The organism is Prevotella sp. P5-108, from assembly GCF_002251385.1.
Lineage (GTDB): Bacteria > Bacteroidota > Bacteroidia > Bacteroidales > Bacteroidaceae > Prevotella.
Map to the genome: position 1 here is coordinate 1 of NZ_NPJJ01000032.1, position 57,671 is coordinate 57,671.

The 57,671-nt window shown below is 48.7% G+C and carries 50 protein-coding genes and 3 tRNA genes (1 of these 53 running past the window's edge); 25 read left to right on the forward strand and 28 right to left on the reverse strand.

The window, feature by feature from the left end:
* Positions 1 to 86 precede the first annotated feature (86 nt).
* From CIK95_RS05645 to CIK95_RS05705, 13 genes are all read right to left on the reverse strand, one after another.
* Positions 87 to 683: a hypothetical protein gene (locus tag CIK95_RS05645; protein WP_094466492.1), complete on the reverse strand. Its 597-nt coding sequence runs from the start codon at positions 681 to 683 to the stop codon at positions 87 to 89.
* 1 nt (position 684) lies between these two features.
* Positions 685 to 2,001, reverse strand: coding sequence for an oligosaccharide flippase family protein (locus tag CIK95_RS05650; protein ID WP_094466493.1), 1,317 nt, complete (start codon positions 1,999 to 2,001; stop codon positions 685 to 687).
* Between the two features lie 102 nt (positions 2,002 to 2,103).
* Complete coding sequence (locus CIK95_RS05655; RefSeq protein ID WP_094466494.1) at positions 2,104 to 3,084, reverse strand: acyltransferase family protein; 981 nt, start codon at positions 3,082 to 3,084, stop codon at positions 2,104 to 2,106.
* Positions 3,085 to 3,489: 405 nt separating this feature from the next.
* Positions 3,490 to 4,713, reverse strand: a complete 1,224-nt coding sequence (locus tag CIK95_RS05660) for a nucleotide sugar dehydrogenase (RefSeq protein ID WP_094466495.1) — start codon at positions 4,711 to 4,713, stop codon at positions 3,490 to 3,492.
* Between the two features lie 55 nt (positions 4,714 to 4,768).
* Positions 4,769 to 5,944, reverse strand: a complete 1,176-nt coding sequence (gene wecB / locus CIK95_RS05665; protein WP_094466496.1) for a non-hydrolyzing UDP-N-acetylglucosamine 2-epimerase — start codon at positions 5,942 to 5,944, stop codon at positions 4,769 to 4,771.
* Positions 5,945 to 6,027: 83 nt separating this feature from the next.
* Positions 6,028 to 7,083 carry an NAD-dependent epimerase/dehydratase family protein gene (locus CIK95_RS05670; protein ID WP_094466497.1) on the reverse strand — a complete coding sequence of 352 codons (1,056 nt, stop codon included), beginning with the start codon at positions 7,081 to 7,083 and terminating at the stop codon, positions 6,028 to 6,030.
* Between the two features lie 6 nt (positions 7,084 to 7,089).
* Positions 7,090 to 7,827, reverse strand: coding sequence for a nucleotidyltransferase family protein (locus CIK95_RS05675; protein ID WP_094466498.1), 738 nt, complete (start codon positions 7,825 to 7,827; stop codon positions 7,090 to 7,092).
* A gap of 11 nt (positions 7,828 to 7,838) precedes the next feature.
* The gene (locus CIK95_RS05680) at positions 7,839 to 9,014 is read right to left on the reverse strand and encodes a galactokinase family protein (RefSeq protein WP_094466499.1); all 1,176 of its coding nucleotides are present in this window, start codon (positions 9,012 to 9,014) and stop codon (positions 7,839 to 7,841) included.
* Positions 9,015 to 9,036: 22 nt separating this feature from the next.
* Positions 9,037 to 10,356, reverse strand: a complete 1,320-nt coding sequence (locus tag CIK95_RS05685; RefSeq protein ID WP_094466500.1) for a UDP binding domain-containing protein — start codon at positions 10,354 to 10,356, stop codon at positions 9,037 to 9,039.
* Between the two features lie 154 nt (positions 10,357 to 10,510).
* Complete coding sequence (locus CIK95_RS05690) at positions 10,511 to 11,224, reverse strand: hypothetical protein (protein WP_144007750.1); 714 nt, start codon at positions 11,222 to 11,224, stop codon at positions 10,511 to 10,513.
* Between the two features lie 9 nt (positions 11,225 to 11,233).
* On the reverse strand, positions 11,234 to 11,506 hold the full coding sequence (locus CIK95_RS05695; RefSeq protein WP_094466502.1) for a hypothetical protein: 273 nt from the start codon (positions 11,504 to 11,506) through the stop codon (positions 11,234 to 11,236).
* A 684-nt stretch (positions 11,507 to 12,190) separates the two neighbouring features.
* Positions 12,191 to 12,262, reverse strand: a tRNA-Glu gene (locus tag CIK95_RS05700).
* Positions 12,263 to 12,292: 30 nt separating this feature from the next.
* Positions 12,293 to 12,380: transfer RNA gene (locus CIK95_RS05705), tRNA-Ser, on the reverse strand.
* 252 nt (positions 12,381 to 12,632) lie between these two features.
* Here CIK95_RS05705 and CIK95_RS12805 point away from each other — a divergent pair.
* Together CIK95_RS12805 and CIK95_RS05715 are read left to right on the forward strand one after the other, a co-directional pair.
* Positions 12,633 to 12,941 (forward strand): hypothetical protein, encoded by a 309-nt coding sequence (locus CIK95_RS12805; RefSeq protein WP_144007751.1) that lies wholly within the window; start codon positions 12,633 to 12,635, stop codon positions 12,939 to 12,941.
* 45 nt (positions 12,942 to 12,986) lie between these two features.
* On the forward strand, positions 12,987 to 14,207 hold the full coding sequence (locus CIK95_RS05715) for a site-specific integrase (RefSeq protein WP_094466504.1): 1,221 nt from the start codon (positions 12,987 to 12,989) through the stop codon (positions 14,205 to 14,207).
* Between the two features lie 109 nt (positions 14,208 to 14,316).
* Here the strand turns inward: CIK95_RS05715 and CIK95_RS12810 are convergent, their stop codons facing one another.
* The 3 genes from CIK95_RS12810 to CIK95_RS05725 are packed head-to-tail and all read right to left on the reverse strand — an operon-like array spanning position 14,317 to position 16,578.
* Positions 14,317 to 14,595, reverse strand: coding sequence for a hypothetical protein (locus tag CIK95_RS12810; protein WP_144007752.1), 279 nt, complete (start codon positions 14,593 to 14,595; stop codon positions 14,317 to 14,319).
* A gap of 42 nt (positions 14,596 to 14,637) precedes the next feature.
* On the reverse strand, positions 14,638 to 16,257 hold the full coding sequence (gene groL, locus CIK95_RS05720; RefSeq protein ID WP_094386959.1) for a chaperonin GroEL: 1,620 nt from the start codon (positions 16,255 to 16,257) through the stop codon (positions 14,638 to 14,640).
* Between the two features lie 48 nt (positions 16,258 to 16,305).
* Positions 16,306 to 16,578, reverse strand: a complete 273-nt coding sequence (locus CIK95_RS05725) for a co-chaperone GroES (RefSeq protein ID WP_022310156.1) — start codon at positions 16,576 to 16,578, stop codon at positions 16,306 to 16,308.
* A 304-nt stretch (positions 16,579 to 16,882) separates the two neighbouring features.
* Between CIK95_RS05725 and CIK95_RS05730 the strand changes: the two genes are divergently transcribed.
* Positions 16,883 to 20,881 carry a DUF4062 domain-containing protein gene (locus CIK95_RS05730; protein WP_158215099.1) on the forward strand — a complete coding sequence of 1,333 codons (3,999 nt, stop codon included), beginning with the start codon at positions 16,883 to 16,885 and terminating at the stop codon, positions 20,879 to 20,881.
* A 96-nt stretch (positions 20,882 to 20,977) separates the two neighbouring features.
* Positions 20,978 to 21,883: a LysR family transcriptional regulator gene (locus tag CIK95_RS05735; RefSeq protein WP_022310159.1), complete on the forward strand. Its 906-nt coding sequence runs from the start codon at positions 20,978 to 20,980 to the stop codon at positions 21,881 to 21,883.
* A gap of 58 nt (positions 21,884 to 21,941) precedes the next feature.
* Here CIK95_RS05735 and nspC read toward each other — a convergent pair whose 3' ends face one another.
* Positions 21,942 to 23,108 (reverse strand): carboxynorspermidine decarboxylase, encoded by a 1,167-nt coding sequence (nspC, locus tag CIK95_RS05740; RefSeq protein WP_094466506.1) that lies wholly within the window; start codon positions 23,106 to 23,108, stop codon positions 21,942 to 21,944.
* 109 nt (positions 23,109 to 23,217) lie between these two features.
* Between nspC and CIK95_RS05745 the strand changes: the two genes are divergently transcribed.
* Genes CIK95_RS05745 through CIK95_RS05755 form a run of 3 tightly spaced genes read left to right on the forward strand, consistent with a single transcriptional unit; the run spans position 23,218 to position 25,319 of the window.
* A complete protein-coding gene (locus CIK95_RS05745; protein WP_094466533.1) occupies positions 23,218 to 23,826 on the forward strand; it encodes a thiamine phosphate pyrophosphorylase in 609 nt (202 codons plus the stop codon).
* Positions 23,827 to 23,862: 36 nt separating this feature from the next.
* Positions 23,863 to 24,801: a ribose-phosphate pyrophosphokinase gene (locus CIK95_RS05750; protein WP_022310162.1), complete on the forward strand. Its 939-nt coding sequence runs from the start codon at positions 23,863 to 23,865 to the stop codon at positions 24,799 to 24,801.
* Positions 24,801 to 25,319 (forward strand): TlpA disulfide reductase family protein, encoded by a 519-nt coding sequence (locus tag CIK95_RS05755; protein WP_254046179.1) that lies wholly within the window; start codon positions 24,801 to 24,803, stop codon positions 25,317 to 25,319. The genes CIK95_RS05750 and CIK95_RS05755 overlap by 1 nt, the downstream gene beginning before the upstream one ends.
* 117 nt (positions 25,320 to 25,436) lie before the next feature.
* Here the strand turns inward: CIK95_RS05755 and axeA1 are convergent, their stop codons facing one another.
* Positions 25,437 to 26,798: an acetylxylan esterase AxeA1 gene (gene axeA1 / locus CIK95_RS05760; protein ID WP_254046430.1), complete on the reverse strand. Its 1,362-nt coding sequence runs from the start codon at positions 26,796 to 26,798 to the stop codon at positions 25,437 to 25,439.
* 107 nt (positions 26,799 to 26,905) lie between these two features.
* Entirely contained in the window at positions 26,906 to 27,637 is a 732-nt protein-coding gene (locus CIK95_RS05765; RefSeq protein WP_094466508.1) for an SDR family oxidoreductase, read from the reverse strand.
* Positions 27,638 to 27,761: 124 nt separating this feature from the next.
* On the opposite strand from CIK95_RS05765, the gene sppA reads away from it, so the two are divergent.
* From sppA to CIK95_RS05785, 4 genes are all read left to right on the forward strand, one after another.
* Positions 27,762 to 29,540 carry a signal peptide peptidase SppA gene (gene sppA / locus CIK95_RS05770; protein ID WP_022310166.1) on the forward strand — a complete coding sequence of 593 codons (1,779 nt, stop codon included), beginning with the start codon at positions 27,762 to 27,764 and terminating at the stop codon, positions 29,538 to 29,540.
* Positions 29,541 to 29,542: 2 nt separating this feature from the next.
* Positions 29,543 to 30,718, forward strand: a complete 1,176-nt coding sequence (gene lpxK / locus CIK95_RS05775) for a tetraacyldisaccharide 4'-kinase (protein ID WP_094466509.1) — start codon at positions 29,543 to 29,545, stop codon at positions 30,716 to 30,718.
* Positions 30,719 to 30,787: 69 nt separating this feature from the next.
* Positions 30,788 to 31,900 (forward strand): thiamine-phosphate kinase, encoded by a 1,113-nt coding sequence (gene thiL / locus CIK95_RS05780; protein WP_094466510.1) that lies wholly within the window; start codon positions 30,788 to 30,790, stop codon positions 31,898 to 31,900.
* A 138-nt stretch (positions 31,901 to 32,038) separates the two neighbouring features.
* Positions 32,039 to 32,111 (forward strand) — tRNA-Phe (locus tag CIK95_RS05785).
* A 548-nt stretch (positions 32,112 to 32,659) separates the two neighbouring features.
* On the opposite strand, the gene CIK95_RS05790 is transcribed toward CIK95_RS05785, so the two are convergent.
* The gene (locus CIK95_RS05790; RefSeq protein WP_094466511.1) at positions 32,660 to 33,802 is read right to left on the reverse strand and encodes a protein kinase; all 1,143 of its coding nucleotides are present in this window, start codon (positions 33,800 to 33,802) and stop codon (positions 32,660 to 32,662) included.
* Positions 33,803 to 33,909: 107 nt separating this feature from the next.
* On the opposite strand from CIK95_RS05790, the gene CIK95_RS05795 reads away from it, so the two are divergent.
* Positions 33,910 to 34,692 (forward strand): EFR1 family ferrodoxin, encoded by a 783-nt coding sequence (locus tag CIK95_RS05795; protein WP_094386944.1) that lies wholly within the window; start codon positions 33,910 to 33,912, stop codon positions 34,690 to 34,692.
* Between the two features lies 1 nt (position 34,693).
* Here the strand turns inward: CIK95_RS05795 and CIK95_RS05800 are convergent, their stop codons facing one another.
* From CIK95_RS05800 to CIK95_RS05825, 6 genes are read right to left on the reverse strand one after another with little or no spacing between them, the layout of a single operon-like run.
* Positions 34,694 to 35,782: a nucleotidyltransferase family protein gene (locus CIK95_RS05800; RefSeq protein WP_094466512.1), complete on the reverse strand. Its 1,089-nt coding sequence runs from the start codon at positions 35,780 to 35,782 to the stop codon at positions 34,694 to 34,696.
* 8 nt (positions 35,783 to 35,790) lie between these two features.
* On the reverse strand, positions 35,791 to 36,534 hold the full coding sequence (locus tag CIK95_RS05805) for a glycosyltransferase family 2 protein (protein WP_094466513.1): 744 nt from the start codon (positions 36,532 to 36,534) through the stop codon (positions 35,791 to 35,793).
* 20 nt (positions 36,535 to 36,554) lie between these two features.
* Positions 36,555 to 37,451 (reverse strand): glycosyltransferase family 2 protein, encoded by an 897-nt coding sequence (locus tag CIK95_RS05810; RefSeq protein ID WP_094466514.1) that lies wholly within the window; start codon positions 37,449 to 37,451, stop codon positions 36,555 to 36,557.
* Between the two features lie 4 nt (positions 37,452 to 37,455).
* Positions 37,456 to 38,010, reverse strand: a complete 555-nt coding sequence (locus tag CIK95_RS05815) for a putative colanic acid biosynthesis acetyltransferase (RefSeq protein WP_094466534.1) — start codon at positions 38,008 to 38,010, stop codon at positions 37,456 to 37,458.
* 5 nt (positions 38,011 to 38,015) lie between these two features.
* A complete protein-coding gene (locus CIK95_RS05820) occupies positions 38,016 to 39,302 on the reverse strand; it encodes a hypothetical protein (RefSeq protein ID WP_094466515.1) in 1,287 nt (428 codons plus the stop codon).
* Positions 39,299 to 40,780, reverse strand: a complete 1,482-nt coding sequence (locus CIK95_RS05825; protein ID WP_158215100.1) for an MATE family efflux transporter — start codon at positions 40,778 to 40,780, stop codon at positions 39,299 to 39,301. The genes CIK95_RS05820 and CIK95_RS05825 overlap by 4 nt, the downstream gene beginning before the upstream one ends.
* Before the next feature lie 273 nt (positions 40,781 to 41,053).
* Between CIK95_RS05825 and fmt the strand changes: the two genes are divergently transcribed.
* The 4 genes from fmt to CIK95_RS05845 all read left to right on the forward strand — a co-directional run bounded on the left by fmt (position 41,054) and on the right by CIK95_RS05845 (position 46,229).
* Positions 41,054 to 42,034, forward strand: a complete 981-nt coding sequence (gene fmt, locus CIK95_RS05830) for a methionyl-tRNA formyltransferase (protein WP_094466517.1) — start codon at positions 41,054 to 41,056, stop codon at positions 42,032 to 42,034.
* Between the two features lie 7 nt (positions 42,035 to 42,041).
* A complete protein-coding gene (locus tag CIK95_RS05835; RefSeq protein ID WP_022310178.1) occupies positions 42,042 to 42,611 on the forward strand; it encodes an L-threonylcarbamoyladenylate synthase in 570 nt (189 codons plus the stop codon).
* A gap of 13 nt (positions 42,612 to 42,624) precedes the next feature.
* Entirely contained in the window at positions 42,625 to 44,430 is a 1,806-nt protein-coding gene (locus tag CIK95_RS05840) for a chloride channel protein (protein WP_094466518.1), read from the forward strand.
* Between the two features lie 188 nt (positions 44,431 to 44,618).
* Positions 44,619 to 46,229: an endonuclease gene (locus CIK95_RS05845; RefSeq protein WP_094466519.1), complete on the forward strand. Its 1,611-nt coding sequence runs from the start codon at positions 44,619 to 44,621 to the stop codon at positions 46,227 to 46,229.
* Positions 46,230 to 46,323: 94 nt separating this feature from the next.
* On the opposite strand, the gene CIK95_RS05850 is transcribed toward CIK95_RS05845, so the two are convergent.
* The gene (locus CIK95_RS05850; RefSeq protein WP_022310181.1) at positions 46,324 to 47,301 is read right to left on the reverse strand and encodes an ROK family protein; all 978 of its coding nucleotides are present in this window, start codon (positions 47,299 to 47,301) and stop codon (positions 46,324 to 46,326) included.
* Between the two features lie 158 nt (positions 47,302 to 47,459).
* Here CIK95_RS05850 and CIK95_RS05855 point away from each other — a divergent pair, with 158 nt between their 5' ends.
* The 5 genes from CIK95_RS05855 to CIK95_RS05875 are packed head-to-tail and all read left to right on the forward strand — an operon-like array spanning position 47,460 to position 51,372.
* Positions 47,460 to 48,128: a LysE family translocator gene (locus CIK95_RS05855; RefSeq protein ID WP_094466520.1), complete on the forward strand. Its 669-nt coding sequence runs from the start codon at positions 47,460 to 47,462 to the stop codon at positions 48,126 to 48,128.
* A 4-nt stretch (positions 48,129 to 48,132) separates the two neighbouring features.
* On the forward strand, positions 48,133 to 48,681 hold the full coding sequence (locus CIK95_RS05860; protein ID WP_022310183.1) for a DUF4924 family protein: 549 nt from the start codon (positions 48,133 to 48,135) through the stop codon (positions 48,679 to 48,681).
* A 2-nt stretch (positions 48,682 to 48,683) separates the two neighbouring features.
* Complete coding sequence (gene rfbD, locus CIK95_RS05865; protein ID WP_094386935.1) at positions 48,684 to 49,541, forward strand: dTDP-4-dehydrorhamnose reductase; 858 nt, start codon at positions 48,684 to 48,686, stop codon at positions 49,539 to 49,541.
* Between the two features lie 4 nt (positions 49,542 to 49,545).
* Positions 49,546 to 51,111, forward strand: coding sequence for a peptide chain release factor 3 (locus CIK95_RS05870; protein ID WP_094466521.1), 1,566 nt, complete (start codon positions 49,546 to 49,548; stop codon positions 51,109 to 51,111).
* Between the two features lie 27 nt (positions 51,112 to 51,138).
* Positions 51,139 to 51,372 carry a hypothetical protein gene (locus tag CIK95_RS05875; protein WP_094386933.1) on the forward strand — a complete coding sequence of 78 codons (234 nt, stop codon included), beginning with the start codon at positions 51,139 to 51,141 and terminating at the stop codon, positions 51,370 to 51,372.
* An 8-nt stretch (positions 51,373 to 51,380) separates the two neighbouring features.
* Here the strand turns inward: CIK95_RS05875 and CIK95_RS05880 are convergent, their stop codons facing one another.
* Complete coding sequence (locus CIK95_RS05880) at positions 51,381 to 52,244, reverse strand: hypothetical protein (RefSeq protein WP_094466522.1); 864 nt, start codon at positions 52,242 to 52,244, stop codon at positions 51,381 to 51,383.
* A gap of 98 nt (positions 52,245 to 52,342) precedes the next feature.
* On the opposite strand from CIK95_RS05880, the gene CIK95_RS05885 reads away from it, so the two are divergent.
* The 4 genes in view from CIK95_RS05885 to cls are tightly spaced (at most 57 nt apart) and all read left to right on the forward strand, a layout consistent with a single transcriptional unit that may run on beyond the window.
* A complete protein-coding gene (locus tag CIK95_RS05885) occupies positions 52,343 to 54,745 on the forward strand; it encodes a mechanosensitive ion channel family protein (protein ID WP_094466523.1) in 2,403 nt (800 codons plus the stop codon).
* A gap of 57 nt (positions 54,746 to 54,802) precedes the next feature.
* Positions 54,803 to 55,555 (forward strand): 3-deoxy-8-phosphooctulonate synthase, encoded by a 753-nt coding sequence (gene kdsA / locus CIK95_RS05890; protein WP_022310189.1) that lies wholly within the window; start codon positions 54,803 to 54,805, stop codon positions 55,553 to 55,555.
* The gene (locus CIK95_RS05895) at positions 55,552 to 56,514 is read left to right on the forward strand and encodes an SIS domain-containing protein (RefSeq protein ID WP_094422722.1); all 963 of its coding nucleotides are present in this window, start codon (positions 55,552 to 55,554) and stop codon (positions 56,512 to 56,514) included. The genes kdsA and CIK95_RS05895 overlap by 4 nt, the downstream gene beginning before the upstream one ends.
* An 18-nt stretch (positions 56,515 to 56,532) precedes the next feature.
* Positions 56,533 to 57,671, forward strand: partial view of a cardiolipin synthase gene (gene cls / locus CIK95_RS05900; RefSeq protein WP_094466524.1) — the 5' portion only. The gene runs 127 nt beyond the window's last position; 1,139 of the gene's 1,266 nt are visible here — the first part of the coding sequence; its start codon is at positions 56,533 to 56,535; its stop codon lies beyond the right edge, outside the window.

Sequence of the window (57,671 nt, forward strand, 5' to 3'; positions counted from 1 at the left end):
GGATTAAGGAATTCTCACGGTAAGACCATCTATCTTCCCAAAGATTCTCGATGGAAAACAACGAACCTGAGAAAATCTTAAATAATTTAAACTCCGGATAGATGAGTGGTATACAATAAAACCACAACTCTATTTTTTGTTCCTTTTTCCTGCATCAGCGTGAGATATATGAAAAAAAACGGCTGAAGGAATATTTTAAACGCATCTATCATAAGGATTAAGGAATTCTCACGGTAAGACCATCTATCTTCCCAAAGATTCTCGATGGAAAACAACGAACCTGAGAAAATCTTAAATAATTTAAACTCCGGATAGATGAGTGGTATAAAATAAAACACCAAAAACAGATACGCTAATTTTTTTACAATATTTTGATGCGAAATCATAAACATATCTAATTCTGAATACCCACAACGTTCTTTTATTGTTTTATTGGCCAATAGAAATGGAACGCATAAACAAATTATAAAAATTATGTATTTACTTATATAAACATTATCTACTTGTGTGTAGGAAATTCCATATCCAGAATAGAAAAATACGCTGAAAAGCATAATTGCTATCAACAACCTAAATCGATAGTTTTCTATTCTATATATTGCAAATGCTCCTACAAGCACAGTAACAAGTACTATAGTAAATAGCGCTACAGGATCAATATCGTATGACAACAAATATTCCATATTATTCTTTTGTGACTAAAATATATTTTAGAAATAAAATTTGTCCTAATGCAAGAACTATATATGATAAGAAGAAAGCTATTGAAATTGAACTTGCTCCATATCCTTGGATTAAGCAGACATAGCTAATGAATATAATAAGTACAGCCCACATAGCATTAAATGAAAAACCGACCCAAGTCTTAGCTTTACTTTGCAATGCAGCTCCTACAACATTACAAATTGCCGAAAAAATCGTAGACAAAGATAGAATAATTAATGTTGATTGGTTTTGGGTATAATCCTCGCCATATAGACTCATAATTTTTTTACTGAATATAGAAACAAATAGAGTTACAATGGCAGCAACAGTTACATTAATCAATACATTTATTTTGAACACTTTCCAATATGTGTCATTATTACTTGATGAAATACTTGATAATATAGGTAGCACGATTTGTGAAATAGAAGCAGGAATAAACATTATTATTATTCTCCACTGATCAGCGACTTCATATATTGCGAGTTCCTCGAAACTGGCAAACCGTGTTAACATAGCTCTAACTATAAAAAATGTGGGTGCGGTAATGCAAGAAGCTAAGGCTGCCGGTAAACTGAATTTATAAAGTAAGCTAATATGCTCTCTAGATATACGGAATCTTACAATTATAATATTGACACTTCTAAATGACTTTTTTATAGATACCGCGTTTGTTAAAAATATCACAATATAGCCTAAACCAAATCCGAGAACTGCACCAAATACTCCCCAATAGTAAGCACCAATCAACATGAATACTGATTCTGCAATGCTTCCATACAAGGTATTTATAGCGATTGCCTTAAAATTTTCAAGTCCAGACAGAGTGCCATTCTGTGCTCCATTTATTATTGTAACAAATAATAATAACGCTCCAATGCGTAATGAAGGCGCAAGTTCCGGGCTTTTTAATATAAATGCAGCAATGTCGGATGAGAATATTAAAATTAAAAGAGTTATTATCAATCCTGTAAAAAATGCGAATCCATTTGTTAAGCAGTATATACTCGGAATTTTTTTTCTATCGCTTGCCATAAATTCCGAAATATACTTAGCAGCAGTGACACCCATGCCTGCAGATCCTACAGTTACAAACAAATTTATAGTTGATCTTACAATGCCAAACTGTCCATATTCTTCCTTACTTAGAATATGTGCACATATTATACCTGATACGAGCACCAAGAATTTTGCAAATACAGAACCAGTTAAAGACCAGAATGCCCCGGACGCAATTCTTTTTCCTATTTTGTTATTTGCTATTTTTTTTATTAGTAATTTAAACCTTTTATTCATGACAAAAATTAAAGACCATGTATTTATATAGCAGCCGGCTTACCTTAAGTTTTTAAGAATATCCTTTTGCAAAAAAACAACCGTCATGTCTTTGGCCTCAACTTATTTTTTAGCTACAATACTCGTAACTTGAAACAATATAACGGCACTAATTAAAGATGCAAAGACAGCCAAAACACAATTTATCGGTGCGAACCCAGTTACATTCATTAACGTAAATGGACTTAGTATAAAAAGTAAATGTACAATGTAAAAATGGTACGAATATTTATCGCTCCAATTATATAAATAGTTGTATTTAATATTTGCAAGTATTATTTTTAATATTAGAAAAATAGAAAGTCCCAAAAATAGGTGAGCATATCTTACATATGCATTTACTAATGTTTGTGAAATCTCAATTCCATTATATTCCATATATCCTCTTATTACATTTAACACAATGCCGATTAGAATAAGGATTCCATCCATAATTACTGACTCTAACCTTGTCAAAGTTCTATAAAGGTCTGCAAGTACAAAGCCTATTATATAACATGCTATTCTATCAGGCAGAAAATATGATGACAACAAGAATCCTATTACCTGTACGAAAAGTATCAACCCTATATAATATACAATCTTCGTAAGCATTTTCTTTTCTTTTATGCTATCACGAAAACTACATAAATAAGGAGTTAAGAAGTAGCAAAACAAAATATAACCAACAAACCACAAATGACCTAGCCCCTTTATTGTCCCTACGCAAAATAAAGACTTTATAACAGTTGAAACAGTTAGGATATCTCTGCAGAAAACAACGTACATAATAATCGCAAAAACCAAAAACACATAATAAGAAGGTAATATTTTTCTTATCTGTTTCTTGAAAAAATCGATTGGATCATAGATTGTTTTCGACGCATAGAGGAAGCCACTTATTATAAAGAAAATCTGCACGCCGACATTTAACCATCTACACAAAGGATTGTCATAATATTGAAATATGTGACAAGTGACGATTAATAACATTGATATAAATCGAATTGCAGATATGGTAGAGGATTTTCCCCCCCCCATTTGATTTCTATAATTAATTCCCATGTTATTTTATATAAAAACTATTGAAGTGCGTGATGGTATCGCACCATAAGCATAATGCTCCACTTGTGCACGCACTAACCACTAATTATTCAATTGTATTTCTTCCTTTTTTGTATACATAGACATATACAGAATTTTCTGATCCATTACCTAACTTATCTCCCATATCAAAACCTTCTGCATGCATCTACACTTCCAAATCTTTTGCACCTTGAACAGTCTTTACTTTAACATAGTCAAAATATTCTGCGTTATGCTCTCTTTCTCGCCTTTCAATATGATTTGTTATTCCGCAATAATAACAACTGAAAGATTGAGGAATTAATCCGTCAGAGTTTTTACAGCACTTTTAGATATTTGACAGCATCCAATATGTCCATAAGAAAGAATTCCATTGTCTCATTTTTAGATATGATATACACCCTCAAGAGGACAGATGTTGAAGCAATCGAGCACAACCTTGCCTTTCAATTTATCCCAGTTCTGCTTAATATGATCGTGCTTAACCATGATTACTACCATATCTACATCTGCAAGGAACTCATCGAATGAGTCGTATTGGTTTTCAGCAATCTTGTTACCTTCAAGGAATGGATCATAACACTTGAGAGGACGTGCCAAGTGGCGCTCCTGAAGTTCAAGCATCTGGAGGGTTGGTGACTCGCGATAGTCGTCAACATTCTCCTTGTAGGTGAGTCCATAGAGGCCTACCTTACGGTTGTTATCAATGTTGTTCTCCTTCATAATCTCATGGATGCGATTAAGAACGAACTCTGGTTGGCTATCGTTGGTTTTCATAGACTCATCGATAACCTTAGCAAGACGTGGGTAGTCGCCAACGAGGAACCAAGGGTCAACAGAAATGCAATGACCACCTACGCCAGGACCAGGCTGGAGGATGTTTACGCGAGGATGCATGTTGCAGATCTTAATAATTTCGTAAACATCCATATTGTCATGACGGCAGATACGAGCGAGTTCGTTAGCGAAGGCAATATTGACAGCACGGAAAGTATTCTCTACAACCTTAGTCATCTCTGCAGAACGGATGTCGGTTACGACGATTTCTCCCTGACAGAATGAGGAATAGTACTGCTTTACTTTCTCACCAATCTCCTTAGAGTCTGCACCGATAGTACGATTGTTGTGAAGAAGTTCATATACCATGTTTCCTGGAATGATACGCTCCGGAGCATGAACAAGGTGTAAATCCTCACCAATCTTGAAGCCATTAGCTTCGACTACAGGACGGACGAAATTGTCCATAGTACCAGGACTAACAGTTGATTCGATAACAACGGTTGCACCCTTAGGGCAAATCTTCATTACCTCCTTAACTGCTGCCACTACATAGCAAGCATCAACTTTTTTTGAGAACTTGTCATAAGGAGTAGGAACAGATACTATATACATGTCTGTCTTCTGATACTCTGTAGTAAATTTGATACCGGCCTTAACTGCATCTTGGAAGAGTTCGTCAAGACCATCCTCCTTAAAAGTGGTGCGACCAGCGTTGAGAGTGTCGACAAGTTTCTTGTTATAGTCAGTACCAACTACCTCTACACCATGAGAGGCCATCATAAGGGCTGTAGGGAGTCCTATATAGCCCAAACCAATTACGTTAATCATAATTCTTACGCTAAAATAATATAATAATAATTGCTTCTACTTAAATTCATTGGGATTAGCAAACATCATAGCGGTCTGTTCCCTTGCCTGCAAGAATCTCTACAATCCGGCGGCAAGCCTGTCCGTCGCCATAAGGATTGACTGCCTGCGACATCTTAGCGTATGCCTCGACATCATCAAGAAGGGTGCTAACCTCGTTCATAATCTTTTCATAATCGGTACCTACAAGATGTACGGTACCTGACTTGAGAGCCTCGGGACGCTCGGTGGTATCACGCATTACGAGTACGGGCTTGCCAAGACCTGGGGCTTCTTCCTGAATGCCACCTGAATCAGTGAGAACGATGGCCGCCTTAGACATAAGATGCACAAACTCCAGATACTGCAATGGCTCTATGAAGAAGAAATTAGGGCGAGTCAAGTCCTCACCAAATACTTCATGAATAGGCTTACGCACATTGGGATTAAGGTGCATAGGATAGACGAAATCAACATCAGGATACTTCTCCGAGAGGTCCTTCATGGCAGTTACCATACGGATAAATCCATCACCAAAATTCTCACGGCGATGTCCGGTAATCAGCACTAACTTCTTGCCATGGTCAAGACGAGCAACATCATAACCAGCCTGAAAAAGAATCTCGTCCTGCTCCTTGGCAAGTGCTGCATCATTGTTGAGCTTGTCAACAACCATATGCAATGCATCTATTACGGTATTACCCGTAACATAAACCTTACCATGAGCCTTCTCTTCGAGCAAATTCTTTTCTGACAATGGTGTCGGAGCAAAGTTATACTCGGCAACACGCCCTGTTATCTGACGATTCATCTCTTCGGGCCAGGGGCTATAAATATTATGGGTGCGCAATCCAGCCTCTACGTGACCGACTGGAATCTGCTGATAGAAAGCAGCAAGGGCAGATGCTGTTGACGTAGTAGTATCGCCATGCACCAGCACGACATCAGGCTTGCATTCCTTAAATACATCACGCATACCAGTAAGAACACGAGCTGTCACGTCATACAAGTCCTGTCCTTGTTTCATGATATTCAAATCATAGTCAGGTTTCACATCAAAAATAGTTAGCACTTGGTCAAGCATTTCACGATGCTGCCCTGTCACACACACTACGGTTTTAAAATCTTCCGTATGTTTCTGGAACTCCTTGACAAGAGGACACATCTTAATAGCCTCTGGACGGGTTCCGAATACAAGCATTACTGTTTTCATATTATATTGACAATGTGTTTACATGTTGTATAATTATGGTTTATCTTCCTAAAGACACCATTTCCATCATCCTCTCCCTAAACCTATTTGTAATATCCAGCATACCACTCAGCAAATCTCCTCAAGCCTTCTCTCAAGCTGGTATTGGGCTTGAAGCCGAAGTCCTTCTCTAATGGGGTTGTATCAGCATAAGTTACTGGTACATCACCGGGCTGCATAGGTACAAGTTCCTTATGAGATTCAAAGTCATAGTCTTTAGGGAGAACTCCTGCACGGACCAGCTCTTCCTGCAGGATGGTCACAAAGTCGAGGAGGTTTTCGGGCGAGTTGTTGCCGATGTTGTACACCTTGTATGGTGGGATGGGCAGTCCGTCCTCGCCGTTCTGCTTCTCAGGGGCGTGCTGCATGATGCGCACCACTCCCTCCACGATATCGTCAACATAGGTGAAGTCGCGCTTGCAGTTGCCATAGTTGAAAATCTTGATGGTCTCGCCTTTCACCAGTTTGTTGGTAAAGCCGAAGTAAGCCATGTCGGGACGACCGGCGGGGCCATAGACGGTAAAGAAGCGGAGGCCGGTCGAGGGGATGTTGTAGAGCTTCGAGTAGGCATGGGCCATCAGCTCGTTGCTCTTCTTCGTGGCGGCGTAGAGGCTTACGGGGTTGTCCACCTTGTCGTCTGTCGAATAGGGCACCTTCTTGTTGCTGCCATAGACGGAAGAGGATGAGGCATAGACCAGATGTTCCACTTCGTGGTGGCGGCACGCCTCGAGGATGTTGTAGAAACCGATGAGGTTACTCTGGATATAGGCGTCTGGATTGGTGATGCTGTAGCGCACGCCTGCCTGGGCGGCGAGGTTGACGACTACGGATATATGGTTGTGCGTGAAGATGTCCTCCACGGCTGCCTTGTCGGCGATGGAGGCATGGACGAAGGTCCAGTCGCGCTGCAGCGACTCTATATCCTTCAGGCGTTCATACTTGATGTTGACATCATAGTAGTCGGTGATGCTGTCGATGCCGATCACCTTGATGTCCTTGACATCATGGAACAGGCGCTTGACAAGGTTGCTGCCGATAAAGCCGGCGGCGCCTGTGACGAGGACGGTCTTGCCCTCGAGGATTACATTGTATTCTACCATTGCTGTTTACTTGACGATTCCAGGATATTGTTGTTGTACTTCCTCATAGCTCTGCAGATTGCCGATGTCATAGCGGCGGCCGGGCATCTCCATGGCATGGACGGCGGTATGGCGGCAGAGCCAGGCGATGAAGCTGCCGGGGGCGTCGGTGCCGCAGCCGTCGGCGATGGCTGCAGGGATGCGGGCGGCATCTTCAGCGGTGTAGTAGTAGAAGGGCGGGCACACCCAGTGGCTCTTGGGCTGGGCGGGCTTCTCCTCCATGGACATGATGCGGTCATTGTCGTCGATTTCGAGCACGCCGCACTTGTGGAGGCGTTCATCATTAGGTTCTTCGAAGCGCATCACGCAGCTGGTACGCTTGGCGTCGGCATAGCGCACGAAGTGCTGCAGACTGAAGTCGAGCACATTGTCGCCGGCGATGACGAGCATGTCGCCTGTAAGGCCGAGGCTGTCCACGGCAAAGCGGATGTCGCACACGGCGCCGAGGCGGGTCTCATTGGTCGACGTGCCGTCATCGACCACGGTGACCTTCTGGCGTTTGCCTGCCGCCCACTCCTGGAAGTGGTGGGCAAACTTGTGGTTGCTGATTACGATGTATTCGTCGACAAGGCCGGCGCCGTCGATGTCGTCGACGAGCCAGTCCAGGATGGTCTTGTCCTGCACCTTGAGGAGGGGCTTGGGGAAGTTTTCGGTCAGGGGATAGAGCCGGGTGGCATAGCCTGCCGCAAGAATAAGACACTTCATTGTTGTTTTCTTTAGAGGATTAGGCCGTCGGCGCTGTGGCAGACGACGTACTGGTATTTGCCCTTGAGCTGGGGGAAGGCGCGCAGGTACTGTTCTTCCACCTGGCGCCCGATGCTCTCGCTGTAGGCGGGGTCGATGAGGGCCATGCAGCATCCCTTGAAACCGGCGCCGGAGAAGCGGCCGCCGTAGATGCCGTCGGTATGGGTCATGATGTCGTAGAGGGTCTTCAGTTCGGGTGAGCCGGTCTCGTAGTTGTAGATGCTCGAGTGGCCGCTCTCGAAGCTCAGACGGCCGAAGGAGTCGAGGTCGCCGCGGCGCCAGGCTTCGGCGCCCTGTTCCACGCGGGCGAACTCGGTGTACCAGTGTTCGGCTCGCTTGGCCCAGTTCTCGGGCAGGCGGTGGCGGTACTCGAGGAACACCTCGACGGGGACCTCACGCAGGTGGGTATCGCCGAACTTGCCGTACTCCATGCCGGCGAAGGCCTTGAGGGCGTAGGCGGCGCTGCGGCACTCGTCCACGCGCATGTTGAACTTGCTGCCGGCGAGGGTGCGCTCCACACCGCTGAAGAAGATGGCTATGGCGTAGGGCTTCATCGCGGGATGGGTGGGGATGAGCTCATAGTGGTCGTCGAGGGTGTCGAGGTAGAGCAGATGGTCCTTACGCGAGAAGAGCTCGCAGCTCTGGTCGAGCTTGCCGGAGCTTACGCCCACATAGCGGTTCTCCACAGCCACGGCCATCTCTATCATCTCGAGGTCGGTGAGGCTGATGCCGTTCACACGGCAGAGGGCGCTGAGGTAGACGAGCGTCACGGCTGCCGATGACGACAGGCCGCCGATGGGCAGGGTGCCCTGGATGACACCGCAGAGGCCGACGCTGAGCGGATGGCGCATGCCGAGCTCGAGGGTGGCGCCGCGCAGGTAGTCGGCCCAGTCGTTCTGGCGCACCTCGGGCACGCTGTGGATGTGCCACTGGGCGCGCTTGTCAAACTGGAGCGAACAGAGCTCGATGACGCCGTTGTGCTTGGGTTTGTAGGCAAGATGGATGCCGCGGTCGATGGCCAGGCCGGTAATCTTGCCCAACTGGTGGTCGCTGTGGGCGCCGATGGGGCACACGCGGTAAGGACAGAAGGCCATGCCTTCGGGATCCTTATGGTAGAGTTCAAAGAACTTCTCTTCACATTGTAGCATAGTCGTTGCGGGGGTTATGGGGTCAGTCGCGGCCGAAGATGTCGCGGGTGTATACCTTGCCGGCCACGTCGTCGAGGTTCTCGTCGTAGCGGTTGGCGATGATGGCTTTGGAGCGGCGCTTGAACTCGTCGAGGCTGTTCACGACCTGGCTGCCGAAGAAGCTGGTGCCGTCTTCGAGCGTGGGTTCGTAGATGATGACCTCGGCGCCCTTGGCCTTGATGCGCTTCATGATGCCCTGGATGGCTGACTGCCGGAAGTTGTCGGAGTTGGACTTCATCGTGAGGCGGTAGACGCCGATGACGCACTCGTGTTCCTTGGTGGCGTCCCACACGGCGTTCTCGTTGTAGTAGCCGGCCTTGCGCAGCACGGCGTCGGCGATGTAGTCCTTGCGGGTGCGGTTGGACTCCACGATGGCGGTCATCATGTTCTGCGGCACGTCCTGGTAGTTGGCCAGCAGCTGCTTGGTGTCCTTGGGCAGGCAGTAGCCGCCGTAGCCGAACGAGGGGTTGTTGTAGTGGCTGCCGATGCGGGGGTCCAGACCAACGCCCTCGATGATGGCTTTTGAGTCGAGACCTTTCACTTCTGCGTAAGTGTCAAGTTCATTGAAGTAGCTCACGCGGAGGGCGAGGTAGGTGTTGGCGAAGAGCTTCACGGCCTCGGCCTCCTTCATGCCCATGAAGAGGGTGTCCACATCGGGCTTGAGCGCGCCTTCCTGGAGGAGGGCGGCGAAGGTGCGGGCGGCATCCTTGAGCATCTCCACATCGGTGACCGACTCGATGGCGCGGTTCTCATCGGCAAAGTCGGGATGCGACATGATCTTGGGGTAGCCCACGATGATGCGACTGGGATAGAGGTTGTCGTAGAGGGCCTTGCTCTCACGCAGGAACTCGGGCGAGAAGAGCAGGTTCAGTTTCTTCACGCCGCGCTGGGCGTACTTCAGGTAGAGGCTGCGGGTGTAGCCCACGGGGATGGTGGACTTGATGACCATGACGGCATCGGGATTGACCTCCAACACCAGGTCGATGACTTCTTCGACATGGCTGGTGTCAAAATAGTTCTTTACGGGGTCGTAGTTGGTCGGGGCGGCAATGACCACGAAGTCGGCGTCGGCATAGGCCCGGCGGCCGTCGAGGGTGGCGGTGAGCAGCAGCGGCTTCTCGGCCAGGTAGCGCTCTATATAGTCGTCCTGGATGGGTGAGATACGGTTGTTGATCTTCTCCACCTTCTCGGGTATCACGTCAACAGCCGTGACACGGTGGTGCTGCGAAAGCAGCGTGGCAATACTCAGGCCGACGTAACCGGTTCCGGCAACGGCGACACGTATGTCTGCAAAATTACGCATATAATAAATTGAGATAAAAGTTGTGCTGAAAGGGGATGGTCTGGCCAAGGCTGTAGCGAGGGTGGTAGTAGCTGTTCTAATGGTTTTCGTCGGTCACCGTGATGACCGTCTTTGTTTACACCTTATTATATATATAAACAGGGGTTGGGTGAGTTCAGCCTTCCACAACCTCAAAATCTTCGTTGTGGACACCACGGATGGCTACGGCGTAGCCGGCAAACTCCATGACGAGCTGGCGGTCGCGGTCGATGCGTACGATGTAGCCTTCCAATCCCTTGAAGAGACCGGTGAGGACACGCAGCTTGACGTGGTCCTTGGCAAACTTGACAAAGGGGTCGCGCAGGAAGGAGACATTGTCGGGATGACCGGTAATGGCCTGCATGAAGGGTTGCATCATGCGATGGGAGATAACCGCAGGATGTCCTGTACTACAGTTCTTAATGAGATGAGTTTGAGGATGATAGGTACTGAGGAACTGCTGCAGTTCAGCCGTATGGCCCTGCAGGAATACCAGACCGTTGATAGTAGGCAAGAGTTTCTTGACAACACCCTTGCCGTTGGCTTTCGGTTTGTATTTGTATGAATAGTGGACAAAACACTCGTGCCGCGCCTCGGGGTGGGCGGCATTGTAGGCGTCGACCTGACGCTTGAAGAGTTCGACCTGTTTGTTATGGATATGGACATATCCCCAGGGAGCTTCTGACAATGGCGCAGAAGCCATGCTGGGGGAGGCGCAAGATGATACATTTTCTATTCCCGACCCCGATGACAACTCGGCTTCGGTAACGTGGATGCCCTTTGGAAAACAGGAGGTTACACCACTGTTTTCGTCGGCTATAGAAAGAGTGATAGAGCAATCCTGCGTCATTTCCTCGTTCTATTTTATGTCATTGATGATGAAAAGCGTGTCGTTCACTACTCTATTGTGGAGCGGCAGACGAGCGCTATCATTGTCGGCAATCCCCGTATCAGAGAATAACGCCGATAGTGCAACGACCTTGTTCACAATAACATAAATATTAAAAAAATCAGTCCAGTTGAGATATAGCCCGACAATCACAATTGTCATAACCTTACGTTCCAATAAAATATTGCCGTCTTCTCTAACTGTATCGACAAACGCCGCAAGCGGCGCAGTCTCATTTGGCAAAGTTAACACTTTTATTCCACTTAAAGAAAAAATGCTAAAGAAATATTTTCGTTTCCTGCATTTTTATACAGCAGGCAGACAGGGGGGATGGCAGCCACGACTGCCTATACATTATTATATATATAGACAGACAGACGAGCATCGGAAAAAAGTGGGGCTTGATGTACAGACTGGCGACACTTCATCAATGGCCTCGAGCAGCATCAACCGTGAAAAGCAGCTGAGCCGAAAAACGAGGGACCGTTCCCTACCCTTCTGCCAGCAACCGCTGCCACGCCAGGATTGGTCGTCGTCACATCTGCCATCGCCATCAGGATTCTATAAGGTGTCTTGGGCGTCGGCGAAACACAAGATGATGTTACATTTGTATTACGGCAATATTACGAATGATAACTTTTACGGCGCAATAAGTACGTTTTTGACACCACAACGATAAAAAATGTAAATGTTTTATATTTTTTCCACCATTTTTCATTGTTATTATAATAATTATCCTTATCTTTGCAAAAAATATGGGATCCATGTGATATGGTGAAAGTATTTACTTTAATTTGTTTTAGTAGATTAGTTTTTAAGTAGTTTGTTTTAAAACCGGTTATCGTGATGATAGTCGGTTTTCTTTGTAATAGCAAAAGTATATGACATGAAAAAAGGCTCTGCCTGAGTGGCAAAGCCTGATTTTTGTACTCGGTAAGGGAATCGAACCCTTATGCCAAGATTGAGAATCTTGTATCCTAACCGTTAGATGAACCGAGCGTTAGGTCGCATCATGGAGAACGTTTGCTGCGGAAGGAGGGGGATTCGAACCCCCGGTACGGTAAACCCGTACGTCAGTTTAGCAAACTGGTGGTTTCAGCCACTCACCCATCCTTCCTGGGGGTTCAAGTTTCCTTTAACCGAGCATTGTTCTCAAATGCGATGCAAAGGTACTAACTATTTCTGAAACTTCCAAACATTTTCCATTCTTTTTTTGAATATTTTTAATGCTTCAGCGGCTTGCTGCCTACAATTAGCTAAGTTTCATAGAGTTGTATTAAACTTATTTTTAACATTGCCATTGGGCGATTTACATTGCCAAAGCTCCGCATCGGATACATACGCCCCAAAAGCGTATTTGTAAGCAGAAATGACCATCGACGGAATCGTGGAGGGTATCTCTGCAAAATTTATGATTAACTCTGCAAGAATTATGATTAACTTTGCAAAAATTATGACCGACTCTGCAAGAATTATGATTACCTCTGCGAGAATTATGATTACCTCTGCAAGTATTATGATTAACTCTGCGAGATTTATGACCATCTCTGCGTCCAGCGCATTTACCCTGCGCTTCCTGGAGCATACTCCCCCACCCGCCACGCAGCGCGCGCGGGTGACGGAAGAGACATTCACCGAGGCAGACAAATACTTTGTGCAGACCTCTGCCGTTTTATAGAGTGAGGCGTTACACTTACGACGCCTGTAATAAACTCTAACAACTATGGCAACTATTAAATTGAAATTCAGGACTTCATCGAAAGATGAAAAGGAGGGTACTCTGTGTTACCAGGTCATTCACAAGCGCAACGTGAGATGGATTACGACAAAACACCTCATCCGTGCCAACGAATGGAACCGTCACACAGCCTCCATCACGCTCACCGGCAATCGAGAAAGAGACTGTCAGCTGCGGCTGATACAATCGTCGGTAATCTGGGAGATGGAACAACGGAAGCGAATCATCAGACAGATGGAAACGGAGACCATGGACTATACCATCGAGATGCTCTTCCAGGCGTTTGAGCATCTGCCGGAGTGTGTCACCGTGTTCGACTTCATACAGAAGCAGATAGACAGGAAGCGGGAAATGAAGCGCTTCGGCACCGCGAGGACCTATACCAACACTCTGCGCAGCTTCCGAGAATTCCGAAGCGACAATGACCTCACGTTCACCGAGCTCACGCAAAAAATGATGGAGCAATACGAAGCCTGGATGACCCATCGCGGGCTGAAGCAGAACTCCATCAGATTTTATTTGCGCACGCTCAACACGCTGACACGCAAGGCTATCGACGAGCATCTGATGGAAGACCGTCAGCTATTTGCCAAAGTGCGTCTGTCGTATGTGAAGACGACAAAGCGTGCCATCACCGAGAGCCAGATAAGGCGCATCGAACGGCTCGACCTATCAGGAAAGCCCGCGCAAGCACTGGCGCGCGATATGTTTATGTTCAGCTTCTATATGCGTGGCATGTCGTTTGTGGATATGGCTTTCCTGCGCAAGGCAGACCTGAAGTATGGCATGCTGAGCTACTGCCGACGAAAAACCAACCAGCACCTGACCATCGCGTGGCATCGGGCGCTGCAGGACATCATAGACAGATATGCCCACCTCACCCGCAACACGCCTTATCTGCTGCCCATCATCACCCGAACCGACGGCACTGAATACAAGCAATACCGCAACCGGGAAGAGTGTATCAACAGGGCACTGAAGAGCATCGGGGTGGCTGCCGGACTCAAGATTCCGCTCACCACCTATGTGGCGCGACACTCGTGGGCAAGCATTGCGCGCAATATGAATTTCTCCATCGCCATCATCAGCGAGGGCATGGGCCACCAGTCCTACCGCACCACCCAAATCTACCTCGACTCCATCGACACCGCACGCATAGACGAAGCCAACAACCGCATCATTCGCAGGATAAGCATGGGGAAATAAACGGGCAGGAGACAGACCGACGACATACACTCACACCCGTGTCGGCAGTTATGAGCAATGCGAAGCACGCAGCCTCATCCTATTGGTACACAATGGTTTGCAACGCTCTCTAAACCACATATAAAATAAATGCGAACCATGAATTGCCTAATTCAAGGTTTGATTTCACCGTTTCAGAGTTTGCATTACGCGGTTCAAACCATGAAGTCATGATTAATGTCATCGGCGAAGAATTGCCGCTGCGTATTGCCACCAAGCAAGAGATGGGCAGCGCCCGCACATTGACCACCTCCGTCCGCACGTTGACCACCTCCGTCCGCACGTTGACCACCTCCGCCAGCCCCGTGACTGCACCCACCACAAACCAAGAAAAAAGCGGCCAAGACACAATGGTCTTGACCGCTTTCTATATATACGTTTATCTATTGGTTTACATCATGCCAGGCTGGGCGGGCATAACTGGAGCCTTCTCATCGGGCTTGTCGACGATAAGGCACTCGGTGGTAAGGAACATACCAGCGATAGAAGCCGCGTTCTCAAGAGCTACACGAGCAACCTTGGCAGGGTCGATGACACCAGCAGCACGCAGGTCTTCATAGATGTCCTTGCGAGCGTTGTAACCGAAGTCGCCCTCGCCCTCACGTACCTTGTTGACTACGACAGCACCCTCGCCACCGGCGTTGGCTACAATCTGGCGCAGAGGCTCCTCGATGGCGCGGCATACGATATTGATACCAGTCTGCTCATCGGCGTTGTCGCCCTTGAGGTCCTTGAGGTCCTGCTGGGCACGGATATAAGTGGTACCACCACCGACAACGACACCTTCCTCGATGGCTGCACGAGTAGCGCAGAGTGCGTCGTCAACGCGGTCCTTCTTCTCCTTCATCTCAACCTCAGAGTTGGCACCCACATAGAGCACTGCTACACCGCCAGCCAACTTGGCCAGACGCTCCTGCAGCTTCTCCTTGTCGTAAGAACTCTTGGTGGCAGCAATCTCGTTCTTAATCTGAGCCACGCGGTCCTTGATGTTCTCCTTGGCACCGTGACCGTTGACAATAGTAGTGTTGTCCTTGGTTACATTAACCTTGTCGGCAGAGCCCAGCATTTCGAGAGTAGCCTGCTCCAGCTTGAGTCCCTTCTCTTCGCTGATGACTACACCACCAGTAAGCACAGCGATATCCTCGAGCATGGCCTTGCGACGGTCGCCAAAGCCAGGAGCCTTGACAGCGCATATCTTCAAGCCACCACGCAGACGGTTGACAACCAGAGTGGTGAGAGCCTCAGAGTCTACATCCTCGGCGATAACCAGCAATGGACGGCCGCTCTCAGCAGCAGGCTGCAGGATAGGCAGGAAGTCCTTGAGGTTGGATATCTTCTTGTCGTAGATGAGGATATATGGATTCTCCATAACGCACTCCATCTTGTCGGCATCTGTCATGAAATAAGGTGAGAGATAACCGCGGTCAAACTGCATACCCTCTACGACACCGATATTGGTGTCACGGCTCTTGCTCTCTTCGATGGTGATTACACCGTCCTTGCTGACCTGACGCATAGCATCGGCGAGCAGCTTGCCAATCTCAGGGTCGTTGTTGGCAGAAACGGTAGCCACCTGCTCAATCTTGTCGTAGTTGTCGCCAACCACCTCGGCATTGGCCTTGATGTGCTCTACCACCTTGGCAACAGCCTTGTCGATACCGCGCTTCAAATCCATAGGATTGGCACCGGCAGTAACATTCTTCAGACCCTCGTTGACGATAGCCTGAGTAAGGATGGTGGCAGTAGTAGTACCATCACCAGCATCGTCGCCAGTCTTGGAAGCCACGCTCTTAACGAGCTGGGCACCGGTGTTCTGGAACTTGTCCTCGAGCTCCACCTCCTTGGCTACGGTAACACCGTCCTTGGTAATCTGAGGAGCACCAAACTTCTTCTCGATAACTACATTGCGACCCTTAGGACCGAGAGTTACCTTTACTGCATTGGCCAACTGGTCAACACCCTGCTTGAGCAGGTCACGGGCATCTGTATTGAACTTGATATCTTTAGCCATGATTCTATTTCCTTTCTTATTGTTATAAATGAAAACGGTAAATACTAATTATTCCTCAACAACAGCGAGCACGTCGCTCTGGCGCATCATCAGATACTTTTCGCCGTCATACTCGATTTCGGTACCTGCATACTTGCCATAAAGTACCACATCACCTGCCTTGAGTATCATGGCATCATCCTTGGTGCCCTGACCTACGGCTACGACCTTGCCACGCTGTGGCTTCTCTTTAGCTGTATCGGGAATAATGATTCCACCTACTTTTTCCTCGGCTGGTGCGGGAAGAACCAGCACTCTGTCTGCTAATGGTTTAAGTTTCATAATCTAATATTTTTAAGAGATTTATATTTTTTATTTTATCAATCTGCCATCTTGTCTGCCAAAACTGTGCCAATCCTGTCAGTCATGACAAAAAAAATAACAATTCACTGCATTTTTATGGGTAGCTTGTCAGCATTGCTCCTAATTGTGTCACATTTTGGCGTCCGCAATGGCAGTATTCCCAGGCATCACTGCCTGCTCCGCACCGCCTGCCCGCAAAGAAAAAGAGGGAAAAAGTTGGCAAGTCGCGATATTATCCGTAAATTTGCGAATATATATCTTAAGCACCTATACTCTCACGACTATGGCCCAAAACTATAAGAACATCAAAATTTTTATCAGCAGCACGTTCTGCGATATGGATGCCGAGCGCGACGCCATCATGAACCGCGTATACCCAGCAGTGGCACAAGCGTTGGCTCCCAAGCACATCCACGTTGACTTCATCGACCTGCGCTGGGGCGTAAGTACCCAGCAAATAGCCGAAAACGAGCGCGAGAACCATGTGCTGCGCGAGTGCATAGACAGCATCAACGAGTCGAGACCGTTCTTCATAGGACTCTTAGGCGACAGATACGGTTGGGTTCCGTCGCAAGAGAGTTGGGACTGCATCATCGACGGCATGAGTGACCATGAAAAGCAGTTCATCAACCAAGACACTGCCGAAGCCCGCAGTGTGACAGAGCTGGAAATGCTCTTCGGTTCGCTCATAGACAGTGACAATCTGCATCGCAGTCTGTTCTGCTTCCGCAACCCTGCGGTATATGAGCACATGGACAAGGAACACCTATTTATATATATACAGGACAACGAAAACGCGCAAAGCCATCTGGCCAGACTCAAGAAGCACATCATCGAAACCATGTCGAGCCACCAGCTCAAGCGCAATGTGTGCCAGTATGATTGTCAATGGGACGGCAACCGCCTGTGCGGCATGGACGGACTGGTGGACTTCCTCACCCAAGCGATTGTCCAGGAGATAGAACTCTATGAGTGTGAGAGCGAAGAGGGAAACCCCGAGAATGAATACGACTCGACTGCCGCGCGCTTTGATGCCATCATGGACCACCATGACGCCAACTTCTGCGGGCGCGAAGACTTTGTCGCCAACCTTACCGATGTAGCAGCCACCACCCAAGCTAAAGCCATCATGCTGACAAGCCATTATGGTCTGGGCAAGACTGCCCTACTCTCCCACTGGTATCGGCAGCTGTGCAAGGACGACCGATTTCTGCCCTACATCTACTTTGCCGACCGTCAAGGCAATCATGGCAAAGTGGAAATGCCACTGAAATACTGGTTGGCTGATAAGCGTACCGGTGCCACGCAACGTTTCGGCGCTGAATCCCAATACGAATTGGGGTTGCTGGCCAATAAACTGGAAGAAGCCACTGCGGCTGACAGCCGGCGCAAACTGCTCATCATCGACGATATACATCTGCTGGACAACTACCACAAATGGTTTGACCCTCGGCTCTTCGCCGACGACACACTGATAATATGTACAGCCGACAGCGAACAAGCCCCTCGTTTCGAGCATCTGTGCGACAACATTTATCTCTTGCCTCCGTTGAGCACGGACACTGCGCGACAGCTCGTCGAGACACGACTGCAGCGGGTAGGCAAACAACTGCAAACCGCCGTGATGGAAACTCTGCTGAACAAACAAGAGGGGAAAGTAAAGCCTGCCGGCATACCGCTATGGAGCGTGATGATAACCAGGCAGCTGGTCTTGCTCGACGGCAACTACTTTGCCCAGCAGCGCAAACGCCAAGAAGAGGATGCCGAACTCAAGATACAAAACTCTCTGATAGACATCATCGCACAGGCGCCTGTATATCCCGAGCAGCTATTCATGACTTGCGTAGAGTCGGCTGCCACATTCGTAGACAGGCAGTTCGTCTTGGACGTGTTGCGCTTCATCGCCATCACTGAATTCGGAATCCGCCCGCAAGACCTGAAGGCACTGATGGGCGAGAAATGGGACAACCTGAAATTTGCCGAACTCAAACGCCACATGGGAAGCCTGCTGGCAATCGATGAAGAGAGCGGCACGATAGACTTTGCTTACAGTAATTTCAGAAGCGAGATATACATCCAAGCCGGAGAGCAGCTCGCTCCCTACTTCGCTGCACTTATCACTCATCTGGGCGACATCTCTAAAAACGAGATTGACAACAACATCATTGGCAACGAGATACCCTATCTTGCGGTAAAATATGCCACTGCCGCCGTAATGGACTACATTCTTGACAACGACCGCGGTCATCTGCGCGACAAGAGCGTCTATGCGCTGGCAGACCTGACATTCAGAAAGTCACAAGTGGTAAAAGCATGGATGGAACTGGCAGCAGAGCGAAAGCCCAAGGAGACGATAGCGCTTGCCACCCAGATTATAAGAACCCACATGGGCTGCCGGCACTACACCGCTGCGGCCACGGTCGCCTCATGGGTTATACCCAAGATAGACAGTGGCAAACTGGACCAGGAGGCACGCCGCGACTACTATACCTTGGTAGTTCTCTATATGGAGTCGCTCTACCAGACGGGACAATATGAGAATGCCGCACATCTGTCAAACCATCTGCTGTCAGAGTGCTACAACGAGCTGGACAATCCAGACTACTACGAGATATGCGGCATGGCTATTCTGGTAAAGACACGCATCGAAAGCAAGAACCCCAACGAGCATACCCTGGGGTGGGCTGCGAAGGGCAACGACCTGATGGACCGCCTGGTGCTGGAAATGCAACAGGTGCAGATGATTACTTACCTGCGCGAGTTGAGCGAGATATATCTCACCATCCCAGGAGTAAACGAGCCAGAAGCGGAAAACAGGGCACAGTTTGTTGATGATTACCTGTCGGCTCCACAATGGATGTACCATCTATACTTTATGATTGCGCCGCTGAGGAAACATGCTGAAATGCTGGAGCAGCATGACGATTTCGCCGCTGCCATCCTACGCCAACAGGCTGATGACTACGAGCAGACCCTGCTCAACGCCTATCCCGACAATCCCCTCTTCAATGGAAACTGCACTATCCCCTGTGAACAAGACGGGCACGAGCCCGACAGCCTCTCCCGTAATTTCCCTGAGAGTCTGAACCACTACTACAGCCAGAAGAACCCGTCGATAGAAGACACGCTCAAGCTACAGATTGCCTTTTATCGTATGTGCAGCCATACCGAATGGAAACTGAAAGAAAACAGAAATCGTGGAAACAAAGAGCAAGAACTGCATGAGTTGCAGAGACTCAGCCTCGACATAAACCATATGCAAGCTACAGGTGTAACATCACCGTTGGTCATGATGGGCTATTCGTTGGCAAACAGCTGCATGGCCTACTACTACGAACAAATGGGCGACAAACAAAACATGATGTATCACAACAAGCAGCATGAATACGCACTGTGCGAAGCCTACAGCCTCTATCCCAACATCGCAGAACTGAAGCGTCGCTATGCTGCCGCAATTGACGAGACAGGTCGCCTCTTCCTGATGCTGTATGACAACTTCAAGGCAGCCGAAAAGTGCTATGCCAAGGCCAACGAGATGTTTGTCCAGCTCTTTGAGCAATCGCAGGAGGGAACACTCGTGGACGATATGGCGCTGAGTACCTACAATCTTACGACCATCTATCTGATGCAGAAGGACTATAACAAGGTGTGCGATACGTCGGCGAGGCTGCTGTCTATACCGCAGATAGAAAGCCGCATCGGACAGCAGGACTTCTTGGCTGGCATCTACGAAAATCTGTCAATGGCAAAACTCGCCATGGGCGACTCTACTGCGGCCAAGGAATACCAACTCGCAGCCAAAGGCATCTACAAGCGTCTGCTCGAGGAGCATCCAGACAACGAGAAATACATGAGAGACGTGGCGATAAGTTGTATACGCCAGACCGAACTGCTGATGTCTATCGGCGGAAAGGTGGATGATGCCATCGCCGAAATCAACGAGGGCGAGGATATGCTGCAACGGGTGCTGACACTCATCCCCAACTCGCCCAAGGCCATCAACAACTATATAGGTCTGCTGTCGTGTAAGACAAAACTGTATATACGACTGCACAACAGCGACAGGATGATAGAGGCATACGACAAGTTTGAGGCACTTACCCTCAGAAATATTATCGAGACACGCAACCCACAGCACATCCCACTCATGCTCAGCGAGATGGAATCATTTGTCGTCACCGCACAACAGTCCAAATGGGAGGAGATGGCACATGCCTTCATGGAAGTAAAGCAGCAAGCGCTGAAGCATCTGGTAGAAAACCGTCTGATAAAGACGCAATAGTCCAAAGGCACCCTGGGGAATAAGAAAAACCGGCACAGAAATGATGAGTTTGGCAAAAAATGAGTAATTTTGCAACATATTATTAGCATTGAGAATATGGAACTGAGACAACTCAAATACTTTCTGAAACTTGCCGAGACTCTGAACTTCTCTTCGGCTGCCAAGGAGCTGTTTATTACCCAAAGCACGCTGTCGCAACAGATTCTCAATCTCGAACGCGAATTTGACCAACCTCTCTTTGTACGCAACAGCCACGAGGTGCAGCTCACCGAGGCAGGGCGGCTGCTTATGCCCCATGCCCAAGAAAGCATCAATGCTGCCGAAAACTGCATAACTCTTGTGCAGGAACTCAAGCACATGCTTGTGGGCGAATTGAATGTAGGAGTGACCTTCTCGTTCAGCAATATCATGGCCGAGACCATGGCTGAGTTTCTGAAGAAATATCCCAATGTCAAGCTCAATGTATGCTATGACTCCATGGCTGTGCTTATGGAGAAACTGCAGCACCATGACCTGGATCTGGTCCTGGCGTTCAAGCCCCTAAAGACCGACAACCGCATCGACAGCGAGGTCTTGTTTCATACGCACGCTTCGGCAATAGTCAATGAGTTTCACCCACTGGCCCGCCAGTCGAAAGTGACGCTGGAAGAATTGCAGAAATATGGATTGGCGCTGCCCGCGATAGGCTTGCAGGCTCGCAACGCTTTTGAGAAGGTGATTGAAGGTAATGACATCACCTTCAAAATCAAATCGGAAATCAACAACGTGAACCTCCTGTTCAAGCTCGTCAAACAGACCAATTATGTGACCGTGCTGGCGGCGTCGACCGTCATCGGCGAGAGCGGCGTCTGCGCCATTCCAATAGACCTGCCCGAAGCCGACATGGAAGGATGTATCCACACCATGAAGAACGGATATACGAAGAATGCCGCACGCGAGTTTATCAATATGCTACACACCCCCGCAACTCTGTGGAAAGAAATAGCCCTGCCCAATGGATAAATCACATTGAGCAGGGTTATACCTTATTATATATAGATGACTGTAAAGGAAAGCAGACTTAATCCATACGATTCCGATAGTCTTCGTAGGTGAACTGGCGCAGCACTTCCAATTCATTGTCGGTATGCAGCAGGGCTATCGACGGATGGCTGATGCCATTGAACATACAGGTCTTGACTGTGGTATAATGCAGCATATCCTCAAAGATAACATTCTCGCCTACTTGCAGTTCATGGTCAAACTGCCACATTCCCATAAAATCGCCCGACAGACAACTGTTTCCTCCGATACGATAAACATGAGGAAGGGATGCGTCGGCATCCATGGGCAAGGAATGAGCTCCACGTATTTCAGGTTGGTAAGGCATCTCGAGACAGTCGGGCATATGGCAGGTAAAGCTGACATTGACAATAGCTGTACGAATGCCCTTATTCTCAACCACATCTACCACTTGTGACACCAATGGTCCTGTCTGCCAACCGAAAGCGCTACCCGGCTCAAGTATGACATGAAGATGGGGATAGCGGGCATGGAAGCCTTGAAGCAAACGTATAAGCCTGTCGACATCATAGTCAGCGCGGGTCATAAGATGGCCACCACCGAAGTTAATCCACTCAATCTGCGGGAACCACTTGGCGAATTTCTCCTCGATATGCACCAAGGTGCGCTCAAAGACATCAGGTCCGCTCTCACAATGGCAATGACAATGGAAGCCACGGATATCGGACGGAAGAGTGGCAGGAAGTGCGTCGGCCATAACACCAAACCGGGTGCCTGGCGCACAAGGATTATAGAGGGCAGTACCCACCTCGGAATACTCGGGGTTGACACGAAGTCCCAGCTGGATGGTAGAGTCTATCTCCCTGACCCACTCATGATAACGGGAGTACTGAGAAAGAGAATTGAAGGTAAGATGGCTGGAGCAACGGGCGATATCATCGATTTCATAATCGGTATATGCAGGCGAATAAGTATGCGCACGCGCTCCGAACTCATGAAAAGCCAGCATAGCTTCGCCCAAAGAACTGGCTGTTGTCGAAGAGATATATTCACGGAATATAGGGAAAGTCTTCCACAGAGCGTAGGCTTTGAACGCCAATATAATCTCCACGTCGGCTTCGGAAGCCACACGCTGTATCAGCGCCAGATTTCTACGCAGTCTCTCTTCCTCCAGAATATACATTGGGCGATGGATTTCGCCATATGTCAGTCTATTTACCTTCATCACAGTCTTAACCTAAGTCTATATTTTGGTGCAAAGTTAATTTTTTATTTGATTATAATTGCAGATTTAATGGTTTTTTCATACATTTGCATCGTAAAAACGAATGCAGATGAAACTAGTCATAATGACCAAGTCCACTTTTTTTGTGGAAGAAGACAAAATACTAGCCAGCCTCTTTGATGAAGGTATGGACAATTTGCACCTTTTCAAGCCAGGTTCATCGCCCATGTATTCTGAGCGTCTGCTCACATTACTCCCTAAAGATTTTTATAAGAAGATAACCGTCCACGAGCATTATTATTTGAATAATGAGTACCGTCTGGGCGGTATACATATAGACAACCCTGCCGACATTGCCCCCAAAGGTTTCAAGGGTCAGCTGGGGCGTACATGTTCAGACCTGAGCATGTTGCGACAGATGAAGAAGGAAAGCAACTACGTCTTTCTGAAGAATATCTTCGACTGTATGGAATTCCCGGAAGAGAAATCCAACTTCAATCTTAATCAATTGGAGGATGCGGCCAAAGCCGGGTTGATAGACAAGAAAGTATATGCCTTGGGAGGAATGAGTCTGGAAAGGATTCGCATTGCCAAAGCCTTAGGTTTCGGTGGTGTAGTGATATGCGGAGACCTGTGGAACAGATTTGACATACACAACCAGATTGATTTCAAAGAGCTGATTGGTCACTTTCAGCGTTTACGCAAAGCAACGAACTGATAAAAACCACTTGTATAATTAAAATAACGCATAAAAATGAGTGAGAAAAACTCTTTTTTGGTGTTCTCGGGAACAAACACGAGATACCTTGCAGAAAAAATCTGCGCAAGTCTGAATTGCCAGTTGGGTAACCTTATCATTACCAAATTCTCTGACGGCGAGTTTGCTGTATCGTACGAAGAGTCTATCCGTGGTCGTGATGTATTCCTGGTGCAGAGTACATTCCCCAACTCTGACAATCTGATGGAGTTGTTGTTGATGATAGACGCAGCCAAGCGCGCATCGGCAAGACACATCAATGCGGTAATTCCCTACTTCGGATGGGCACGTCAGGACCGCAAAGACAAGCCACGCGTAAGCATTGGCGCCAAACTTGTGGCCGACCTGCTGAGTTGTGCCGGTGTAGACCGCGTCATTACAATGGATTTACACGCCGACCAGATTCAGGGATTCTTCGACGTACCCGTAGACCACCTCTACGCATCTGGCGTCATCCTCCCCTACCTGCAGAGCTTGAAACTCAAGGACATGGTTATCGCCTCTCCCGACGTAGGTGGCTCAAAGCGCGCCAACTCGTATGCCAAATATCTGGGCTGTCCACTGGTGCTGTGCAACAAGACCCGCGCAAGAGCCAATGTGGTAGAAAGCATGCAAATTATCGGTGATGTGAAAGACAAGAATGTTATCATCGTTGACGATATGGTTGACACCGCTGGTACCATTACCAAGGCTGCCAACATCATGAAGGAAGCCGGCGCAGCCAGCGTGAGAGCCTGTGCTTCACACTGCGTAATGAGCGGCCCCGCCAGCGACCGCGTACAGCAGTCCGAACTGGAAGAGATTGTATTTACAGACTCTATCCCCTACACCAACCGCTGCTCCAAGGTAAAGCAGCTGTCTGTAGCTGATATGTTTGCAGAGACCATACGTCGTGTGGTTGAAAACGAAAGCATCTCTTCACAGTATCTGTTATAATGAAGATAACTTATAAGACACTACTTATTGGAGTGGCAACCGTCTTGTTTATGGGCGGTTGTCACTCCAATGCGTCTAAGGCTCCTGTCGAAAGCAGTGTAGCGAAAGACACGATAGCCAACGTACAACTCTATGACCTGCAGCGCAACACCGCCAACCTCTATGACGAGATAAGCAAGAACAAACTTACCGTAATAGACTTCTGGGCATCCTGGTGTGGTCCTTGCCGTATGGAGGCGCCCAACCTGATAGAGATATACAACGACTATAAGGACAATGGGCTGGGATTTGTCGGCATCTCGCTTGACGGCGAATACAAGAAGTGGACTGAAGGCATCGAACAGCTGCAATTGCCCTGGCCACAATACTCGGACCTCAGACAATGGGATGACACTCTGGCAAGAATGTATAACATTGAAAGTATTCCACACACTATCATCGTCAACAGCAAAGGCGAGATTCTGGCCCAAGGACTGAGAGGCGATGAGTTGAGACGCTTTATCGACACCCAACTATAAAAAGCGGAGTATGGCTGTATCCATGATAATAGCCATAACGCAAAATATACAAAGAGAAAAGGAGACATTCACCACATTCGGCGATTGTCTCCTTTTCTCTTTGTTGTCCAGTACGTGCTATTTGATAATTTCGGCTATGGCTTTAGCCATCTCGGCCGCACCTTTGGCTGATGGATGTACGCCATCGCTCAACATAAACTCCGGCTTAGAAGTCATACGCTCGCGAATGTCTATAATCTCACACTTGTTCTTCTTGGCCAACTTGCGAATAATGGGGATAATCTCGTTTTCAATCACCGTATTATTGATGTCATTCGGATTGACCATCTTGTTGGAAGCAACCAAGGGAAGCATCAGATAAATCTTAGGAGAAGAAGGCAGACGCTTCAGGCTGTCTATCATCTGCTGCATATCATGGGCAAACTCCTTTCCATATTGCCAGTTATGGGCTTTGGAATCATTGGTACCCAACTTAATGATGGCAATATTGGGATTGAAATCAAGAGCCTCACGCCATGCCTGCTCCTTCATATAAGGGTAGTCACCCTTGTTGAGCATGGTACGGGCGCCGACGCCATAATTCTCCACATGATAGCCTTCGCCAAGCAAATTCTGCATTTGGGCAGGATAGCCAAACTGAGAGCGCATATCAATACCCGAACCGTCGGTGATACTATTACCGATACAAGCTACACGGACGGCATCGCGGCGATGACTGGGCAACTGGTTGAGCCATGAGGTAAGATTGCCAAGCATCTCATCGTGATACTTGAACTTGGAATTAAATCCAAAGCCATGTCCACCAGAGGGATAAATATAAAGCGCGCATTTGCCACCCTTGGAACGCATGGCAGAATAATAAGCCACGGCATTGGTCACAGGAGGAACGCTCACATCGTCATTGGCCAACAAGAGAATGGCGGGCGGGGGAAGATGACGCTGCACATGGAGCTGATTGCTGAATTCCTTGACGAGCTCTGGATTATGCCATTCCTTTCCCAACAGGTTTTTAGCCGAACCGGCATGACCTTTTTTCTCGTCCATCGAGATGACGGGATAGAAAAAGATGGAGAAGTTGGGACGATGGGCGAAATCGGCATGGGTAGAGATAGTCGAAGCAAGATGTCCGCCAGCCGAAGAACCCATGATTCCGACATCATAGGGATTGACATGCCATACATCAGCACTATCGCGCACCATCTTCATGGCAGCCATAGCATCGCCGATAGGAAGCTGACGGTTACCATGTGGCAAACGATACTTCAACACAAAGCAGGCAATTCCCTGCTGATTGAAATACTCTGCCCAGTCGGTACCTTCATGCTGCATAGCGACTATCCAGTAAGCTCCACCAGGGCAGACTACCACGGCACGACCGGTGGCCTTCTCTGCAGAAGGAAGGAAACAACTGAGGGTGGCCTTGCCATCCTCGCTCACCGGCACTACAAACGAACGGCTCGTAGATTGAGCCTTGACCATTATCGCACATAAAGCGATGAGAATGAATAAATAAACTCTTTTCATTGTTTTGTTAGATTATCTTTTTATTCTTAATTTTCATGGATATTACGCTCCTCGCCCACACCCTAATAACGATGCCCAAGCGGAAGATGCCGCCAAAGGCAATTGGGCACAAGGCGCCAGAAAAACACCAAAAGGCGATAACGCCAATCGATAACCACCACATGGCGCCGACGGTATATGCTGCGGACGATGTGGCGGGCCACCACTTCAGGCTTCATCTTCATGGGAAAGCCAGAACCGGCAATGAGCGCAGTGTCAACAAAACCAGGACGGATGTCAGTAAACCGAATGGGGAGTCGCTGGGAATAAGCCAACTGCTCCAAAGCCTGGATATAGGTATTCTGAAAGGATTTGGTCGCACTGTAGGAAGGCGCCGGAGCAAGTCCTTTCACACCAGCTATCGAAGAGATAACAGCAATATGCCCTCCCCCATGCGTTTTCATATACTGAAAGGCAACATTGACAAGCCGGCAAAATCCCACCACATTGGTATTGACGGTATTCATCTCTATCTGCGACTCCAAATCAAGGTTCTGCGAGCCGATACCAGCCGCATGGAAGTACAGGTCGACACCACCAAGGCGGTCTATAAGTGCCAAAAGACGGTCAGGCGCATCAGGCATGGTGACATCGCACAGCGCATAGTCAACACGGTCATCAGCCATTTCGCGAAGAGAGACAAGAGGCTGTTCTCTACGCGCCATAAGCCCCACTTGCCATCCATCACGGATAAGACGGCATGCCACTTCACGGCCAATACCCGATGAAGCTCCTACTATTATTGCCTTTTTCATCGTAACAAAATTACGAAAAATAGATGGAAAACAGAGAAAAACTGCAGATTATTTGTTTTTTCACGCGATTTCTACTATTTTTGCATTATATTTATATATTATAATAGGTATATCACACATAAATATGAATAGTTTTATAAAACAAGTATTGGCTACGGTAGTGGGCATTATGCTTTTCTTCCTCATTACCGGCGTTATTGCCACTATGAGCTTGGTGGGAATGATTGCATCAAGCGAAGCGACAAAGAATGTAAAGGAAAACTCTGTCCTGGTCATCAATCTCTCTGGCGTGATGAAAGAACGCAGCCAAGATAATGTCCTCAACAAGCTGACAAGAAATGCCACCAGCAATCCTGGTCTGGAGAACACCTTAGCCGCCATTAAGAAAGCCAAAGACAACAAAGATGTCAAAGGCATTTATCTGGAAGCCGGCTTGTTCAGCACCGACTTTGCCTCGCTCCAGGAACTTCGACAGGCTCTGGCCGATTTCCGCAAAAGCGGTAAGTGGATTGTTGCTTATGGCGAAACCTATACACAAGGTACATATTATCTGGCATCGGTTGCCAACAAAGTATATCTCAATCCCCAAGGCAGTCTGGACTGGCATGGCATCGCTGCCGAGCCTATGTTTGTCAAAGACCTGCTTGCCAAGTTTGGCATCAAGATGCAGGTGGTAAAGGTAGGCAAATACAAGAGTGCCACAGAAATGTACACCGAAGACAAGATGAGCGATTCCAACCGCGAACAAGTCAAGAGATATATCGATGGCCTCTGGGGCAATATGTGCAAGGCGGTGTCAACGAGCAGAAGTATAAGCGTGGACAAGCTCAATGAATACGCAGACAACATGTTGCTCTTTGATGACCAGAAAACACTGATTAACCGCAAGCTCATCGACGGCCTGCTCTATACTGACCAAGTGAAGGGCGTAGTCAAGAGCATGCTGAAGATAGACAGCGACGAGTCTATCAACCAGATTTCCGTTGCGGATATGGGCAATGTCAAGGAATCTTCTACCGATGGAGAAGAGATTGCCGTTTATTATGCCTACGGCAACATTGTCAACACCCCACTTGAGGCATCAGGAGGCCTGTTGGGCAACGACGACTACATCATAGCCACCGACGTGTGCAAAGACCTGCAGAAACTTGCCGACGACGAAGATGTCAAAGCCGTTGTATTGCGCATCAACTCTGGAGGCGGCAGCGCTTATGCCTCTGAGCAGATGTGGCACCAGATAGAGATGCTCAAGAAGAAGAAACCAGTAGTAGTATCTATGGGTGGAATGGCCGCATCGGGTGGCTACTACATGAGCTGCAACGCCAACTGGATTGTGGCTGAGCCGACCACACTCACCGGAAGTATCGGAATCTTTGGCGTCATCCCAGACCGAAGCCAACTGCTTACGCAGAAGTTGGGCATAAAGTTTGACGAGGTAAAGACCAACAAGAACTCCACATTCGGCAGCAGCGCCCGCCCGATGAATGCAGACGAGCAGGCCATACTGCAGAGTTATATCAATCGCGGCTATTCCCTCTTCCTCAAACGCGTAGCCGACGGCAGAAAGATGAAGGTCGAGCAAGTGAATGAGATTGCACAGGGCCATGTCTATCTCGGTCAGGATGCCATAGGTCTGAAACTGGTAGACGAATTGGGCGGAATAGACCAAGCCATTGCCAAAGCTGCAAAGCTCGCCAAACTGGACCAATACTATACAAGCAGTTATCCCGGCGAGCCCGACTTCCTTGCGGCTCTGCTTACCGACGTACAGGAAGGCAACTATCTTGACGAGCAGATGCGTGCTGGACTTGGCGAATACTATGAGCCATTCAAGCTCCTCAAGAGCCTGAACAAGATGGATGTCATCCAAGCCCGTATGCCCTTTTACATGAATCTGAGATAACAATGAGAACCGAAGGAGATTTTATCAAAATCAACGAATGGCTTTCACCGCTAAGCTGGCTCTACGGCTTAGGGGTGAAATTCCGCAATCTGCTGTTTGATACCGGCGTATTGAAATCACAGTCGTTTAACACGCCGGTTATCTCCGTAGGCAATATCACCGTAGGCGGTTCCGGTAAGACACCACATGTGGAATACTTGATAAGTCTGCTGCAAGACTACGTGCCCGTCACCGTATTGTCACGTGGATACAAGCGCAAGACCAAAGGCTACCAACTGGCCAACGCCCACTCTACCATGAGTGACATCGGCGACGAACCGTATCAGATGAAGATGAAGTTTGACTCTATACACATTGCTGTAGATGCCAAACGCACACGAGGAATAGCACATATCATCAACGACAAGGAGACACGCGACACCGGAGCCATCCTTCTTGACGATGCCTACCAGCACCGCTATGTGAAGCCGGGCATCAACATTCTGTTGGTCGACTACCACCGACTCATCATCTACGACCGTCTGCTTCCTGCAGGCCGACTCAGAGAGCCAGCCACCGAGAAGAAGAGAGCAGACATCGTGATTGTCACCAAATGTCCGAAGGACCTGAAGCCAATGGAGTACAGGGTACTGACCAAGGCTATGAATCTGTTCCCATTCCAGGAACTCTACTTCACCACCATCGACTATGACAACCTGAAGGGAATATACAACGGCAAAAGCCTAAGCCTGAAGGAGATAGCCAACAAGAAGATTGTCTTGCTCACAGGCATTGCATCTCCCAAACAGATTGTCACAGACCTGTCTCCGCTCTGCAACAGCATAATCCCTATTACCTTCGGCGACCACCACGCCTTCACAGACAAGGATATCGAGTATATCAACCAGCGCTATCAGGAGGTAGACGGCGACAAGGTGATTGTAACCACCGAGAAGGATGCGACCCGCCTGACAGAGATAGAGGGACTCAGCGAGGAAATCAAGTCGAATATCTATGCACTCCCTATCCATGTCACTTTTATGCTCGGACAAGGAGAGAAATTCAACCATAAGATTCTGAGTTACGTACGCAAGAACTCCCGTAATGCCAAGTTGCTCAAGGCCAAAAACGAGCAGCCTGCCAAAAACAGCAGCAAGCCCGTCAACAAGCCACGGACCATAAGTTTTAAGAACAATTGATTCGCGTACGCAATGCCACTTCCCGGCACAGGACTACTATAACTAATGATTAAACGTTCATAAACAATAATGACTGATATTTCAAAACTGGGTGAGTTTGGACTTATCGACAGACTCACCAAAGACATCAAGCCCAAAAACGATTCAACAATCTACGGTGTAGGCGACGACTGCGCCGTACTCAATTATCCCGACACCAGAGTACTGACCACAACAGACATGCTGATGGAAGGCGTCCATTTTGACCTGACCTACATCACCATGCAGCAGTTAGGCTACAAGGCTGCCATGGTCAACCTCAGCGATGTCTTTGCCATGAATGGCAGTCCGCGACAGCTGCTGGTCAGTATGGCAGTAGACAAGCGTTTCGATGTAGAAAGCATCGACGACTTCTACACCGGCCTCAGACAAGCCTGCGACAAGTGGAATGTAGATATCATAGGTGGAGACACCACCTCTTCGCGCACCGGTCTTGCCATAAGCATCACCTGCATCGGCGAAGCACAGGAAAAGGACATCGTCTATCGCAACGGGGCTTCAGAGACCGACATCATCTGCGTGAGTGGTGACCTGGGGGCCGCCTATATGGGTTTGCAGCTGCTTGAGCGCGAGAAGAACATCTTCTACGAGCAATACGATGCTCTGTCACAGAAGGTAAAGAAAGCCGAAAAGAGCGGTGACAAAGATGCGCTGAAAGCCCTCAGCAGCGAGGAAGAGGCGCTACGCATGTATCAGCCCGATTTTGCCGGCAAAGAATACATCATTGACCGACAGTTGCGCCCCGAAGCCCGCGGTGACATCATGGCCCAACTGCACGAAGCCAACATACACCCCACGGCGATGATGGATATCTCCGACGGACTAAGCAGCGAGATACTGCACATCTGCAACCAGAGCCATTGCGGGTGTCGTATCTATGAGAACAAGATACCTATCGACTACCAGACTGCAGTCATGGCTGAAGAACTGAATATGAACGTGACGACCTGCGCGCTCAATGGTGGCGAAGACTACGAACTGTTGTTCACTGTTCCCATTGGCGACCACGAGAAGCTGAATGGAATGGACAACATCAAGCAGATAGGCTACATTACTAAAGAAAGCCTGGGAAAAATGCTCATTACAAGAGATGGAAATGAGTTTGAACTTACAGCCCAGGGGTGGAACCCGCTTAAACATTAATTCACATTTAAGCCCTATAACGCCGTTTTTCACACAACAACTGTTAACAAAGTGAAATTCGGCATTATTTTCTTAGGCATTATGCTTGTAGTTCCAGAAAATGTTGTACCTTTGCACACGCAAACAAGAAACAACGATGGTGCCATAGCTCAGTTGGTAGAGCAAAGGACTGAAAATCCTTGTGTCCCCGGTTCGATTCCTGGTGGTACCACGAAAGAAAGCAGTTAAGTTTTACTTAACTGCTTTCTTCTTTTTTCCCGTTACCAGACTCACCATATATTATAGTGCCACACTTAGTGTCTTCATAAGAAAGGAGCACACACTACCAGCCCAGGAGTATTTGACCCCAGGAGGCCGTTTGGACTTTGCCTTTTTCTAGAATTAAGACTGGGCATGCAGATGGTAGCCCGCTTATCTGGCGCAGTCATTGCTATCAGTCAGGAGTTCATCCCTACCGACTTTCTAAGCCCCTTCAGTGCCGCCGTGACCATCATTGGCGGCTCGTATCGGACGATACTCACATCCGCATCGAACGCCACGCACATCCGTACCGTCCGATACGTGCATCCGTTTCGGACGGTACGCGTCGGCCAAGTCACCGACCATGCCTCCAGAACAGCTCATCCTAACACTGTTGGTCGAATACATGAAATGCGTCACTTATGAACTCGAAGTCACTATCCCTCTCTACAGAAACCAAAAAAGGGATAAGCCATTCTGTTACGGCCTATCCCTTGGATATAATCATCATCCTTGATGCTATTCTGTCTTCAATTGCGCGTCCTTGTTGCTACGATACTTGGCAAAGTACTGGTCGATTACGGCACGTTCCTCGGGAGTGACCGTACCCAGACGACGCATGATGCCATAATAACAGTTGCGCACCTGCTCACTTATCTGCTGACGGCTGTGTGTGCCAATAGAGTCACCCTGATAGGGACGATATATGCTCTCCAGCCTGGCCGCGATAACCTGCTTGACACTATCAACATTGCAGCCCGATGGCACGACGGCAGACAGCGTATCGACTTCGGCTACCTGCTTGGCGGTATCTGCCGCTACCGTGTCGGGCAAGATATAGGAGGTGGCCTCTTCGGGCGTTTCATCCGAACCGAAGCTGATGCCACTCTGGGCGATATAGACGATAGCCCCCACTATCACTGCGGCACCTGCCACCAACGCTGCCCACTTGAGACCTCGAGAGAAATCTACCGACGGACGACTGTCAAGGGCCGTTGCCACGTCTTCGGCATACATATATCTGTCTGTTCTGCCCAGACTGCAACACTTGGCAATAACCGGCGCAAAGTTGTCGGGCAATGTCATCTGCCGCAACACCAGTCCCAATGAGTAGATGTCCGACCGGGTGTCTACCGCCACGGTCTCGTCTTTCTGCTCAGGAGCCTGAAAACGGGTAGATGTAAACGGGGCCTGAATTTCATCGGCAAACGGAGGACGCAGGTCTAACAGTTTGACATTGTCGCCCTGCTTCGTAATAAGGATGTTCGACGGCTTCAGATTGCGGTGGACCATAAAGCGCTGATGGATGCTCTGTAGTGCATCTATCAGTTGTCGCGCCACCCGCTCTTGTTCCTCTTCCGCATGTTGTTCTGCCAAATAATCGGTTATGGAGCGCCCTTCTATATACTCTTCCACGATGCACCGCCCCAAACGGGCGTCATCTATCAGTTCATAATAGACGGGAAGATAGGTACTGTGCAACTTGGCCACAGCCTCATACTCTTTCTTGAGCAAGGCTACATACTGGCGGCGCTCGACATATTCCTCCTTTAAGGTCTTGGCAATATATGTTTTGTCATCTATGGTAAAACGAAGTAAACGGAAGATTCCCTTTGAGGGTATCTCAACATATTTTATATTAGATAAATCAAATTTGCTCATGCTACCAAATTCTAAATACGTTATCTATGGCTACAAATTTACGAAATGTTTTAGAGATAAGCCCCATTTTGTTTTGTATTTTTTTATATTATTCCTAATTTTGCCGTATGATATTCTATTTTTCAGGCACAGGCAATACAAAATGGGCCGCAAAGCATGTTGCTGCACGCTTAAACGAAGAGTTGAAGTTCATCCCCGATGAACTTTCTACCGACATGACCTACACCGTCAATCCGGGTGAAAGCATAGGTTTTATCATTCCTGTCCACGGATGGCGTCCGCCGCTATTGGTGCGACGCTTCCTATCCCAATGCCAGTTCATTCATACCGACAAAGTATATACCTATATTATATATACAGCTGGCGACAGCATCGGCAAGGCTGTCGAGATATTCGAAAACGACCTGAAGCATCACGGGCTGACTGTCGATGCCGCACTCTCGCTCATCATGCCCGAATCGTATGTGGGTCTGCCATTCATGGATGTAGATAAGGTAGAAAAAGAAAAGGCCAAGAAACAGAAAGCAGCCGAAGAGTTGGAAGTCTTTGTCAGCGATGTCATCCTCCCCAAGAAGCAGGACATACGGAAAGTCATCAAAGGTCCCGTGCCGTCATTCTTCAGTGGGCCTATAGGCAGTTTCTTTGTCAATCGCCTGATAACCGACAAGCGTTTCCACGTAGAAGCAGACCGTTGCCTACAGTGCGGAATGTGTGCATCCGTATGCCCGGTCAATGATATCGAAGGCGGAAAAGGCAAGATGCCCTCATGGAAACACAATGGCCAATGTCTTACCTGTTTCTCCTGCTATCACCACTGCCCTACCCACGCTATCGAATTTGGTCGGCAGACACAGAAAAAGGGACAATACTATTACGACAAGAACAAGTAAGTCAGAGGTATTTCTTGAATGAAATGCCAATGCGCCTGGGAATAAGAAACATGATGTCTACGGGTGCCAACGGCAAGAACCCGAGACAATGGCGCATGGCCATCCATGCCGTCTCGATGCTTTTGCGCAGACTGGCTGTCTTGTTCTCACGGCCATACTTGCCGAAAGTACCACCAGCCATTACCTCACGCATAATCTGCCGCCCCCACCGGCTGTCGGCCTTTGTGAGCGGGAATGGAAAACTGTCGCGCGGTAACCCTATGCTGTCGACCATCAATGCGCCGACAGCCCTGAAGCCACGATAATAACCAATCTGCCGAAGGCGGGCGGCAAGTAGGTCTACATCATAATTACCCTTATTCCTATCCAGCATCAGGGCCAAATCGCAGATTTGCCGCAAGCCTACCCCTTCGACCAGCAGATGGTTGAACAGGTGTTTGAAAACGACCAGAATATCCATAACTGCCGACAACGTATGGACATCGACACCATTTATCGGCAATGTATGGGGCGATGCAGCCTCGTCGGCTATCCATCGGTCAAAACGATGCTGATGACCGGCAAAGCCAAATGTCTCTATACGATGATGAAGTTCGAAGCGGGTCTTCTGATACGAGAATTCTGCATGCTTGTCCAACTGGTCGTCCACTACTGGAACGTTCAACTTGTCTGCCATCAAGCGTTTGGCTGACTCATAATGAGACAAAGGCACATAGAAATCAATGTCGCCCGTACTGCGCAGACTGACCTGAGGATAATAGCGTGCTGCAATTTGACCCTTGAAAACCAGATAAGGTATCTGCGCCTCTGAGAGGATTTGGCCTATCATTGCCACATGAGCATCTCTGGTGGCAGCGTGGCGCTTATGCCCCATGAGGATAGACATAATCTCCATCGCCCCCTCGTCATTGGTACGCACATTATTGGAAAGCAAGGCCTGAGCTACGAGTGCCGACACGGCCTGTTGCCGCGAAGCCCGAAAAACGGGGCTCAGCAGTTCTTCATCATAAGAGACCGGCAGTTCTTCGTTATGCCACAGAGCACTTCGCACAAGCCTCAACAGTTCTTTATGTATCAGTTTTTCTTCCATACGCGGTCTTATCTTTTGAGAAATGCCATAAACTGTGGGACTTTCCACATCATCTTCATCACCTTCATAACTTTTCCCGACAAGTGAAACGACTGGTAGATGGCCGTATCTTCACGCCACATCTGGCGCCGGCGCGAACTGTCGGTCGACAATCCGCCCATATCCATCTTTACGATATAGCGGCGAAGATAAACCGTACGAATACGATTGACATAAAGATTGCGGAACAACCAATCGGTATCAGCAGCAATCTGATAATGTTCGTTGTAGGCACCATAGCGGGCAAAAACATCGCTACGCACATAACAAGTGGGATGCAACGGCAGCCATCCCGCGCGCAACTTCCACCGCCTATTGGTTCCGCTTATCCAGTTGCGTATCACTCTGTCGCCTCTGACAAACAAGCCATCACCATAAACCATATCGGCAGCCGAAACGGCCATCGCCTCGGCCACTTGCGAAATGACAGTGCTGTCATAGAGTACATCATCTGAATGGAGCAGTCCTATGACATCGCCCGTAGCCAGGCGCAACCCTTTGTTAATGGCCTCGTACATGCCGTGGTCGGGCTCGCTAATCAGGTGGGAAATATGGTCTCTATACCGGTTGATGACATCGAGTGTACCATCGGTAGAGCCTCCATCGACCACGATATACTCGATGTCGGCATAATCCTGACGGATTATGCTCTCTATCGCCCTGCCTATAGTGTGGACGCGATTGAGACAAGTGGTTAAGATGGTAACTTTCATCCTGACGACTATGGATAGGTTTATACTTTCAATTTGGATATGGATATGCGCTTGATTTCTTCCTCAATGGCTTTGGGGTCATTGCCGCAACGCTTCTTGACCTCATAGACTTTGGCATCGGCAAGAGTACGATACCACCATCCTTGCAGAAAATGCCAGAGAAATCCCTCCTTGCCATCGAGGAAACCCAATCGGAAGAAATAACGATAAACAAACAGGGCAAAAGCACGCCAGAACAATGGGAGACGGGCGTATTTGAGTTTCTTGGCACGCACACCGGCTGAATGGGTGCCAATATTAAGAATCTGTTGGGGGCTATGCTTCTGACACTCTATGGTCAGCAGTTCGATGGCTTCGCGCGTGGCATACCAGTTGTGCTTGGCCGTCCACTCGGTAAGCGTCATCAGGCTGGCATTGTAGAAGGGATATGTCATATCGGCCGTCGTACCCTCCGTGAGATAGATATGTTCGTCCATCAGCTTGTCCTCTATTCTCGCCTTGCCATACCTGAACAGGCGCAACAGTACCAACGGAATGATGCCATGATTGATTTCACGGCCCATGAAATTATAGAGACATCTCAAGGTATAGCCATTGACTCCCGAAGGGGTGGCAGGCAATCGGCGTTCTATCTCGTCTATCAGCTTGTCAGTGAGATATTCGTCGGCATCCAATCGCAAGACCCACTCGGTAGTAATAGGAAGATTGTCCAACGCCCACTGAAACTGCTTGGCGTGAGACTGAAACTCATGCCTCACGGCTACCGCTCCCATCTGCGTGGCCAGTTCTACCGTGCGGTCGGTACTATAACTGTCAACAACATACACCGTACGGGCAAACTTCTGGGCATTCTGCATTACCCTTGCGATATGCCGCTCTTCGTTGAGCGTAAGGATGATTACGGATATATCTTGCATAGAGTCAGTTGTTTAATACACGTTTCTTGATAAATCGGGCAGGATTGCCACCTACTACGGTCCATGCCTCGACATCTCTGAACACACAGGCCCGAGCTCCCACTACGGCACCCTCGCCAATGGTCACCCCTTTACCGATAAAACACCCCGCAGCCACCCACACGGAATGTTCAATCCTGATGGGGGCGGTTATCAATGGATTGGTCGATTGGCTAATGTCATGGGATGCGGTAAAGAGTTGGCTTCCCTGGGATATCACGACATTGTCGGCGATGGTCACCACATCCTTATTATATATCTCGACACGAGGGGCCAGACAGCTGTGGTCTCCGACCTGCAGATTCCATGGCGCCCAGATTTTGCACGATGGATAGATGTCGGCCGTAGACGACACGCGCGCACCAAAAAGCCTCAACAGCCAAATGCGCAACAGATTGAAGCAAGGCAAAGCCAAGCATCTGAACAAAGTCATATTGACCAATCGCCACAGAAGCTGTTTCTTGTGGTGGGGCTTAACCTCACTGTAATGTGAGAGATCTACATGCTTTATTTCTTCCATCTTCTTCATTGATTATCATTCTCAATATACCCGTAACGGTAAGCCAAATCCGGATATTGCATCATCTTATAGATATAATAAATACAAGCAAAATAGAGAACAAACTGGAATCTCATCGAAGATATGGGCGAGAACAGGCTATCCCATATCAATCCGATTAGGCTGCTGGTTAGCACAAAACTGAATATGCTCTGGCGACGCAAGGCAATGACGCCACATCGGATGAAGAATGCGATAATCAGGACAGACAGCAGCATGGCCAAGACACCATTGTATACGCCATAACCCACTATGACCGAGTGGGTAGGTATGACATCTATATTCAGCTTGCGCTTATCTATGCGGGCGCCCTGTATCTCCAGCAACATCGTGTTATAGTACATTCCCGGGTCACGCGCCCATGCACCCCATCCCACCCAAGGAGAGTCGGCAAAGGCATTGAGTCCTACGAAGGGCTCGGTACGTCCTATCTTGAGCAACTCCAGCACATTGTATGGATTGTCCATCTTGGCTATCTGCGTGTGAGCATTGCCTCCATATATCTTGCCCGACAACACGCTGTCAACATACATCTTGTAGGAATAGGCACCAACAGCAAGGACCAAAGCGGCTCCCACAAATACCTTCTTCTTGTTCCACCTTATGCGCTCGTACAGAAACAGGGGGATCAAGCCACTGACAAGGAGTATAAGTCCATTGCCTCGCGCGCCAAGCACGATGGAAATCGCTCCGAGGGCGATAAACACGATTGACGCCTTAAGGTTTTTGAATCCCAACCAAACCGACAGCAGGACAGCAGCGCTGTTGATGAGTGGGCTTATCTTGAACTTGAAATAAGCCATGGCTATTCCCTCGCCAGACTTGACATCCTGAAAATCAACATCCATCTCTCCAAGTCCGAAGAAATCGTTGACTCTGAAAAACAAGATATTAGCTATCAACGTGCCCACCAGGAAGAAGACTATGTTGGACCTATTCTTGAAAAACAAGCCCAAGACAAACAAGAACTTCAGATAACACATCGCCGTGACGGCCACTCCCCTGGCAGCATTCTGCAAAGAGTTGTCCACAAGTGTCTCGCTGACAATCTGGACAACCAACAAGGCTGCGAAACACTTGGAGAGTCTCATTATCTCGGCATCATGCTGGAAGACACCTAATCCGCGGTTCTTCATCACATAAAGCCAGAAATAGAAAATCACAAAGATATCAAAGGCAGAGACGTTTCCAACGAATTCAAAACGAATCTGGTCGAGTATACAGAGGATGACTATGGAAACAAAATTCATCATCTCCCACCCTCCTTGTTATGGTTAAACCTGTCGGCAATCATTGCAAACAGCCTGCTACGCTCTTGCCTGTTGACACAGACCAACATAAAAAGCGCGGGGACCACCAGGGCAATAGCCAACACAACGGCTACAAGCCCAAGGAGCGAGTCGCCGACATACAGATGGATGACGCTGACAATGACATAAGACGCTGCTGTCAGCACAACTGCCCCCGTCAGTACCTTAGTGATATAATCGCGATAGCTCACACCCACCATCCGATGCAAGAAGAAGACGCGCACCATCTGGGTCATTCCAAAGACTATCGCCAAAACCAAATAGGCGCTTTGCGGAGCTGCTCCCATATACAACACTATTAGGGCAACGGGAAGCACCAAAAGCAGGGTTATGGCCTCTGCCACCTGATAGCGCTTCACGGTGCCTGTGGCTTGGATAGCAGTGTTGACTGGCGCGGCAAGTGCATTGACCAGTGTGGCCCAAAGCATCATCTGCAGCAAGGCCGAAGTGGTGGCGGGCACCTCCACCAACCATATTCCAAGCAGATAGTCGGGCATAATCAGAAATGGCAATGAAACCATCAGCATGATACCCACCGAGAGTTTGGAACTGTAATAGACCAGCTGGGCCATCGCTCCACGGTTCTCTTCTGCATAATACTTGGTAATCTGAGGCTTGGCAGCCATCATAAAGTTTGCACCAAAAGTGGAAAGTGAAGCATTGACCTGCTGGACGAGCGCATTGGCCGCATTGACGACAGGGCCGAAAAACAGATTGAAGAGTATGGGGATGCCCTGGGTATGCGCCACATAAGCAAAGGCTCCTGTGAGCGACCAACCGGAAAATCCCAACATCTCGACGAGCAGAGACTTATCCCTCGGCTCACGCGTCATCAATATAGAGAAATGCTTCTTGCAGAAATACCCGTAATACACGCGCACCCCGACCTGTATCAGACATAGCAATACGGCATAGGCTACGAGGCGGTCGCCGCCCCAAGCCAACAGGACAAAAGCCGTCGCAAGGACGGCTAACGACTGCACCACAGAGATATACGCAAAGACGACCATACGCTCGTATGAGATGATGAGCGCATTGTAAGGCAGGCTCAACACGTCGATGACAGCGGCAACTATCGTAAGTTGGCAGACAATATTGGCTGCCAACAATCTGCTCTCGGGGATATAAAGCACATAATTGACAAAAACGACACCGACAATCTCGCCCAACGCAAATATCAATAACGCCAGCAAAGCAAAGATATACCTGCTGGTAGCAAACACGCGGCGAAGCATCACGTCATCGCCCTTGCCCATATAAAAGTTGAGGAAACGCTGAGCGGCATTGACCAAAGAAGCATTGATGAAGACAAAGAATGTCACAACGCCTCCCACAACGCTGTAAATACCATAGTCGACCACGCCCAAAGCTTCAAGAATGAGTCGGCTGGAATATATTCCCACCGCAATAGTCAAAAACATACGCGCGCTCAATGCGAGTGTATTCTTAGCTATTCGTTGGTTGTTATGTAGGGTTGACTCAGTCATAATCAAGGCATGTTCATGCTTGTGCGACACAAGACAGGCACTTGCATAGATTGCTTGCACAATCCCAACCCCATCTATCTGTCGGCTATCGCATACAAAGGTACAATTTATAAATGACAAAAAATCACATTTCCTTGATTTTTCATAGTCTTTTCGTTAACTATTTAAGTTTAATTTTATAACTTTGCCCTCAAACAAAGGACAACAATGGATAAAAGTACACTCAGAATAGTATTTATGGGTACTCCCGAATTTGCAGTAGAGTCATTGCAAACATTGGTAGAGGGAGGATATAATGTGGTAGCAGTAGTAACCCAGCCCGACAAGCCTGTAGGCCGTCATCAAGACACGCTACAGGCTTCGCCAGTTAAAAGATATGCATTGGAACACAGTATCCCCGTGCTCCAACCGGTCAAAATGAAAGACGAGTCATTCATCGAACAGCTTCGCAGTTTCAACGCCGACATCCAGGCTGTCGTTGCCTTCCGCATGCTGCCCGAAGTGGTATGGGGGATGCCCAGATTTGGCACCTTCAACGTGCATGCTGCCCTCTTGCCGCAATACCGCGGCGCTGCCCCCATCAACTGGGCGGTAATCAATGGAGAGACTCAGACCGGTGTAACAACTTTCTTCTTGGACAAGGACATTGATACAGGTAGAATCATCGACAAGAAGACCTTTGACATACCTGATGATGCTGACGTTGAATATGTCTATGACGGCCTGATGCGTCTTGGTGCCCAACTGTGCAAAGAGACGATAGACAAGGTCATCGAGTGTGACGGAGACGTGCCCTCCGTTGCCCAAGAAGACAACGACTGTCTGAAACCGGCACCCAAGATATTCAAAGAAACATGTGAGATAAATTGGAATCAACCAGCCAAGCAAGTATATGACTTCATCCGAGGACTGTCGCCCTATCCAGGAGCATGGTCATCGTTGGAGCAATCGGTTGAGGCGTCAGCCAAGAACAAACTGGTGCTCAAAGTATTCAAGACCGCAAAAACAGGAAGAACTACTGGACAAAAGGCGGGAACAATCATGGTCGAAGGCAAACAGATGTTCATCGCCTGCGCCGACGAATGGCTGGAGATTGTCAACCTGCAGATTTCCGGCAAGAAGCGTATGAATGCAAACGATTTTCTTAATGGCATGCGTACCATCGAGGACTATCATTGCACAAAGTAAAATAATTATGAAACAAGCAGAAGATATAAAGAATGCAGTTGAGGTGCTGCGCCGTGGAGGTGTAATACTCTATCCTACGGACACCGTGTGGGGCATAGGCTGCGACGCCACCAATGCAGAAGCGGTGGCCAAGGTGTATAAAATCAAGCAACGTGACGACTCCAAGGCCATGATATGCCTTGTCGACTCAGACGCCCGATTGCAACGCTATGTACGTGAAGTGCCGGCTGTGGCATGGGACCTGTTTGAACTGGCAGACAAGCCTACCACCGTAATCCTTGACGGTGCTGTGAACCTGGCTCCCAATCTTATAGCCGAAGACGGTTCCATCGCTATGCGCATCACTCGCGAAGAGTTTTCCAAAGAACTGTGCTTCCGTTTCCAGAAGGCCTTGGTAAGCACCAGCGCCAATATAAGCGGACAGCCAGCCGCCGCGAACTATTGCGACATATCACAAGAGATACTCGACGCCGTCGATTATGTTTGCTTCTCACGCCGCCAAGAACACAAGCCTCATACACCTTCGAGCATCATCAAACTCGCATTGGACGGAGAGGTTAAAATCATAAGAAAATAAGCAATCACGGACGATGACAAACGTAGCTACAGAATCAGACAAAACGATAATATCCAAGTTGGTAAAGTGGAACAAACAGCACTTGTCCGATAGGCAGAGCACATTGATTCTGTCATTCTTTATCGGTCTCTTTGCTGCCATCGCCGCTTATATCCTGCATAGTATAATCAAGGAAATCCAGCACTTGCTTACCACAGGATTTACGATTACCAGCTACAACTGGCTATACTTGCTTTTCCCTGTCATAGGTATATACCTTACCTCGCTGTTTATCAAGTACATCGTCAAAGACAATATCTCTCACGGTATCACGCGTGTACTCTACGCCATATCGACCAAGAACAGCCACCTGAAGTCACACAACTGCTGGTCATCGGTGGTGGCGTCGGCTATCACCATCGGCTTTGGCGGTTCGGTAGGAGCCGAGGCGCCTATTGTACTTACCGGTTCTGCCATCGGCAGCAATCTTGGACAGATGTTCCATCTTGAGAAAAAGAACCTTATCCTTCTCGTCGGATGTGGCGCAGCTGCTGCCATTGCCGGAATCTTCAAGGCCCCTATTGCCGGGCTGGTTTTCACTCTTGAAGTATTGATGGTTGACTTGTCTATGGCGTCGTTGCTGCCAATCCTCACCTCATGCGTAACCGCCACTTGCTTCTCCTATATTTTTATGGGAGGCAGTGCCCTCTTCAATTTCCATCTTGACAGCATGTGGGGACTGGACCGCGTTCCCTCCGACATACTCCTTGGCATGTTCTGCGGACTGATAAGTCTCTACTTTATGCGTACAATGACCGCATGCGAGAACTGCTTTGCCCAACTTGCCAAACGGCCATACCTGAGATTGCTTGCTGGTGGTATGGTGCTAAGTCCGCTCATCTTCCTTTTCCCCTCACTCTATGGAGAAGGATACAGCGCCATCAACACACTGCTTAACGGAAGCACACCCGAAGAGTGGAATCACGTCATGGACAACTCTCTCTTCTATGGGCATGGCGACCTGCTGGTCGTTTATGTCGGATTGGTATTGCTGACCAAAGTCTTTGCCACATCAGCCACCAATGGCGGTGGCGGCTGCGGTGGTACCTTTGCGCCATCCCTGTTTATCGGCGGATTCAGCGGCTTCTTCTTTGCGCGAATATGGAACATGTATCAACTGGGCCCCTACGCTCCCGAGAAGAACTTCACGCTATTGGGTATGGCAGGAGTGATGGCAGGAGTGATGCACGCCCCGCTTACGGGAATATTCCTTATCGCCGAACTTACCGGTGGCTACCAGCTCTTCATGCCACTTATCATTGTGAGTGTAGTTTCCACCCTTACCATCAGCATCTTTGAGCCACACAGCATCTATGCCATGCGATTGGCACGACAGGGAAAACTGCTCACCCACCATACCGACAAATCAATCCTTACCCTGATGAGGCTTGACAGTCTTATCGAACGCGAGTACACATCCGTCACGCCCGACATGCCACTCAGCAAACTGGTGAGAGCATACAGCGACAGCCATACCAGTTTCCTTCCCGTGTTGGACAAAGGCGGAACCCTACTGGGAGAAGTCAACATGACACGCAACCGACATATCATCTTCAGAACAGAGCTGTACAATCGGTTCAGAGTAGAGCAACTTATGTCCGACTGTCCTGCCAAGATTGGCGAAAACGACCCAATGGACGAGGCCATGCATAAATTTGAAAACACCAATGCCCAGTATCTCCCTGTAGTCGATGTCAATAACCGTCTGGTAGGCTACATCGACCGCACGCGAATGTATTCGCTATATCGCAAAATGGTTGCAGACTTCTCGGCAGAATAAGAAACCAAAGATATACAAAATCTTCCCATTCCTCAACATCATCATAGGGTCTTTTACGATAAAAGGCCCTATTTTTATACCTATTTATAATATATAGGGCAATAACGGAAAAATAATTACAAAGTCTGGCCGATAATAATTACTTTATTGCTAACTTTGCAGAGTTTTACGTTTAATCAAAAAAGAGAATGTTAAGGTTTAGAAAAATTACATTGGTCACCACCATGTTGGCTCTGGTGCTCCACGCCTTTGCACAGGGGCCCAACAACAGTGGAACTTACTACCAGGCTGCCACTGGTAAGAAAGGTGCCGCACTGAAAACAGCACTCTACTCCATTATCAGCAATCACAGAACCATAAGCTACGATGGTTTGCTGAGCTACTATGAAAAGACCGACAAACGTGCCGACGGGAAACTGTGGGACATGTACTCTTGTACCACCAACTACACTTTCAGAGACAATGCCGGAGGGTACAAGAAAGAAGGCGACTGCTGGAACCGTGAACACTCGGTGCCACAAAGTTGGTTCGGCAAAGCCTCGCCTATGAAATCAGACATTGTCCATGTGGTTCCCACCGATGGTTATGTCAACAATCGAAGAGGCAACCTTCCCTTTGGTGAAACCCGAAAGCCAACTTACAGTTCAAACGGCGGTTTCTGCAAAGTAGGTCCTTGCTCTACCGAAGGCTATTCGGGTACTGTATTCGAGCCCAACGACGAATACAAAGGCGACTTTGCACGTATCTATTTCTATATGGCCACTTGCTACGAAAACAAGATTTCGTCATGGTCCAACACTGCGGTATTTGCCGGCAACAAATACCCTGCCTACAAGTCATGGTTTATCAAGATGCTACTGCGCTGGGCGAAGCAAGATCCCGTAAGCAAGAAAGAGATAGACCGCAACAATGCCGTGTATGGCTGCCAGCAAAACCGCAATCCCTTCGTCGATTATCCTGGACTGGAGGAATATATCTGGGGCGGAAAGCAGAATGTCGCTTTCAGCTATGACAACTATGACAACAGCACCGATCCAGGTACTGACCCAGACCCTAACCCCGATCCTGACCCCAATCCTGACCCGGACCCAGATCCCAACCCGGACCCAGATCCTAATCCGGACCCAGACCCCAATCCGGACCCAGACCCCAATCCTAATGGCGTTGTCTTTACGTTAGTCAAGTCTGAAACAGAGATTAATGCCGGTTCGTATTATATCTTGGTATTCCCAGGCAACGACAAGGTAAAATCATGCGCACTGTCAGACCTTACCGATGGCAAGAACTTCTATACTTCTGCCGACGTAACTATCGGATCCGACGAGACTATCACAACTACCGTAGACGAAAAGGGCAAGCCCCACCAGCTGCTTCTTGGCGGAACCAAGGGCGCCTACACCATCTACGACGTCATGGGCAAAGTATATCTTTCACAGACCAGCAATGACAATAAGCTCTACACCGCTACTACAACATCCGACAACAAGACGAAATGGTCTATCAGCGTAGAGACCGGTTACAGCCATATCACCAATAACAACTGGACCTCACGCGAGATACAGTTCAATGCCAACAGTCCACGCTTCGCCTGCTACACAGGCAGCCAGAAAGACCTGATGCTCTACCGCCGCACAGTAACCGACGGCATTGACACACCCACCACGTGGCAACCTACAAGAGTAACGGTATACTCTATCACCGGTATTGCCGTGCGCCGCAATGTCGAGCGTTCGGAAGCACTTACAGGTTTGCCCAAAGGCATCTACATACTCAATGGCAAGAAAGTTGTAGTCAACTGACACGCAGCCTATCATAAAAATAGCCCGAGTTGAAATTTCAACCCGGGCTATTTTTATGTTAGGTGTTGTCAATACGATGACAACCCTTATTCCATTACACGATATCCCATCCTACAGCAGAAGCTCCAAGAACGGCGGCAGCTGAACCATCGAGGCCGCTAACCAGGAACTTAGCCTTACCCTTGAAGATGTTGAGGATATGGTCGTTGTAGCTCTTCACGATAGGATCCATCAGCAGGGCGCCAGCCTTGGTAAGACCACCGAAGAAGATAAAAGCCTCAGGAGAAGAGAATGCAGCAAAGTTGGCACAAGCCTCACCAAGAATTTCACCGGTGAAGTCGAAAATCTCCTTAGCCAACTTGTCACCCTTGCCAGCGGCAATAGCCACATCGAGAGAAGTGATATCTTCGGGATTGAGCTCACGCAACAGCGATTCATCATCGCGTGTCTCCAAGAACTCGCGTGCAGAACGAGCGACACCCGTGGCAGAGCAGTAAGTCTCCAGACAGCCGCGACGACCACAACCGCAAGGACGACCGTCGAGGCGTACAATGGTATGACCGAGCTCACCGGCAAAGCCATCACAGCCATAAACCAGCTGACCATTGACTACGATACCCGAGCCAACGCCAGTACCGAGGGTAATAACGATAAAGTTCTTCATACCGCGAGCCACACCGTAAGTCATCTCGCCGATGGCAGCCGCATTGGCATCATTGGTAAGGGCTACAGGGATACCCAGAGCATCAGAGAAGAGCTTGGCCAATGGCACGACGCCCGTGCGACCCCACTTCAGGTTAGGCGCAAACTCGATAGTACCATTATAATAGTTACCATTAGGAGCACCTATACCCATAGCCTTGATCTTGCCGATACCACCCACCTGATCTATAATGATCTGGAGAGCCTCAACTGCAGCCTTGACATAATCATTGACATCGTCATAAGCCTGCGTCTTGATAGCTGTGGTCACCTTGATATCACCACGGCTGTCGACAATTCCAAATACTGAGTTGGTTCCACCCAGGTCCAAACCGATTACATACGGTTTCATTTCATTCTGTACGTCCATTTTATAATTATCTTTAGTTATTGATTTTGTTCTAATAGACAAAGGTAAATATATTTTCCATAAAACCACAAGAAAAGCATCAGTTTTTTAGCCTCAGAGGACATTTTTCCAAGTTATAGCGTTTTCTTTCAAGTTAATTTATTAACTTTGCATCCGCTATGCCGTTTCCGTTTCAAATAGACATATTAGGGATGATACTCAAAGGAGTCCTGATTGGTATCATTGCATCGGCGCCTATGGGCCCCGTAGGAGTCCTGTGTATCCAGCGCACCCTCAACAAAGGGCGTTGGTATGGATTTGTCACAGGCATAGGTGCCGCCATGAGCGACATCATCTATGCTATGCTAACGGGCTTTGGCATGAGTTTTATCATGGACCTGATAACCAATCCTACCAATAAGTTCTGGCTTCAGATTAGCGGTAGCGCTATACTGCTGCTCTTCGGTATCTATTGTTTCAAGGCCAACCCAACCCGCAACATCCACCGGGGCGGCACCAAGAAAGGGTCTCTGACACACAATGCCATCACGGCTTTCTTCGTAACCCTTTCCAATCCTCTTATCATATTCCTTTTCATGGGCACATTTGCCCAGTTTGCCTTCGTTATCCCCAACCATCCATTCGAAATGTCATTGGGCTATATCAGCATTGTGATTGGAGCCCTGATATGGTGGTTTGGTCTGTCCTGGCTCATCAACAAGATAAGAGGAAAGTTCGACGACAATGGTATTCTTATAATTAATAAGGTAATAGGAAGTCTGGTGATTGCCTTCTCTTTACTGGTACTCATCGGTACTGTCTTCAACCTCTATACAATCAGTTACTGAGAAAATGTTTGTTGCAAAAGAATTAAGGAAGAATTCGATAGCCGAATATCTTCTGTATATGTGGCAGATGGAAGACCTCATCCGTGTTTACGGCTGTTCGTTGCCTGTCATCAAACGTGAGTATATCAACAAGTTTGACTTCACCGAAGAGCAAAAGGAGGAAGAGCTTGACTGGATAGGCAATCTCATCAGGATGATGAATGAAGAGGGTAAGCGCGAATACGGTCACTTGCAGATTAACGAGGTGTTACTCAAGGATGTTTGCGACCTCCATCACCGCTTGTTACAGTCTTCCAAATTCCCATTCTACAATGCAGCATATTACAAGGCATTGCCCTTTATTGTGGAATTGCGCAACAAGGGCGATAAGGATATCAACGAAATCGAGACATGTCTCGATGCCCTCTATGGCATCATGATGCTGCGCCTGCAGAAGAAGGCCATCTCACCCGAGACCGAAAAGGCCATCAAGGAGATTACCACGCTGGTGGGTCTGCTTTCAGACTATTACATCAAGGACAATACCGAAGGACTCAAATTCGAAGACGACTGATTATGAATATACTTATCACAGGATGCAACGGACAGTTGGGCAACGAAATGCAGCTCCTGCAGCAAGCCAACAGCCAACACACATTCTTCAACACCGATGTAGCCGACCTCGACATCACGGATGCCCAGGCCATCAGTGCATTTGTCAACGAACATGAGATAGACGGAATCGTCAACTGTGCAGCCTACACCGCTGTTGACCGCGCAGAGAGCAACGAGGAACTTTGTACTCTTCTCAATGCCAAGGCTCCTGCCTATCTGGCAGAGGCCATCGAGAGCCGCAAGGGTTTCCTGGTACAGATTTCCACCGACTACGTATTCGACGGAACCAAGCATACGCCATATACCGAGACCGACACGACTTGCCCGGACAGCGTGTATGGACGCACCAAGCTCGCCGGCGAAGAGGCATGCATGACCCGTTGCCACCGCACGATGATTATCCGCACCGCCTGGCTCTATTCCACCTTTGGCAACAATTTTGTCAAGACAATGATTAAACTGGGACAGACCAAAGACCGTCTTGGCGTAATCTTCGACCAGATAGGCACCCCCACCTACGCCCGCGATTTGGCAGCCACCATCATGACAGCCATCAACCAAGGCATCATCCCGGGCATCTACCACTTCAGCAACGAGGGAGTCATCAGCTGGTACGACTTTACCAAAGCCATCCACCGCATAGCCGGCATCCAGGGATGCAAGGTAAGCCCGCTGCACACCGAAGAATACCCCACCCCAGCCCACCGCCCGCACTACAGCGTGCTGGACAAGACCAAGATTAAGAATACTTACAATATAGACATACCCTACTGGGAGGAAAGCCTGGAGGAATGTATCAAAAAACTGCAAACAACATAATAGAATGAACGAAATAGAACGTAGAAGGACCTTTGCCATCATCTCACACCCGGATGCCGGTAAGACCACGCTTACAGAGAAGTTCCTGCTCTTCGGAGGACAGATTCAGGTGGCTGGAGCTGTAAAAAGCAACAAGATAAGAAAGACTGCCACATCAGACTGGATGGATATAGAGAAGCAGAGAGGTATCTCGGTCTCTACATCGGTCATGGAGTTTGACTATCAGGACTACAAGGTAAATATCCTTGACACCCCTGGTCACCAGGACTTTGCAGAAGATACCTACCGCACGCTTACAGCCGTAGACTCTGCCATTATCGTGGTCGACTCTGCCAAAGGTGTGGAGACCCAGACACGCAAGCTGATGGAGGTGTGCCGCATGCGCAACACGCCGGTTATCATCTTTGTCAACAAGATGGACCGTGAGGGCCGCGACCCCTTCGACCTGCTCGACGAGTTGGAGAAGGAACTGCAGATACATGTGCGCCCACTGTCATGGCCCATCGGCCAGGGACTGAGATTCAAGGGTGTATACAATATCTTCGAGCAGCAGCTCAACCTGTTTACCCCCAACAAGCAGAGGGTTACAGAGAAGATTGCCGTAGATGTGGCCAGCAGCGAACTCGACCAGCATGTCGGTGAACGCGAAGCAAGCCAGCTGCGCGACGACCTTGACCTCGTCGATGGCGTATATCCCGAGTTCGATGTTGAGACCTACCGTAGCGGCGATGTTGCACCCGTCTTCTTCGGCAGTGCCTTAAACAACTTCGGTGTACAGGAGCTGCTCGACTGCTTTGTACAGATAGCACCGAGCCCACGCCCCACCAAGGCCGAAGAACGTATGGTCGAGCCCACCGAGCCCAAATTCACAGGCTTCATCTTCAAGATTACAGCCAACATCGACCCCAACCACCGTTCGTGTATCGCCTTCTGCAAGGTCTGTTCGGGCAAGTTCCAGCGCAACCAGCCCTATACCCACGTACGTCTGGGCAAGACCGTAAGGTTCTCATCACCTACGCAGTTCATGGCACAGCGCAAGTCGACCATCGACGAGGCCTACCCAGGCGATATCGTCGGACTCCCCGACAACGGAATCTTCAAGATAGGCGACACGCTGACCGAGGGCGAGCTTATCCACTTCAGAGGACTCCCCAGCTTCTCTCCCGAACTGTTCAAATACATCGAGAACGACGACCCCATGAAGTCCAAGCAGTTCTACAAAGGTCTGGAGCAGCTCATGGACGAAGGTGTGGCCCAGTTGTTTGTCAATCAGTTCAACAACCGCCGCATTGTGGGAACCGTAGGTCAGCTGCAGTTTGAGGTAATCCAGTATCGACTGGAAAACGAGTACAATGCCAAGTGCCGTTGGGAGCCCGTGCATCTCTACAAGGCCTGCTGGATAGAAAGCGATGACGAGAAGGAGTATGAAAACTTCAAGAAGCGCAAATACCAGTATATGGCCAAAGACTCTGAGGGTCGCGACGTGTTCCTGGCAGACAGCGGCTACGTGCTGTCAATGGCCCAGCAGGACTTTGAGCACATCAAGTTCCACTTTACCTCTGAGTTCTAATCCCTTAGATACCAACAGCCAATCGCAATGTTCATCCCCATGGGCATTGCGATTGTTTTTTATTCCCCCAAGCCCATCTTCACTCTTCCCGCCATGATGGTAGCATACATAGCCTGCTGGCCATACTTAGCCCAGACCTGCCTGAGAGTAATTGCGAAGTTGGAAATAGGTAATTCGCAGTATGAAACCATGAAATCAAACCTTGAAATCCACAAATCAGACCTTGAAGTCAACTTATATGCAGTGAAAAAGAAGATGTAAAGAGATGCCTATACATCTGCCGCATCCACCCCGTGATAGGCCAGCAATCCTGCCATAGGCGTACGGGCCACGGTGCCCATCTTCAGCCCCTCGCGCTCTATGGCCTCAGCCAACAGGTCGCGGAAATAATAAGCCACGCTACCCACAAAACTCACGGGAAGGTCGGGGCGACGGTAGGGCTTCAGGTTGTAATGCACAAACGAGCGGAAACGGTCAAGAACCATGTCGTACACCTGCTGATTGTCCAGGTGTCGATGGATAAGCGGAGCAAGAGATGCCAAGAAACTGTTGGCTCGCGGCTGCTGGTAGATGCGCTGGATAACCTGGGGATAGGAAAGCTGGCAAGAGGAGTAGAACTCGTCACGAAGCTGCTCGGGAAGCTGGCCTTTAAGCAAGTCGTGCAGGAAGTGTTTGCCCAAATCGGCCCCACTGCCTTCGTCGCCCAAGATGTAACCCAAAGGAGGGGTATTGGCAGCGATGCTCTCGCCATCATAGAGACACGAATTGGAGCCGGTACCGAGAATACAGGCAATACCCTCGGCGTGCTGGCACAGGGAACGGGCGGCGCCAAGAAGGTCGGACCACACGTGGAGCCCAGGAGCAAACGGGGCAAAGACCCGGGCAAGGATAGCACTGACGATGCCTGTGCCCACGGCATTGCAGCCAGCACCATAGAAGTAGATATCGAGCGTGGAAACGACGGCCCGTCTGCGGGTAACCTCTTGAGCCACAGCATCAAGCTGCTTTACGATATCATCCTCACTCTGATGGATGGGATTGATGCCCCCAGTCTGCATACGTACGACCGTTCTGTCGTCGCAGACAAGCGCCCAATCGCTCTTTGTACCTCCGCAATCAGCAATAATTATCATTACTATCCTATTTTTGGTTTAATAGTACAAAATTAATAAAAATATCCTTACACAATTCGATTCTTTTGAGTAAATTTGCATGTATAATGAGAGATAATATGAAAACAAAGATATTCATGCTGCTACTGCTGCTCACAGTGGCAATGCCCTCAATGGCCGTCTTAAAGGAAAAGGACCTGTCGCACACTCTGGCCATCCTACGTCAGGAGCTCACTGACTACAGAATAGAACTGGAACGCCAGACGGGATACCTGAAAGAGCAGCAGGACCAGATGACTATGAACATGTATTCAATCATCAACCAGTGCAGCCAGAATTCGCTGATGCTATACTCGCAGAAGTCGGGATATATATTTGACTTGACCTACGCCTGTCATGAAGCTACAGAGATGTATCATGCGTTCAAGAAGTCGGTTATTCCCTTTGAAAACTATCTGCAGCGCTCCACGAGCGAGATAGCGCGGTTTGACTCCTTGGTAAATGTACTGAGCCAGATGAGCGACCGCACGCTGAGCGAGCACGCCGCCATAGACCGCAATGTCTGCCTCACCCTGTCTATCAACATACTCAGAACGCTGAAAAGCAACAACGAACAGATGAGTATGTACATCAAGTATTATCACAACACTGAGAGACAGCTGAGCAGTCTGAACGACTACGCCATCAAGCGTTATGGTGACATACAGGCCAGCATATTCAACAATGCCGGCGACAACTACTTCACCATACTCAGGCATATCAGTACCAACGTGAGCGAGACAACCGAAACGCTCTCGGAGAAATACAAGCCGCAGGCCAAGCGCAAGTCGCAATGGAACAGCAGGCTTATGTTTGGTCTGCTGGTAATCATCCTGTTTGGCGGTATCATTTCCATTTCGCTCAACGTGCTGCTGTTCAGGGTAGCGATAACCCGCCTGTTCAAATCACAGCGCCTCATGCAGAGGGTGACACGTCTGCTGAAGACAGACAACATCAGTGCCACACACGAAACGTTTATCGGCAAGCGCACGTGTATCACCATGGCAGCAACGGTAGTAACCTTTGCCATCGTGCTGGCCATCATCAGACTGGCAGCCGACCAGAACTTCCTGATTATGGCCTGCAATCTGCTGGTAGAATATGCCTGGCTGTTGGGCGTGATACTCATCTCGCTGCTTATCCGTCTGAGCACCAAGCAGATAAAGAGCGGTTTCCGCATCTATGCCCCTCTGATTGTCATCGACTTCATCATCATCAGCTTCCGCATAGTACTGATTCCCAACATATTCACCAATCTTATCTTCCCACCCGTTCTGCTGGCCTGCACCCTGTGGCAGTGGAATGTCATCAAGCGACATGGTCACAACATCCCCAAGACCGATGTCTATTATACCTATCTTTCGCTCATCGTATTCGTGGGTGCTACCATCTGTTCATGGATAGGCTACACTCTGTTGAGCGTTGAGATGCTGATATGGTGGATAATGCAGCTTACCTGCATCCTGACCATCACCTGTCTGAAGGGCATCATCAAGGCGTACGCCGAACGCAACGGTATCTTGGCCAAACCCATCACGCTGAAATGGGCTTATAGGCTTGTCTATACGGTACTCCTGCCGGTAATGGGCGTGGTGTCGGTGATATTCTCCATCTATTGGGCTGCCGACATCTTCAATCTGAGTGATACGACCATGCGTATCTATACCAACAACTTCATAGACTCCGACAACATAAGAATAAGCATCCTCGGCATCTTCATGGCGTCCATCCTGTATATTGTCTTCGCGTATGTCAACAAGACAAGCAAGGATTTCCTAAAGCTCCACTTCGAGAAGACCGACCCCACGACCGCCGCGAGCAAGAACGTCATGGCAAAGAACGTGCTGCAGGTTGTGGTATGGGGCGTATGGCTGATGCTGGTATTGAGTATCTTCCACGTGAACAGCACCTGGCTCGTGGTCATCTCAGGAGGTCTGTCAACAGGTATCGGTTTCGCGATGAAGGACATCATCGAGAACATCTACTACGGCATATCTCTCATGGCGGGACGCATCAAGGTGGGCGACCTCATCGAATGTGACGGCATAAGAGGCACGGTAAGTTCGATATCCTACACCTCTACACTCATGGACACAACCGACGGCAGCGTGATTGCTTTCCAGAACTCCCAGCTCTTTACCAAGAACTACAAGAACCTGACAAGAAACCACGGCTATGAGGTGGCAAGCATACCATTCGGAGTGGCCTATGGCACCAATGTCAATACGGTGCGCGACCTGGTATGCAACGCGGTGAACAAGCTGAAGTGCAAGGATGCCACAAGACCTGCCAAGATGGTATTTGCCAACTTCGGCGACAACAGCATCGACTTCAAGCTCATCGTGTGGGTTCCCGTGCTGACCACCACCTACGCCAAGGGCGAAATCATGGAAACTATCTATAATGTACTGACTGAGCACAACATAGAAATTCCGTTCCCACAGCGCGACATACATATCATATCCAACGGAGACGATGCCTGATGCGGTATCTCTCCCAACAAGTATAAAAGAATATAGTCAACTAAACATAAGCAAGCTATGCAACCACTATTCATTGCCGGTCCATGCGTCATCGAGAACATGGAACTTTTGGAAACAGTAGCAGAGAAGTTAGTAAGTATCAACAAGAGACTCTCGACAGAGATTATCTTCAAGGCATCATTTGACAAGGCCAACCGCACCTCCATCCGCTCGTTCAGAGGGCCAGGGCTGGAGAAGGGGCTGACCATGCTCAATGACATCAAGACCAAATACGGACTGCGAATCCTCACCGACATACACGAAAGCTGGCAAGCGCAACCTGTAGGCGAAGTAGTGGACGTCATACAGATACCGGCTTTTCTCTGCCGCCAGACCGACCTGCTGACATCTGCCGCCAAGACAGGTAAAATCATAAACATCAAGAAGGCACAGTTTCTGAGCGGAAAGGACATGCGCTATCCCGTAGAGAAGGCGATGGATTCGGGTGCCACCGAGGTATGGCTCACCGAAAGAGGAAACAGCTTTGGCTACAATAACCTTGTGGTAGACTTCAGAAATATCCCCGACATGAAGGAGATAGTGCCCACGGTGGTCATGGACTGCACACACAGCGTGCAGCGACCAGGCGCTGCCAATGGCACAACGGGCGGCGACCGACAGTTCATACCCGCCATGGCCAAGGCAGCCAAGGCCTTCGGCGCCAATGGCTACTTCTTTGAGGTACACCCCAATCCGGACAAGGGACTCAGCGACGGACCGAACATGTTACCATTGGACAAACTGGAAAACTTAATCACAGAACTCTTATGACAACACAACTCACACAAATACGCCAATACGCCAAGCAGTGTCTCGAAGACGAGGCACAGGCTCTGCTGGAACTGATTCCACAGCTGGACGAGAATTTCGACAAGGCTGTCAACATGATTTACAACTGCAAGGGTAAAATCATCGTGACAGGTGTAGGCAAAAGCGGACATATCGGAGCCAAGATTGCCGCAACGCTGTCGTCAACGGGAACACCCGCATTCTTCATCAACCCATTGGATGTTTTCCATGGCGACTTGGGAGTGATGACTTCGGATGACATCGTGCTGGCGCTGAGCAACTCGGGACAGACCGACGAACTGCTCCGCTTCATCCCCATGGTACTGCACATGAACATACCCATCATCTCGATGACGGGCAACGAGAACTCGCTGCTCGCAAAATACAGCAATGCCCACATCAAGGTGTGGGTGAAGAAGGAGGCTTGCCCGCTCAACCTCGCCCCGACAAGCAGCACCACCGCTGCACTGGCTATGGGCGATGCGCTGGCAGTAGCTCTGATGGAGGTAAGACATTTCGAACCTCGCGATTTCGCCCAGTTCCACCCAGGTGGCGAGTTGGGCAAACGCCTGCTGACCACAGCTGAAGACGTCATGATAAGCCACGACCTGCCGGTAATCGACAAGGACATGAACCTTGGCGACGCCATCATACTGGTGAGCAAAGGCAAATTGGGTCTGGGTGTATCGACAGAGAACGACAAGGTTATCGGTCTGATTACCGACGGCGACATACGCAGAGCTATGGAGAAATGGCGTGAGAAATTCTTTGACAAGAAGGTGAAAGACATCATGACGACAACACCCAAATCGGTATTGCCATCAACCAAGATAACCGAGATACAACGCATCATGCATCAATACAAGGTGCATACAGTATTGGTAGTAAACGAAGAAAACAAACTACTGGGCGTAGTGGACCACTACAGTTGCATGATTTAATACATTACAAAACCAAAGGTGAAACATATCATAACAACAATCATAGTATTGTTAGTCTGTGTCTGTGCCAACGCACAGACATCAGACTCTGTTATCGTAAACAAACTGAAGGAGAGGGGCGTAAGTTTCTCTCACAACAATTCCGTAACCTTGCTTGCTACGGGGCGGGAAAAGTTTGAGGATATGTTTCAAGCCATCAGGAACGCCCGCCACTCCATACATCTGGAGTATTTCAACTTCAGAAATGACTCGATTGCCCGCGAGCTGTTCCATCTGCTCGAAGAGAAGGCCCAACACGGTGTTGAGGTCAGAGCGCTTTTCGACGCTTTTGGCAATTCTTCCAACAACCGTCCACTCAAGCAGCGCCATCTGGACACCATACGCGCCAAAGGTGTAGAGATATACAAGTTTGACCCCATCGTCTTCCCCTGGATAAACCACGTCTTGACACGCGACCACCGCAAAATTGTGGTCATCGACGGACGCATAGCGTATATCGGCGGTATGAATGTGGCAGACTACTACATCAAGGGAACGGAAAAGGTTGGCTCATGGCATGACATGCATTGCCGTCTGGATGGCAACGAGGTAAATACGCTGCAACGTATCTTCCTGAAGATATGGAACAAGACTACTGGGCAGAATGTCCATGGTGCCCAGTATTATCGCGGTGACTATACCGACACCTCTTACTTTACGGGGCTGAAACCAGATACCACGGAGAGTCGGGGGAAAAAGGTTGTGGGCATTATCAATCGCGAGCCTCGCACAAGCAATGATATAATCAGGTATTTCTACGAGAACGCCATCAACTGTGCCCAAGACAGTATCAAGCTCATCAACCCCTATTTCACATTGAACAGGAAACTCAAGAAAGCGTTCAAAAATGCTGTCAAGCGTGGTGTAAAGGTAGAGATAATGCTCTCTACCCACAGCGACATCCCTCTGACGCCAGATTGTGGCTTCTACAATGCCCACAAACTGATGAAACACGGTTGCAGGATATGGATGTACACGCCTGGGTTCCATCACACCAAGATTATCATGGTCGATGGGAAAGTGTGCACCGTGGGAAGTGCCAATCTGAATGCACGCAGTCTGAGCTGGGACTATGAAGCCAATGCTGTAATCGTGGACAGCCATACCACCCGCGAATT

Excerpts from the sequence above, each read along its gene's own strand:
- CIK95_RS05645 (WP_094466492.1), bottom strand. The coding sequence starts at position 683 with ATGGAATATTTGTTGTCATACGATATTGATCCTGTAGCGCTATTTACT.
- CIK95_RS05650 (WP_094466493.1), bottom strand. The coding sequence starts at position 2,001 with ATGAATAAAAGGTTTAAATTACTAATAAAAAAAATAGCAAATAACAAA.
- CIK95_RS05655 (WP_094466494.1), bottom strand. The coding sequence starts at position 3,084 with ATGGGAATTAATTATAGAAATCAAATGGGGGGGGGAAAATCCTCTACC.
- CIK95_RS05660 (WP_094466495.1), bottom strand. The coding sequence starts at position 4,713 with ATGATTAACGTAATTGGTTTGGGCTATATAGGACTCCCTACAGCCCTT.
- wecB (WP_094466496.1), bottom strand. The coding sequence starts at position 5,944 with ATGAAAACAGTAATGCTTGTATTCGGAACCCGTCCAGAGGCTATTAAG.
- CIK95_RS05670 (WP_094466497.1), bottom strand. The coding sequence starts at position 7,083 with ATGGTAGAATACAATGTAATCCTCGAGGGCAAGACCGTCCTCGTCACA.
- CIK95_RS05675 (WP_094466498.1), bottom strand. The coding sequence starts at position 7,827 with ATGAAGTGTCTTATTCTTGCGGCAGGCTATGCCACCCGGCTCTATCCC.
- CIK95_RS05680 (WP_094466499.1), bottom strand. The coding sequence starts at position 9,014 with ATGCTACAATGTGAAGAGAAGTTCTTTGAACTCTACCATAAGGATCCC.
- CIK95_RS05685 (WP_094466500.1), bottom strand. The coding sequence starts at position 10,356 with ATGCGTAATTTTGCAGACATACGTGTCGCCGTTGCCGGAACCGGTTAC.
- CIK95_RS05690 (WP_144007750.1), bottom strand. The coding sequence starts at position 11,224 with ATGACGCAGGATTGCTCTATCACTCTTTCTATAGCCGACGAAAACAGT.
- CIK95_RS12805 (WP_144007751.1), top strand. The coding sequence starts at position 12,633 with ATGACCATCGACGGAATCGTGGAGGGTATCTCTGCAAAATTTATGATT.
- CIK95_RS05715 (WP_094466504.1), top strand. The coding sequence starts at position 12,987 with ATGGCAACTATTAAATTGAAATTCAGGACTTCATCGAAAGATGAAAAG.
- groL (WP_094386959.1), bottom strand. The coding sequence starts at position 16,257 with ATGGCTAAAGATATCAAGTTCAATACAGATGCCCGTGACCTGCTCAAG.
- CIK95_RS05725 (WP_022310156.1), bottom strand. The coding sequence starts at position 16,578 with ATGAAACTTAAACCATTAGCAGACAGAGTGCTGGTTCTTCCCGCACCA.
- CIK95_RS05730 (WP_158215099.1), top strand. The coding sequence starts at position 16,883 with ATGGCCCAAAACTATAAGAACATCAAAATTTTTATCAGCAGCACGTTC.
- CIK95_RS05735 (WP_022310159.1), top strand. The coding sequence starts at position 20,978 with ATGGAACTGAGACAACTCAAATACTTTCTGAAACTTGCCGAGACTCTG.
- nspC (WP_094466506.1), bottom strand. The coding sequence starts at position 23,108 with ATGAAGGTAAATAGACTGACATATGGCGAAATCCATCGCCCAATGTAT.
- CIK95_RS05745 (WP_094466533.1), top strand. The coding sequence starts at position 23,218 with ATGAAACTAGTCATAATGACCAAGTCCACTTTTTTTGTGGAAGAAGAC.
- CIK95_RS05750 (WP_022310162.1), top strand. The coding sequence starts at position 23,863 with ATGAGTGAGAAAAACTCTTTTTTGGTGTTCTCGGGAACAAACACGAGA.
- CIK95_RS05755 (WP_254046179.1), top strand. The coding sequence starts at position 24,801 with ATGAAGATAACTTATAAGACACTACTTATTGGAGTGGCAACCGTCTTG.
- axeA1 (WP_254046430.1), bottom strand. The coding sequence starts at position 26,798 with ATGGTCAAGGCTCAATCTACGAGCCGTTCGTTTGTAGTGCCGGTGAGC.
- CIK95_RS05765 (WP_094466508.1), bottom strand. The coding sequence starts at position 27,637 with ATGAAAAAGGCAATAATAGTAGGAGCTTCATCGGGTATTGGCCGTGAA.
- sppA (WP_022310166.1), top strand. The coding sequence starts at position 27,762 with ATGAATAGTTTTATAAAACAAGTATTGGCTACGGTAGTGGGCATTATG.
- lpxK (WP_094466509.1), top strand. The coding sequence starts at position 29,543 with ATGAGAACCGAAGGAGATTTTATCAAAATCAACGAATGGCTTTCACCG.
- thiL (WP_094466510.1), top strand. The coding sequence starts at position 30,788 with ATGACTGATATTTCAAAACTGGGTGAGTTTGGACTTATCGACAGACTC.
- CIK95_RS05790 (WP_094466511.1), bottom strand. The coding sequence starts at position 33,802 with ATGAGCAAATTTGATTTATCTAATATAAAATATGTTGAGATACCCTCA.
- CIK95_RS05795 (WP_094386944.1), top strand. The coding sequence starts at position 33,910 with ATGATATTCTATTTTTCAGGCACAGGCAATACAAAATGGGCCGCAAAG.
- CIK95_RS05800 (WP_094466512.1), bottom strand. The coding sequence starts at position 35,782 with ATGGAAGAAAAACTGATACATAAAGAACTGTTGAGGCTTGTGCGAAGT.
- CIK95_RS05805 (WP_094466513.1), bottom strand. The coding sequence starts at position 36,534 with ATGAAAGTTACCATCTTAACCACTTGTCTCAATCGCGTCCACACTATA.
- CIK95_RS05810 (WP_094466514.1), bottom strand. The coding sequence starts at position 37,451 with ATGCAAGATATATCCGTAATCATCCTTACGCTCAACGAAGAGCGGCAT.
- CIK95_RS05815 (WP_094466534.1), bottom strand. The coding sequence starts at position 38,010 with ATGGAAGAAATAAAGCATGTAGATCTCTCACATTACAGTGAGGTTAAG.
- CIK95_RS05820 (WP_094466515.1), bottom strand. The coding sequence starts at position 39,302 with ATGATGAATTTTGTTTCCATAGTCATCCTCTGTATACTCGACCAGATT.
- CIK95_RS05825 (WP_158215100.1), bottom strand. The coding sequence starts at position 40,780 with ATGTTTTTGACTATTGCGGTGGGAATATATTCCAGCCGACTCATTCTT.
- fmt (WP_094466517.1), top strand. The coding sequence starts at position 41,054 with ATGGATAAAAGTACACTCAGAATAGTATTTATGGGTACTCCCGAATTT.
- CIK95_RS05835 (WP_022310178.1), top strand. The coding sequence starts at position 42,042 with ATGAAACAAGCAGAAGATATAAAGAATGCAGTTGAGGTGCTGCGCCGT.
- CIK95_RS05840 (WP_094466518.1), top strand. The coding sequence starts at position 42,625 with ATGACAAACGTAGCTACAGAATCAGACAAAACGATAATATCCAAGTTG.
- CIK95_RS05845 (WP_094466519.1), top strand. The coding sequence starts at position 44,619 with ATGTTAAGGTTTAGAAAAATTACATTGGTCACCACCATGTTGGCTCTG.
- CIK95_RS05850 (WP_022310181.1), bottom strand. The coding sequence starts at position 47,301 with ATGGACGTACAGAATGAAATGAAACCGTATGTAATCGGTTTGGACCTG.
- CIK95_RS05855 (WP_094466520.1), top strand. The coding sequence starts at position 47,460 with ATGCCGTTTCCGTTTCAAATAGACATATTAGGGATGATACTCAAAGGA.
- CIK95_RS05860 (WP_022310183.1), top strand. The coding sequence starts at position 48,133 with ATGTTTGTTGCAAAAGAATTAAGGAAGAATTCGATAGCCGAATATCTT.
- rfbD (WP_094386935.1), top strand. The coding sequence starts at position 48,684 with ATGAATATACTTATCACAGGATGCAACGGACAGTTGGGCAACGAAATG.
- CIK95_RS05870 (WP_094466521.1), top strand. The coding sequence starts at position 49,546 with ATGAACGAAATAGAACGTAGAAGGACCTTTGCCATCATCTCACACCCG.
- CIK95_RS05875 (WP_094386933.1), top strand. The coding sequence starts at position 51,139 with ATGTTCATCCCCATGGGCATTGCGATTGTTTTTTATTCCCCCAAGCCC.
- CIK95_RS05880 (WP_094466522.1), bottom strand. The coding sequence starts at position 52,244 with ATGATAATTATTGCTGATTGCGGAGGTACAAAGAGCGATTGGGCGCTT.
- CIK95_RS05885 (WP_094466523.1), top strand. The coding sequence starts at position 52,343 with ATGAAAACAAAGATATTCATGCTGCTACTGCTGCTCACAGTGGCAATG.
- kdsA (WP_022310189.1), top strand. The coding sequence starts at position 54,803 with ATGCAACCACTATTCATTGCCGGTCCATGCGTCATCGAGAACATGGAA.
- CIK95_RS05895 (WP_094422722.1), top strand. The coding sequence starts at position 55,552 with ATGACAACACAACTCACACAAATACGCCAATACGCCAAGCAGTGTCTC.